The following is a 57,671-nucleotide window of genomic DNA, read 5'->3' as shown; positions in this document are numbered from 1 at the left end:
AGCTGGCGGCAACGCGCGTAGGTCTCGCTCCATGTGCGGCGCAGGTCGCCATAGATCACCGCCGTGCGGTTCGGATAGACCTCGGCGGTGCGTTCGATGAAACTCAGCGGCGTCAGTGGCGCGTGGTTGGCTTCGTTGCGGTCAAGATGCTGGTCGTAAATGCTGAGTGTCACGTTATCTCCTGAATTCCTCGATGGGGTCTGCCCGGCCATGTGCATGCCGGTGGCATGCAAGGCATTACAGCAGACGCCGCTGACGTGAAGCTGAGTGAAAACCACATGCCGGGAAGCCAGCCGGTCTTGGGCGAAAATACGCCTTGTGTCCATTCCTCAGAACTTCATCCAGGATCTCCTCTCGCGCACCGATGTCGTCGACGTCGTGGGCCACTACGTGCAGCTCAAGAAGGCCGGCGCGAACTACATGGGGCTGTGCCCCTTCCATGGAGAGAAGTCCCCATCGTTCAGCGTCAGTCCGACCAAGCAGTTCTACCACTGCTTCGGCTGCGGCAAGAACGGCAATGCGATCGGATTCCTGATGGACCACGCGGGCCTCGGTTTCCGCGAGGCCGTGCAGGAGCTTGCGCAAAAGGCCGGCATGCAGGTGCCCGACGATGACAACAGCTCGCCGCAGGACCGTGAGCGCGCTGCAGCACAGCGCAAGAAACAGGCCACGCTCAATGACGTGCTGGAAAAGGCCGGCGAATCATGGCGCCAGCATCTGCGCGGATCGCCACGCGCGATCGGCTACTTCAAGGGCCGGGGGGTATCGGGCACCATCGCCAAGAAATACGGCCTGGGCTACGCGCCCGAGGGCTGGCGCAATCTGGCGAGCGTGTTCCCGAGCTACGAGGACAAGCTGCTGGAGGAAAGCGGCCTCGTGATCGTGGGCGAGGAGGACGGCAAGCGCTACGACCGCTTCCGGGACCGCGTGATGTTCCCCATCCGCAACGTGAAGGGCGAGTGCATCGGCTATGGCGGCCGGGTGCTGGGCGACGACAAGCCCAAGTACCTGAACTCTCCGGAAACCGAGGTCTTCCACAAGGGACGCGAGCTCTATGGATTGTTCGAGGCCCGCAACGCCATCCGCGATGCAGGCTATGCCTTGGTCACCGAAGGCTACATGGACGTGGTCGCGCTCGCGCAGCTCGGTTTTCCGAACGCGGTGGCGACGCTCGGCACCGCCTGCACGCCCGACCATGTGCACAAGCTGTTCCGCTTCACCGATACGGTGGTGTTCAGCTTTGACGGCGACTCGGCCGGACGTCGCGCCGCGCGCAAGGCGCTCGACGGGGCGCTTGCCTATGCCACCGACACGCGCAGCGTGAAATTCCTTTTCCTGCCGAGCGAACACGATCCCGACAGCTTTGTGCGCGAGTACGGCACCGATGCGTTTGCCCAGCAGGTGGCCCAGGCCATGCCGCTGAGCCGCTTTCTTATCGAGGCCTCGTGCGAGGGCTGCGACCTGGGCTCGGCCGAGGGCCGTGCCCACATGCTGGCCAACGCCCGCCCCCTGTGGAGCGGCCTGCCCGACGGGGCACTCAAGCGGCAGCTGCTGGGCGAACTGAGCGAACTCGGCCAGCTGCCATCGGCCGACCTGAGCCAGCTGTGGGCCCAGGCGCCCCAGCCATCTTCGCGCGGCGGCGGAGCCCGGCCCGGCCCGGCCTCGGGGGCGCAGGATGAGGGCGCGCCCTGGGGCATGCCTGCCGATCCGGCACCGTGGGAGATGGGCGGCGAGCCGTCGTTCGCACCGGCCGGCGAATACGCTGCGGCGGGCGGCCAGGCACCATTCGCCCAGAAGAAGCCCTGGAGCGGCGCCAAGGGGACCTGGAAAAAGCGTTGGGGCAAGGATGCCGACCTGCCCCCGCAGCCTCCGCTTCCGCGCGGCGCCATTAAGAAAGGCGTGGACCAGGCCGTATGGCTGGTGTTCTCGCACATGGACCTGCTCGAAGAACTGTCGCAGGAAGACCACAGCACGCTGTGCGACCTGCCCGCTCCCCACGGGCCCGTATTCATCTGGCTCGAGGCCCAGTTTCTCGAACACGGCGCGCTGGCCTGCACCGCTCTCATGGAGGCCCTGCAGGGCCATGAGCAGGAACCCTTCGTGCGCAAGCTGATGACCCAGTCGTTCTCGCAAAGCGAGGCCGATCTCCCCGAATCCGGCGAGTTGCCGGAGCTTCGCCGGAGGCTGCGCGACGAGATGCGCCTGGAACTGCGCGGCATCCTGAACCGCCTGATCATCGACAGCCTGCGCCGCCAGGAAAGCGAACTCATCCAGCGGGTCGGACAGGATCCTGATGCGCTCGAAAGATACAAAGAATTACAAAATCGCCGAAAGAGTCTGGAAAACCCCAGGCTGTCAAGCCCTTGAATTGCCGGTAAAAGGTATAATTTAAGGCTTGTCGGCAAGAGCGACAGCAGCACCTCCGGATCAGGCGCCCGTGACAAACACGCACAACAGCCTACCCCACCGCAAGGACTGCACACCAAATGTTCGCCCAGACATCTTGCCCAGCGAGGACCATCTTTTTGATCCTCCCCATGCGAAGGCAACGGCCTTCGTCAAGCTTGCTGCCCGCGCCGGGATAGTTGGCGCTTGCGTTTTCTTTGTGTGTTCGTTTTTGTACTGAGGTAATCCATGCCCGTTCAAAAGTCCGCGAAGTCGGCCAAGTCTGCTCAAGGCACTGCTGCGAAGACCGTATCCAAAGCTGCTGTGAAATCCGCCACCAAGGCCACCGTGAAGACCGCTCCTGCCAAGAAGGCAGTCGCGGCCAAGCCGGCTGCCAAGGCGGCAAAGAAAGAAGACGTCAAGATCGTGCCAGCCAAGAAATCTGCTGCTTCCGCTGAAGCCACCGAAGAATTGAAGAAAAAGCCCGCCCGCGCCAAGGCCGCCGCAGCCGAAGGTGCCGACGAGGACACGCCCAAGAAGCGCCCCGGCCGTCCTGCCAAGGCGGCTTCCGCAGCCGAAGGCAAGGCGCCCGCCAAGCGTGGCCGCAAGCCCAAGGGCAAGGAAGAAGACAGTGACATGGGCGACGACGCCGATCTGTCGGACATCGAGTCGGATCTCGAGGGCGAACCCGAGGCCGAAGTGGCAGAGCAGAGCACGACCACCGAGAAGGTCAAGCCGCTGCGCATGAAGATCAGCAAGGCCAAGGAACGCGCCTTGATGAAGGAATTCGGCCTGGACGAGACCGTCCTGTCCGAGGAAGACATCGCCAAGCGCCGTTCGCAGCTCAAGAAGCTGATCACGCTGGGCAAGACACGCGGCTACCTCACGCAGGTCGAGATCTCCGACCACCTGCCCGACAAGCTGGTCGACGCCGAGACCATGGAAGTCGTGGTCACCATGCTCAACGACATGGGCGTGGCCGTATACGAACAGACTCCCGATGCGGAAACCCTGTTCCAGAACAACGTGACGCCGACCGCCACCACCGTGGAGGAAGCCGAGGAAGAAGCCGAGGCTGCCCTGTCCACCGTGGATTCGGAATTCGGCCGCACGACCGACCCCGTGCGCATGTACATGCGCGAAATGGGCACGGTGGAACTGCTGACCCGCGAGGGCGAAATTGAAATCGCCAAGCGCATCGAAGGCGGTCTGCAGGACATGATGGAGGCCATCTCCGCATCGCCCGCAACCATCGCCGAGATTCTGCAGATGGCCGAGGAAATCCGTGAAGGCAAGGTCGTCATCTCGACCATCGTCGACGGTTTCTCCAACCCCAACGAAGCCGACGACTACGTGGCCGAAGAAGACTTCGACGAATTCGACGAAGAGGACGACGACGACGGCAAGGGCGGCTCCAAGGCGCTGACCAAGAAGCTCGAGGAACTCAAGAACGAGGCGCTGCGCCGCTTCGACGTTCTGCGCGACCACTTCGAGAAGATGCACAAGGTCTACGACAAGGACGGCTACGGCGGCGCCACGTACATGAAGATCCAGCACGACATCTCTGCTGAACTCATGACGATCCGCTTCACCGCCAAGACCATCGAGAAGCTGTGCGACATGCTGCGTGCGCAGGTGGACGACGTGCGCAAGAAGGAACGCGAACTTCGCCGCATCATCGTGGACAAGTGCGGCATGCCGCAGGAAACCTTCATCAAGGAGTTCCCACCCAACCTGCTGAACCTGCAGTGGGTCGAGAAGCAGGCGGCCGCCGGCAAGTCCTGGAGCAACATCCTCTCGCGCAACATCCCGCCCGTGCAGGAACTGCAGCAGCGCCTGATCGACCTGCAATCGCGCGTCGTGGTGCCGCTCACCGAGCTCAAGGACATCAACAAGCGCATGAACGCCGGCGAGGCCGCGTCGCGCGATGCCAAGAAGGAGATGATCGAGGCCAACCTGCGCCTGGTGATCTCCATCGCCAAGAAGTACACGAACCGCGGCCTGCAGTTCCTCGACCTGATCCAGGAAGGCAACATCGGCCTGATGAAGGCCGTGGACAAGTTCGAATACCGCCGCGGCTACAAGTTCTCGACCTACGCCACCTGGTGGATCCGCCAGGCCATCACGCGCTCGATCGCCGACCAGGCCCGTACGATCCGCATCCCGGTGCACATGATCGAGACGATCAACAAGATGAACCGCATCTCGCGCCAGCACCTGCAGGAGTTCGGCTTCGAGCCCGATGCGTCCATCCTGGCGGCCAAGATGGAGATCCCCGAGGACAAGATCCGCAAGATCATGAAGATCGCCAAGGAGCCGATCTCGATGGAAACCCCCATCGGCGACGACGACGATTCGCACCTGGGCGACTTCATCGAGGACAGCAACAACACGGCCCCGGTCGACGCCGCCATGCAGGCTGGCCTGCGCGACGTGGTCAAGGACATCCTCGACGGCCTGACCCCACGCGAAGCCAAGGTGCTGCGCATGCGCTTCGGCATCGAAATGTCCACCGACCACACGCTGGAAGAAGTGGGCAAGCAGTTCGATGTGACCCGCGAACGCATCCGCCAGATCGAAGCCAAGGCGCTGCGCAAGCTCAAGCACCCCAGCCGCTCCGACAAGCTGCGCAGCTTCATCGACTCGCTGTGATCACTCTCCTGGATTGATCAGGCAGTCCGCTCGGCCAGCCCCCGGCCGGCCGCTGCAAGGTAGCAAAGCCCCGCACGAAACAATCGTTTCGTGCGGGGCTTTTTTATGCCGGATCACCCGGAATCAACGTGCCCGACAAGGGGCAGCCTGCCTCAACTGCCTCAACGCCAGTAGCTGCTCACCAGCTTTCGCACGCCCTGCATGGACGCGGCATTCCGGGCCCATTGCCGGATGGCCGCCGCCATCGCATGCCCTCCGGCGGCCCAGAGCTCCACGTTGCCCGGCTCGCTCCAATCCTGGGCATCAAGCCACTGCAGCACCTTGGCAATTTCCTGCTCCGATGCCCCAGGAACGCCTGCGCAGATCCAGTCCACGCGGGACTGCAGGGCCGCGGGCAAGGCATGCCTCTCCTCACCGGACGCCACCCAGCACAGCACGCTGGCCTGCTGGCCGGCGTCCATCGATTCGATGATGCGGGCCGCCGCGGGCACCGCGCAGGCATCGGCCACGATCACCAGCCGCCTGGCCGTCGGCAGGCGGCCCCCCGCCGGACTCAGCACGGCCACCTCACTGCCCGCGCAAGCGCCGCGCGCCCAGTCGGAGCCCGGCGCCACGTGTCGCTTGACGCCATGATCTACCGTACCCTGACCTATCGCGCCCTGATCTTCCACGCCGTGCAGCAACACGTCGATGTCGATGATGCCCTCCTGCTCATTCAGCGACCGGATCGTGTAGGTGCGGCGGGCCAAGGGCTCGGCTCCTGCCGGCCAGTGCAGCCGTCCGTCCCCGTCCATGTCCGGCCAATGCGGCACCTCCCCCTCCTGCGGCATCAGCATGCGCACATGCAGGCCGCCTTGCGCGAAAGCCTTGACGTCGTCGATATCGCCTGCCTGCAGCGTGAGGCGGCGCATGCAGGGGGTGAGCGCCGTGTTGGCCAGCACCCGCATGACATGCACGGCGGGCTTTTCAAGGCCTTCTTTGCCGTTGTCGGCACTCTGGCCCTCCGCCACCTGGACTGGCTCGTGCCACTGCACCGCCCATGCAGATTCCGCAAGCCCTTCCATTTCAGCGAATTGCTGCAGGTGCTCGGCCAGGGAAAGGCGCATGAGATGCTCCATGCGCGGATTGACGGCGTCCAGCGTGCAATCGATGCTCGCCTCGCCCACCAGCAGCATGCACACGCTGCCGACCTGCTCCAGCTCAAACCGCATCGAGCCCTGTGGAGCCATCCATTGCGGCCGCACTTCCTCGTCTTCGAGATGCGCGACGAACCAGCGAATGAACTGTCCGGCTCCAGGAATCCGTATGCTCGCGTTCATGCCGCCACTCCGCGGGCATCGCCCGGCGCGCCCCAGCCAGCCTGACGAAAGCGCGAAAGCACCAGCCACGCGATGCAGAAGCTGAAGGCCGCCAGTGCCGTGCTCACCGAGAACAGTCCGGAGAAACCCATCTGCTTGGCGATGAAGCCTCCGGCGATCGAGCTCAGCATATAGGTGAGCAGTTCCGCACAGGCCAGGATGGTGAAGTCGGTCCCGGGCTGCTCGCTGCTCGATGCCGACATGAACAGCGCATACAGCGCCACCATTTCCATGTAGCGCAGCATGCTGAGCGCGATGGCCAGTGCAACCAGCGATCCGTTGCCGCCAAGCCAGTGCAGCGAGTGCAGCAGGAACAACGCGAACAGCGCGATGCGCGATGCGCTCAGCCAGAGCAGGACCTGCTCGCGGCTGGAGTTGCGCAGCCACAGGGCGGCAAGCGCGCTGCCGAAGAGTCCGGCGATCGCCGCACCGCTCCCGCCGAGCAGGCCCACCTGTCCCAGCGTGAGTTCGTTGGCGAGAAGGTAGCTGTTCTCCATCGAACGCTGCATGCCTTCGCTCAGGCGGTAGATGATCGCCAGCCCCAGGATCCACAGCATGCCGGGACGTCGCAGGAAATGGCCCAGGCGGGGCTGATGCACCGCAGAAACCTTGCCGCCGCCGGCGCGGCCCGCGAAAGCAGGCGATGGCTCGTGCATCCACGGCAGGAACAGCAACGGCAGCATGCACAGCACCGCCATCACGAGCAGTGCGGCGCTCCAGCCCCAGTGCTCGATCAGGGTCATCGACAAGGTGCCCCCGATCAACACCCCCGCCGCCACCGAGGCCGCCTGGATCGCGTTGCCACGGCCCAGCTCCGCACTCTTCAACTGCTGCGTGGCATAGCCGTCGGTGGCGATGTCCTGCGTGGCGACCGACAGCGCAATCAGCATGCCGATGCCGAGTATCGCCGTGATCGACGCCTTCGGCCCCACCCAGGCAAGCAGCCCGATGCCAAGCACCGTCAGCAGTTGCGTGCACAGGATCCAGCCGCGTCGATGACCCCAGCGCAGCAGCCGCGTGCGGTCCACCAGCGGCGCCCACAGAAACTTCAGCACCAGCGGCAGCATCAGCACCGACATCATTCCCACCTGCTGCAGCGGCATGCCCTCGGCCCGCAGCGCGGCGGGCACGGCCATGATCAACAGGTAGCCTGGAATGCCCTGCGCCACGTACAGCGCGACGAGCACCGCCCAGAACGAGCGGCGACGGACCGTTTCTTCATTGCCGGGCATCGATCAGTAATCCACCGCGTAGCTCAGCGTGAACGTGCGTCCCCGGCCCTGGAATGCAAAGGCCTGCGGCGACACTGCACCCACTCCATAGAGTGCCATCGCGCGCTGCGACCAGGTGGTGAGGTATTGCTTGTCCAGCAGGTTCTGGATGCCGAAGTGCAGCGTGCCCACGGGCAGCTTGGCGGAGCCCATCAGGTCCAGCAGCGCAAAGCCCTTGATGCTCTTGCCGGCATCGTCCTTGAGCTTGAACTGCTGAGTGGCCTGCAGGCGCAGCTTGAGCGGTGCGGGCGACCACTGCACGTAGGCCCCCAGCTTCGAGGGGCTCGCCGTCATGATGCTCTGCCGATCCCAGCCACCGCTCCTGGCCTTGGTTTCCGAACGGATCCACAGCCAGTTGCCACCCACGTTCCATTGCGATGCCAGCGCGTAGTCAAGCGAGCCTTCGATCCCGTAGTTGCGGCGCTTTTCGTCCAGCACGTTGATCACGACATTGTTGTTGGCATTGTTGATCTGCAGGGTCTGGTCGGACCACGCATAGAACAGTGCCGACTGCAGCACAAGCGGCCCGCCATGGCTGCGCCAGCCGAGCTCCACCTGCCGCGTCTTGATGCCCTTGAGCGGCGAGCCCTTGGGATCGATGCCGCTTGCCAGCGACCAGTGCGGGCCGTTCAGCACATAGTTGCCCTGCCCGTAGTACTTGGCCGGATCGGGCAGCTCGAAGCCTTCGGAGTAGCTGAGCCAGCTGCTTTGCGCATCGCTGATCGCGTACTTGGCGCCCAGGTTGAACAGGCTCACGTTGTAGCTGTTGCTGCCGCCCTTGATCGCATCGGCGCTGCTGCCGCGCCCGATCAGCATGGAGACCTGCTGGTTGAATCCGACGAAGTCATCCACGTCGAGTCCCATGTGCTGATAGCGCAGGCCACCGCTCAGGCTGAGCGCCTTGCTGAGCTTCCAGTCCGCCTGCGCGAACAGCGCCGTGGTGTCGATGCTGTAGCCCGGATAGCGCCCCGTGCTGCCGATGCTGCGGTTGACCATGCCGCCGGAGGCCAGCGACTGCCGGGTATCGAACACCGTGGCCGTGCCGTCGAACTTCTCGCGATCCCAATCCACGCCGTAGCGCAGGCTCACGTCACCCCATGACTTGGCGAGCGCCGACTTGAAGCCGAACACATCGGTGTTCTGGTGCGTGGCCGTGACGACCGAGCTCGGGAACGGGGCGAAGTCCATCTGCTCCTTGCGCCAGAAGCCTTGCAGATAGAGGTTCTGCCCGCCGAGCACATCGCGGGCGTGGTAGTCGGCATTGAACATGCCGCGCTCGGTGCCAGGCATCACGTCGCTGGAGAAGCCGCCGCGCTGCTCCAGCAGCTCGGGCTTGCCGCCCATGATGCCGGCGAGGTTCGGGCCGCCATACAGGTAGCGGCGGCCATCGAACTTGTTGCGGTAGTACTGCGCACCCAGCGCGAGTGTCTGGTGCGAATCGATGTTCAACTGCAGATTGCCCATCAGGTCGACGCTGCGCGTGTTCTGCGAATCGGTCTGTGCGATGTCGGTGCGCACCTCCCTGCCGTTGCCGTCGTAGAAGCTGCCGTTCTGCTGTACCGCAATGCCCAGGCGCCCCTGCACGCGGTCGTTGCCGCCCGCGATCGACTGCGCAAGGCGGTACTGGTGATCACGTCCATCCTGCAGGCCGGAGGTGACGCCCAGCTCGCTGCTGAAGCGCGTGGGCGAATCCGAGGCCTTGCGCGTGACGATGTTGAGCACGCCGCCGGTGGCGCCGCCTCCGTAGAGCGCGCTGGCTCCGGCCAGCACTTCGATGCGGGAAATGTTGAACGGATCGATCGCATCGAGCTGCCGCGCCGTACCGCGCGAACTGTTGAGCGACACGCCATCCACCATCACCAGCATGGTGCGCCCGCGCAGGTTCTGTCCGAAGTTGCTGCGCGACTGGCCACCGAGGTCGATGCCGGGCACCAGCTGGCCAATGGCTTCGGCCAGGCTGCGCCCTGCGCTGAGCTGGGTCTGCAGCTCGGCATGCTCGATCACCTGGACACTGGCGGCCAGCTCGCTGCGGATCTGCGGCGCCGCCGAAGCACTCACTTCCTGCTCGGGCAGCACGTTGTCCGTTTCGGCGGCCTGCGCTGCGCCCCATGTCAGAACGCCCGAAGTTGCCACCACAACTCCCTCAAGCCACCCGATTCTTGCCATTTGGATACTCACAATGAAATCACGTAAAAAGACCGGGACAAGGATAACCAAACGAGAATGAGAACTCTTTTCTTTTGAGAACAATTCTCATAAAACAAAGCGATACGGAAATCGCCTGTCAAGGTCGTTCAAACCCTCGACATCACCCAGGCAGTACGTAGGCATCACACGCAAGATACAAAATGCAACAACTCAATCCCTCTTTCCTGGACAAGGATCAGGTTCTGGCCAACTGGAGTCGTTGCATCTGGGCCAGCAGCATCAGCACGGAGCTGTTCGAGGACTGTGTGCGCCCGGCCCTGCAGGTCCGCCACATTCACGCGGGCCAGTACCTCTGGCGGGCCAACGACCTGCCGCTCGGCTGGATCGGCGTGACGCGCGGCGCAGCCAAGCTGTGCGTACCCACCGAAGACGGCCGCTCGATCGCGCTGTGCGGATTCGCCGGAAGCTGGTTCGGCGAGGCCAGCCTGCTGCACAGGAAGTCGCGGCTCGACTGCGATGCCGTGGCGTTGCACGACCTGACCATGCTGATCCTGCCCGATGCGGCGTTCCAGCGGCTGCGCAATGAATCCGCGAGCTTCGGGCAGTTCCTGCTCACGCTGATGGCCGAACGCAACCAACAGCTGCTGCGGCTGATCACGGCCCTGCAGAGCGCCGACATCACCAGCCGTGTCGCGAAGTGCCTTGGCACGCTGATCACACCGATGAATTTCCCGTTTCCCGATGCCGGCCTGCTCAACGTCACCCAGAGCGAGCTCGCCGACTTCTGCCGCGTCTCACGCTCGCGCTTCAACGAGGCGCTGCTGGAGCTCGAGCGGCGCGACCTGCTCGAAGTAGGCTACCGCAGCGTGCGGCTCAAGGACGTGGAAGGCCTGCGCAGCTACGGCACCTGAAGGCGGCTGCAAGTGGCTATAGTACTTATAGTGCTCGGCTGAGACAGGAACGAATGAACGAGCGAACGAACGGACAGACCATCCACCGCAACACTTGCAGCACTCCCGGCCATGAACAACCCGACAGCGACCTCCACGGCGACAGCCGCCATCCCTGCCCATCCCGCCCTGTTGTCCATCGCCGTCATGGGCGCGGGCGCGGTAGGCTGCTATTTCGGCGCCATGCTGGCACGAGCCGGGCACAGGGTCACGCTGATCGGCCGGCAGGCGCATGTGCAGGCCGTGCAGCAGCATGGCCTGCGGCTGCAGACCGCCACCGAGGACATCCACGTGCCGATGGAGGCGAGCACCGAGGTGAGCGCGGTGCAGGGCGCGGACGTGGTACTGTTCTGCGTGAAGTCGACCGATACCGAGACGGCGGCGCGGCAGATCCGCCCCTATCTCTCCGAAGGCGCGCTGCTGCTCACGCTGCAGAACGGTGTCGACAATGACGAGCGCGCGAGCGCGGTGCTGGGCGATGGCCATCCGGTGGCACCGGCCGTGGTGTACGTGGCGACCGCCATGGCGGGACCGGGGCATGTGCGCCACTATGGCCGTGGCGAACTGGTGATCGCGCCCAGCGCACGCAGCGAACAGGTGGCGCAGCAGTTCGCCGCAGCCGGCATTCCGACACAGGTCTCGGACAACGTGCGGGGCGCGCTCTGGGCCAAGCTGGTCATCAACTGCGCCTACAACGCGCTGTCGGCTCTCACGCAGATGCCCTACGGCTGGCTGGTCGAGCAAGGGGGCGTCAACCCGCTGATCGACGACATCATCGACGAATGCCTCGCGGTCGCGCGCGCCGATGCCATCGCGTTGCCTGACAACCTGCGCGCCGCGGTGCATGGCCTGCCCCAGACCATGCCGGGACAGCTGTCGTCGACCGCCCAGGATCTGGCGCGCGGCAAGCTCACGGAAATCGATCACCTCAACGGCTACGTGGTGCGGCGCGCCCGGGCGCACGGCATGGCTGCTCCCGTCAACAACACGCTGCTGGTGCTTGTGCGGCTGGCGCAGACACCGCGCGGCGGACCAGTGCACTGAAGCCGCCCGCCAGATGCCCAAGGCGGTGGCTCGCGCGCAACAGTGGGCGACTCATGAACAAGGCCATCAAAGTCCAGAAGCTAGCAAACTTGTAGCAATTTTGATTACAAGCTATATTGATGCCGTTTTCAATGCGTCCCGGATCGGCCTCTCGGGCCGATTCCCCATCCAGCGTAAGGAGAAGCGCTCATGAGCTCCAAGGACAACGCCGCCGTCAATCAGCTGTTCGAGCGGCTCGAATGCCGCTATGCGATGCGCGTGCTGTGGGCGCTTCGGGACGGCCATCCACAGACCTTCCGCCTGCTGCAGGACAGCGTGGGCGGCATCACGCCAAACACCCTCAACACCCGCATCAAGGAACTGCGCGAAGCAGGCATGCTCGACCACGGCAGCGATGGCTACACGGTCACGCCCGTCGGGCTCGACCTGCTCAAGCGACTGTCCGACGTCCAGCCCTTTGCCGTGCGCTGGGCCGCAACGCACCCGCGCAAGGTCGTGGTGCGCGCATCGTCCACTGGTAGCCACGCCAGTGCGCCCGCTCCGGTTGTCGCGTCCACACCGGACAGCGAAGCAAGCGCCCCGGCCGGCGGCCCATCGCCCGACACGACTTCGAACGGAACACCATAGTCCGACGGCCACCGATCACCCCGATTCTTCAGGCATTTTCACCCTCGCACCCGCGCTCGACGCGGGTTTGCCATTTTTGGCACTATGCTTGGCACCCTGCCCGTGCGCGAGTCGGATCGACGCTTCGCTCGTGCGACCCCAAGTGATTCCGAGCGATCCCATCCGTAACCCCATTTCCTGTACAAAGGACTTTCCATGACATTCACCACCACCGCTTCCGGTCTGCAGTACCAGGATCACGTCGTCGGCGACGGCGCAGAAGCCAAGGCCGGCACACCGGTACGCGTCCACTACACGGGCTGGCTCTACAACGACGGCCAGCAAGGCGCCAAGTTCGATTCGAGCCGCGACCGCAACGACCCGTTCGAGTTCCCGCTGGGTGCCGGCATGGTGATCAAGGGCTGGGATGAGGGCGTCCAGGGCATGAAGGTGGGCGGCCAGCGCACGTTGCTGATCCCCGCCAACCTCGGCTACGGCGCACGCGGTGCGGGCGGCGTGATCCCCCCGAACGCGACGCTCAAGTTCGACGTCGAACTGTTGGCGGTCGGCGGCTGATCCCGCTCAGAATGAGACGCTGATTCGATTTCTGTTTCCTATGTTTTAGGGCCGAGGCCGGGACTGCCCCCGGCGGGGCAGTAACTTTTTGGTCTTGCCCAAAAAGTCACCAAAAATGCGCTTTCAATGCGGGGGCACGCGGTAAAACTCACTTCGCGCTGCGCGCTCCGTTCAGACAGCCACCGCGAGTCAGTTGGAAAGAAGTGTGTACGGCACGTCGCTGCGCTCGTGCCGGGCTCGCCCGACTTCGGGCGAGCAGACTGCATCCATCTTGAACCGCGCAGGGTGAATTGGGGCACGCTACATCTCGCGAAGTCGCGAGATGCTCCAGCACGAGCGCAGCGACGTGCTGAATGCTCCTCCCCTTCAACTGACTCACGGCGGCTGTCTGAGCGGCGCGCCGCAGGCGCAAAGCGAGTTTTGCCGTGGGTATTGAAACGCCTTTTTGGTGACTTTTTGCGCGCGCAAAAAGTTACTGCCCCGCCGGGGGCACTCCCGGCCTCTGTCCTAAAAAAACCTTAGAAACAAATAACCGCCCTGAAGATTAGTCCCGCCCCCAGAGCGCGTTTTTCAAGCCAGGAATTCAGCCGTTCAGTGCCTGCTCAAGCCGGGCGAACTTGGCCTCGCCCACCGCTGCGCGGATCCGGGGCGCCAGTGCCTGCAGCTCGCGATACCCGCCTGCAGCCTCAACGGCCAGCGTCAGCGGCAGGCCGCGCAAGCCCAGTCCAGAAGTCAGTTCGGTGGCGATACGGTAGGCATCCTGATAACGATCGCCCGAGCTCTTGAATCCATTCGGGGACACCGAATCCGGTGCCGCATCCGCCGTCGATGCGCTTCCCGCCGGAGCCGGGGCCGGTGCCCCCAGGGGCTCGAGCAGGCCCTGCTCGACCATGCTCTGCACATCCTGCGCTGTGACGCCCATAGCGGCCGTGGCCTCGAGCACCTGCTGGGCGGTGCGTTTTCCGTCGAACAGGATGAATGCCGGCCGCTGACGAGGCGTCAGCGCGCCATGTCGTTCCTTCAGCGCCTGCTGTCCCGCTTGCGTTTTCACATAAATCATGCTCACCTCTCACCCGCTGAAAATCGCCGGGGTATCCAACCATCTCAAATGTGACATAGTTTGGCTACCGGGATTGCCCGAATGAGGCGAAGTTTTCTCCTTTTTCTATAGCACCGGGGCCTCGTCGCTCTTGCGCCTGTCCGCGGGTGTCAGCAGGCTCACGACCGTCGCCACGACAAATCCCGCCGGCACGCCGAATACACCGGCCGAAATGGGCTGAATGCCGAACCACAGGCCGTCGACCAGCAGGATATTGGGCACCACGGCGCGCACGGCATCGACCTGCGAGAGCAGGTAGTACACCGTGATCAGCAGGCCGCTGACCATGCCGGCCACGGCTCCCGCGCGCGAGGTTCCGCGCCAGAAGATACCGAGCACCATCGCGGGCACGAAGGCGGATGCCGCGATCGAGAACGATGCGGACACCATGGGCAGGATTTCCGACGGTTTGAGCGCCGCCACGAAGGCCGCGGACAGGGCCACGGTGAGCAATGCGAACTTGGTCAGGATCACCCGCTGCTCGGGGGTGGCGCGGCGGCGCGTCTCGCGGAAGTACAGGTCGCGCACCAGCGCATTGCTGATGGTGAGCAGCAGCCCGTCCGCGGTGGACAGCGCCGCAGCGAGGCCGCCGGCGGCCACCAGACCCGAGATCACGTAGGGCAGCCCGGCGATCTCCGGGGTGGCCAGCATGATCAGGTCGGCACCGAAGCGCATCTCCCCGAACTGCAGGATGCCGTCGCCGTTCACGTCCTCTACCGAGAGCAGGGCACCGTCAAGCCGTGACCACTGCGCCATCCAGCTGGGCAACGCATCGAAGCTGCTTCCCACCAGCGTGTTCATGACCTCGTGCTTGACCAGCACCGCCAGCGCCGGAGCGCTCAGGTACAGCAGCGCGATGAAGAACAGCGACCAGGCCACCGACGAACGTGCAGCCGCCACCGACGGCGCGGTGTAGTAGCGCGTGAGCAGGTGCGGCAGCCCCGCCGTGCCGACCATCAGGCAGAACATGAGCGCCAGGAAGTTGATGCGTGCGTTGTGGAAGTCCTCCCGCTCCTCGGGCGTGCCGTCGGGATCGCCCGCATATTCCTGGCTGTGCCGAGGCAGGCCGCCCAGAGGACGTGCGCGGTCGTAGTTCTCGCGCATCTCGCGCGTCCACCGCTCGCGTGCGCTGGCCTCGTCGCGCGGCATGTTCACCAGCTCGCGGCTGGCCGCGACGATCAGGCCCACGTCCGCATTCTGCGATCGCAGCTGATGGATGCGCTCGCGGGCTGCCGCGCGCTCGTGTTCAAGCGCCGCCTTCACATCGCCCAGGCGTGCCTGGTACTCGCGTGCCCGCCGCAGATAGGCCTGCTGCACCTCGACCTCGGCCGGCGAATCGAGCAGTTGCTGTTCGAGTTTGGAGATCTTCTTGATCTGCGCGCCATACTCCACCACGGCCACCGGGCTGCCCAGCTGCTTGTAGGCAAGCCACGACACCGGGATGAGGAACGACAACAGGATCACCACGTACTGCGCCACCTGCGTCCAGGTGATCGCCCGCATGCCGCCCAGGAACGAGCACAGCAGCACGCCGCCGAGGCCCAGCATGATGCCGATCTCGAACTGCACGCCGGTCAGGCGCGACGCGATCAGCCCGACGCCATAGATCTGCGCCACCACGTAGGTGAACGAACAGATCACCGCCGCGAGCGCGGCAATCACGCGCGGCCAGCGGCCGCCGAAGCGCACCTGGAAGAAATCGGGAATGGTGTAGAGGTTCATCGCCCGCAGGTGCGGTGCGATCAGTATCGCGACCAGGCAGAAGCCCCCGGTCCACCCCAGAAGATAGGCCAGTCCCCCGGTCTGCCCCGGCAGCCCCGAGAAACCCTGCAGGTAGAGCGCCCCCGAGAGACTGATGAATGAAGCCGCGCTCATCCAGTCCGCCGCCGACGCCATGCCGTTGTAGAACGGTGGAATGCGCCGGCCGGCCACGTAGTACTCCTCGGGGTCGGTGGTCCGGCCATACACGCCGATGCCCGCATAGGCCATCACGGTGAGGAACAGGAAGATCGGCCCGATCCAGTGGCGCGACAGGCCGTTCTGCTCGGCCCAGGCCAGCGTGCCGATGAAGCCCAGCACGCCGATGACGTACAGCGTCAGGATGCGTGCAAGACGCCTTGAATAGGCACTGCCGCCACGCTCACTCATCGGATGGAGTGGCGCTGGATTCCCGTTGCTGGTCCTGTCGCTCGAAATGGTTCATCGCAGCACAGTAAACGCAGATGATCACGATGAACATCAGGACTGCCCCTTGGGCGACGATCCAGTAGCCGAATTGCCACTGTCCCATGCTCCAGGTGAGGTCGCGCACGAACCAGCAGACGCCGAAGGTGACCATCGCCCAGACGGACAGAAGCCCGGCCTTGAGCCACAAGTGTCGGGCGTCATGCATGTCGGGCGGGAACGGAGTGCCCACATGCTCGTCATTCTCGGAATGCGGCAGCATGCGGGGACTCCTCGTGCGTCAGGCTCAGCCTGCCAGGTTCTGCCAGGTCGTGACCACGCTGTCGGGGTTCAGCGAGATCGACGAGATCCCCTGCTCGGCCAGCCACTTGGCGAAGTCCGGATGGTCGCTGGGGCCCTGGCCGCAGATACCCACGTACTTGCCCTGCGACAGGCAGGCATCGATGGCGCGCTTGAGCAGCGCCTGCACCGCAGGGTCGCGCTCATCGAAGTCGGCCGCCAGCAGCTCCAGGCCCGAGTCACGGTCCAGGCCCAGCGTCAGCTGCGTGAGGTCGTTCGAGCCCACGGAGAAGCCGTCGAAGAACTGCAGGAACTGCTCGGCCAGCACGGCGTTGGAGGGCACCTCGCACATCATGATGACCTTGAGCTCGTTCTCGCCGCGCTGAAGGCCGTGGTCGGCCAGCAGCTGCGTCACGCGCTCGGCCTGCTTCAGGGTGCGCACGAAGGGCACCATGATCTGCACGTTGGTCAGACCCATCTCGTTGCGCACGCGCTTCAGGGCCTCGCACTCCATCGCGAAGGCTTCGCCGAAATCGGCGCTGATGTAGCGCGCCGCGCCGCGGAAGCCCAGCATCGGGTTCTCTTCCTCGGGTTCGTAGCGGCTGCCGCCGATCAGCTTGCGGTACTCGTTGGACTTGAAGTCCGACAGGCGCACGATGACGGGCTTGGGCCAGAAGGCGGCGGCGATCGTCGCCACGCCCTCGGCCACCTTGTCGACGTAGAAGGCGCGCGGCGACGCATGGCCGCGCGCCACCGATTCCACGGCCTTCTTCAGGTCCGCATCGACGGCCGGATAGTCGAGGATGGCCTTGGGGTGCACGCCAATGTTGTTGTTGATGATGAACTCGAGGCGCGCCAGGCCCACGCCCTCGTTGGGCAACTGGGCGAAGTCGAAGGCGAGCTGCGGGTTGCCCACGTTCATCATGATCTTGGTGCTGATCTTGGGCATCACGCCGCGCTGCACCTCGGTCACCTCGGTCTCGAGCAGGCCGTCGTAGATCTTGCCGGTATCGCCTTCGGCGCAGCTCACCGTGACCAGCGTGCCATCCTTGAGCAGCGAGGTCGCGTCGCCACAGCCCACCACGGCAGGAATGCCCAGCTCGCGCGCGATGATGGCGGCGTGGCAGGTGCGGCCGCCACGGTTGGTGACGATGGCGGAGGCACGCTTCATCACCGGCTCCCAGTTGGGATCGGTCATGTCGGTGACCAGCACGTCGCCGGGCTGCACCTTGTCCATCTCGGCGATGTCGTTCACCAGGCGCACAGGGCCGGTGCCAATCTTCTGGCCGATGGCGCGGCCCTCGGCGATCACCGTGCCGGTGCCCTTGAGCTTGAAGCGCTGCTCGGCCTGGCCCTTGGCCTGGCTCTTCACCGTTTCGGGACGCGCCTGCAGGATGTAGAGCTGGCCGTCCGTGCCGTCCTTGCCCCATTCGATGTCCATCGGGCGTCCGTAGTGCTTCTCGATGATGAGGGCGTACCTGGCCAGCTGCTCGATGTCGGCATCGGTCAGCGAATAGCGGTTGCGCAGCTCGGGTGCCACGTCGGTGGTCTTCACCAGCTTGCCGGTGGCGGCCTTTTCCTCTGCGGAGGCGAACACCATCTGGATCAGCTTGCTGCCGAGGTTGCGGCGGATCACGGCCTTGTTGCCGGCCTGCAGCATCGGCTTGTGGACATAGAACTCGTCAGGGTTGACCGCCCCCTGCACCACGGTCTCACCCAGGCCATAGCTCGAGGTGATGAACACCACCTCCTCGAAGCCCGACTCGGTGTCGATCGTGAACATCACGCCGGCGGCGCCGGTGTCCGAGCGCACCATGCGCTGCACGCCGGCCGACAGGGCCACCACGTCATGCGCGAAGCCCTTGTGGACGCGGTAGGAGATCGCGCGGTCGTTGTACAGCGACGCAAACACTTCCTTCATCTTGTGCAGCACGTCCTCGATGCCGACGACGTTCAGGAAGGTTTCCTGCTGGCCGGCGAACGAGGCGTCGGGCAGATCCTCCGCCGTTGCGGAAGAGCGCACGGCGAAGCTGGCCTGCGCATTGCCGCCCGAGAGGGTGGCGAATGCATCGCGCACGGCCTTTTCCAGGTCGGCCGGGAAAGGCTGGCTTTCCATCCAGCCACGGATTTCGGCGCCGGCGGCGGCCAGCGCGCGCACGTCGTCCACGTCCAGCGTCGCCAGCTTCTGGCTGATGCGGTCAGCCAGGCCCTCATGCTTGAGGAATTCACGGAAGGCGTGGGCCGTGGTGGCAAAGCCCGTCGGAACGCGCACGCCTTCGGGCAGTTGGGAGATCATTTCGCCGAGCGAGGCGTTCTTGCCGCCTACGACCTCGACGTCGCTCATTCTCAGGTTCTCAAACGGAACGACCAGGGCGGTCGTTTCATAGAGTGCAGACATGGGGAAGCTCCAGAGTTTAAAAACCGGTGCAGGCCCGCGGCACTCAACGGCTCAATGGCCTGTATTGAGCGCGCAAAGCCGCTTCCCACGTCGCCGGGCGATGTGCTTGTATGTTCTGGTTGTAGGCAGCCAAGGAACAACATGGGAAGGAAATTGGGAATAATGGGCGACATTGTAGGGCCCGATCCATGCCGATGTGTCAACCCGATGATCCGGCCCGGCAAGGGAAACAGGTTTTCCCTCGGAAGCCTTTTGCAAAACTCCGCGCCATTTCAGATGACGGAATTCCAACCGACTCAAGCCACGCCACACGCCCGTCCCATGCATACCCATACGATTTTCGTGATTTCCGATGGCACCGGTATTACAGCCGAGACGTTCGGCACCGCCATCATGGCCCAGTTCGACACCAAGCCGCGCCTGGTTCGCATTCCGTTCGTGGACTCGATCGACAAGGTGCACCAGGCGGTCCGCCAGATCAACCACGTGGCCGAGGTGGAACAGCGCAAGCCGATTGTCTTCACGACGCTGGTGAACCAGGAAATGCTCGACCTGATCGAGACCCAGTGCAAGGGCAAGGTGTTCGACATGTTCGGTACCTTCGTGCGCCCGCTCGAGGTGGAACTGGGCCAGAAGTCGCTGCACCGCGTGGGCCGCTTCGCCGACATCAGCGAGAGCAAGGAATATCTCGAACGCATGGAGGCGATCAACTACACCCTCGCCCACGATGACGGCCAGACGCACAACGACCTGACCGGCGCCGACGTGATCCTGGTGGGCGTGAGCCGCAGCGGCAAGACCCCCACCAGCCTGTACCTCGCGATGCAGTTCGGCCTCAAGGTGGCCAACTACCCGCTCATCCCCGAGGATTTCGAGCGCAAGCAGCTGCCGCCGGCGCTCGAGCCATACCGCAAGAAGCTGTTCGGCCTCACCATCGATCCCGCGCGCCTGTCCAGCATCCGCAACGAGCGCCGCCCGGACTCGAAATATGCCAGCCTGCAGAACTGCCGCTACGAGGTGGCCGAGGCCGAGGCGATGATGCGCCGCTCGGGCATCGGCTGGCTCTCCAGCACGACCAAGTCGATCGAGGAGATCGCCACGACCATCCTGCAGGAAGTGCTTCCTCAGCACCTGGGGTACTGACGCCAGGCTCAGGGCCAGACCAGTTCCTTGCGGAGCGGCAGCTCCTCCACCAGGTAGTTCACCAGCTCGCGCACCTTGGCCGGCACATACTGCCGGTCGCGAAAGCACGCGAAGAAGTCCAGCGTGGAGTTCTGGAACTGAAGCTGCCCCTTGCGCCCGGGCTTGAGCGTCAGGGGCACGAGCAGTCCCTCGCGCACATAGCGCTGGATGATGAAGCTGCCGCCCCAGACGATGCCGCCGCCAGCCACCGCGTACTCGACCAGCCCGTCGATGTCGTTTCCCACGGCCGCCACGCGCATCTGCGGCTCGATCTTCTTGCCATCGCGGACAAAGGGCCAGCGCATGAAACGGCCGTCACGGTCCAGCCGATACAGCAGGCAGGAGTGCGCGAGCAGGTCCTGTGCCGTCTGCGGCGTGCCGTGCCGCCGCAGGTACTCGGGCGACGCGCACAGCACGCGCGGCACGGCAGCCAGTTGCCTAACCGACATGCCGGGCTCGAGCGCGTTGCGGTAGCGCACGCTGACGTCCACGTCCTCCTTGAGCACATCGATGTGGCGATCCGTGAACTGCAGCTCCAGCTCGATGCGCGGGTGCCTCTCGGCGAAGGCCGGCATGAGCGGCGCGATCATGTGGCGGCCGAATGCGGTCATGCACGCGATGCGCAGGCGGCCCTGGAGCTCGCCGTGGATCAGCGACAGGTCCGACTGCGCCTTCTCCAGCTCTGCGAGCACCGGTGCCACACGAGCGAGGTAGCGCTCACCTGCCTCGGTCAACGCCATCGAGCGCGTCGTGCGCGTGATGAGGCGCGTGCCGAGCTCGCGCTCCAGCCGCGCTATGTTCTGGCTTGCCGCGGCCGGCGTGATGCCGAGGTGGCGGGCGGCCGATGCGATGCTTCCACCTTCCAGCGCTTTGACGAAGGTTTCGAGGGCTCTGAGATTCGGCATGATGGCTAAGCATTAATTCCAATGATTCGTAAATATAAATTACGAGTCCATCAAGCTGCGCTCCTCTACCGCAAGCGTAGGCGGACCGGTACAGTTCATGGCAAAACCAATCCAGTACAACACCAGAAATGCCAGCAACCAACCGTCCCCTGCAGGGCCCGACCCTTGCAACCCGTCCCCCGGGTCCGTCCCTGCCCCTGCGCGCGCGCAAGCTCCCCAAGCGCTACACCCCCGTGGTGTTCGCGCTGTACATGTCGGCCATCATGGCCTTCTTCATGAGCAGCGTGATCATCGGCGTGAACACCGGCATCGGTGCCGGCTACGCACGCCGCGTGTTCGACACCTACCTGCTCGCCATGCCCGTGGCCTTCTGCTGCGTGATGCTGGTGAGGCCCGTGGTCGCGCGCCTGGTGGCCGCCACGGTCCACAGCGGCTGATCCGGGCACCCTTTCATGCTGCCCGCGCGCTGAACAGGAACTGCATCACCCCGTCCTGCGCGCGCACCGGCGTGCAATGCACACCCCAGGTGCGGTGTATGCACTCCGGCTCAAGCACCTCCCCCACCGCGCCGCTCGTGCAGTGGCCCGGCCCCACCAGCAGCGCGTCGTGCGCATAGCGCACCGCCAGGTTCACGTCGTGCACCACGGCGACGACGCCAACGCCCTGCTCCTCCGACAGCCTGCGCAGCAGCGCCATGCTGTGGTGCTGGTGCGCCAGATCGAGCGCGGCCGTCGGCTCGTCCAGCAGCAGCCAGCGCGCACTGCCGTCCCGGCAGGGCTCCCAGACCTGCGCCAGTGCACGTGCCAGATGCGTGCGCGCGCGCTCGCCTCCCGACAATGTGTTGATGCTGCGATGCGCCAGATGCTCCACTCCGGTCAGCTCCATGGCCTGCCGCACGATGCCCGCCTCCTCGCGGCTGGGATGGGCACGGTGCGGATAACGGCCCAGCTCCACCACCTCGAGCGCCGTGAAGTCGAATGCCACGCTGCAATCCTGCGGCATGACGGCGCGGCGCATGGCCAGCGCGTCCATGCCGTGCCGCGCCAGCGGCGTGCCATCGAGCATCACCTCGCCCGACTGCGGCTCGCGCTCGCCCACCAGCATGGACAGCAAGGTGGACTTGCCCGCGCCGTTCGGCCCCAGGATCGCGGTGAAGCGGCCCGGCTCGATGCGCGCTGTCACCGTGGCAAGGCGCGGTCCGCGGGCGATGCCCACGCCGAGCGCCCGGCACTCGATGCCTTCCGTCTTCATACCTTGCTCCTGAATTGCCTGAGCATCAACAAGAACAGCGGCACGCCGATGAACGCCGTCAGCACGCCAAGCGGCAGCTCGGCCGGCTTGACGACGGTGCGCGCCGCCGCATCGGCCAGCACCACCAGTGCCGCGCCCAGCAACGCCGAACCGGGCAGCACCACGCGATGATCGGGCCCCGCCACCATGCGGACCCAATGCGGTGCGATCAGGCCGATGAACCCGATCACGCCCGTGGTGGCCGTCACGGCGCCCACGGCCAGCGCCGTGACCATCACCGCCATGCGCTTGGTGCGCTCCACGCGGATACCCAGCAGATGCGCCTGCGCCTCGCCCAATGCAATGGCATTGAGCGGCCGCGCCAGCCGCATCGCAACACACAGCGCCACGGCGACGGCCGATGCGACCAGCACCACCGCCGACCAGCGCGAGGCCCCCAGGCTGCCCAGCAGCCACAATTGCAGATTGCGCAACTGCTCGTCGCTGGAGATGAAGCTCAGAAAGCCCAGCCCCGCGCCCGCCATGGCATTCACCGCAATGCCGGCCAGCAGCATCACGCCGATGCGCGTGCTGCCCTGCACCCGGCCCAGTCCATACACCATCAGGGTCACGAGCAGGCCGCCGCCAAATGCCATGCCGATCAGGGGCCAGCTGCCCAGCGTATGCGGCCACTGCGGAAACCAGGCGTCGCCCATCACGATCGCCACACCTGCCGCCAGTGCCGCCCCGCTGCTCACGCCGATCAGCCCCGGGTCGGCCAGCGGATTGCGGAACAGCCCCTGCAGCAGCGCGCCGGCAACGCCCAATCCGGCGCCCGCGGCCACGCCCATCACCAGGCGCGGCAGGCGGATGTTGAAGAACACCAGTTGGTCGGCGGCACCCGATGCGGGATCCCAGAGCATGGCGAGCAGCCGGCCCGCCGAAATGCCATACGCTCCGCTGGCGCTGCCGACCAGCACCGCGATCACCAGCAACAGCCCTCCCAGCGCCAGCGTGCTGCCGCGCGCGAGGCGGCCGCTCGGCAGGCGCATCCGCGCGAACGCCGTGGCCCAGCCTCCCGTCGCACCATTGCGCGCCATGGGCTTCACGCCCGACATGGAACCGGACATGGCCGCGTCACGCAACAAAGGCCTGCATGCGCTCGTGCACGGTCTTCACCGCGGACGGCATGCGCGGTCCGAAGCCGAGCAGATGGCTGGCATCCAGAGTCACCAGCGCCTTGCGCGCGAACGCAGGCGTGAGCGCAAGCTCGGGCCGGGTCCAGAAAGCGGCCTCGCCCCCCAGGGCTTCGATGCCCTGCGTGGAGTTGATGATCACATCGGGCGCTGCGCTGGCCATGGCCTCCGCCGTGAGCGCGCGGTAGCCCTGGAACTGGCCGATCGCATTGACACCGCCCGCATAGCGGATCAATGCATCGGCGGCCGTGGCGCGCCCAGCCACCTGCGGCGCGCCGCCATGCGACAGGATGAACAATGCGCGCGGCTTGCGCGCGGCCTTGGCCACCTGCGCCTGCACGCCGGCCCACTCGCCATCAAGCCGCTGCGCCAGTTGCGCCGCCTGGGCTTCGCGCCCGGTCTCGCGGCCCACCATCGTCACCTTGGCCATCACCTCGCCCCAGTCGTGCGTGACGGGCAGCAGCGCCACACGCACGCCAGCCTGGCGTATCTGGTCGAGCACCACCGCGGGCCCCGCCTCCTGCGTGCCGATCACCACGTCGGGCCGGAGCGACAGAACGCCTTCCGCCGCCAGCTGGCGCATGTAGCCGACCTTGGGCGTGCGCAGCGCGGCCTCGGGATAGAGGCTGGTGGTGTCGGTGGCGACCAGCTGATCCTGCGCGCTCAGCAGGTAGACAACCTCGGTCAGCGCCCCGCTCAGCGAGATCATTCGTGCAGGCTTGGCAGCCCAGACGCCCGGCGCATGCAGGGCGATGCCGACGCTCGCCAGGCCCTGCAGGCAACGCCTGCGCGAAAGCGAGAATGGGGGCGAGAGTGGGGTCGAGAATGGATGAAGCAACGGCGCGCTCATGCAGCGGCCTCCCGAATCACCGGCACGTCCGCAATGGCGGCCAGCAGTTCACGCCATTCCACCAGCTCCGGCACGCCGGGCTTACGCTCGCCAAAGAACATCGCCATCAGGTCGCCGCTATGGTCGAACATTTCCAGCGAGGTGACGATGCCGTCTGCCGTGGGCTTGCGCACCATCCACACCGTGTCGATCAGGTCGGTGCGCAGGTGCAGGTTGAAGCCCTTGTCGAGCACATTGATCCAGCGCGCACCGCTGGCCGTATCAAGCGGGCGGATGTTGCTGACCGGGCCCGTATGGATCTGGATGCAGCCCGGGCTCGGCACAAACACCATGATGGATACACCGGATAGGGCGGCCTCGTTCAGCAGGCGCGTCACGCTGTCCTTCGGCAGCGCCTCGGTGAAGTGGCCCTGCATGAGCCGCAGGGCCTGCTGGCGCTCCGCACCGAAGCGGCGCAGCATCTCGAAGAACTCGTGCGTGTCCTGCATCGCTGCCCAGGCTTCGCGCAGCCCCGACGCATCGATCCCCGCATCGGGGGGTACGGCCTTGCGGGCAGGCCTCTGCGAGAACGACGGAGTCGCCTCGCTGGTTGCAAAGCGCTCCACCAGCGCATTCCATGCCGACAGGTCGGTGGCCGCGCGCGCATACACCTTGTGCACCGCCGTGCCATGCGCATCGTAGAACTGCAGGCTGCGCGCTTCGGCCTGACCCGGCTGCGTGGAGGCTTCGGTCACAGCGAAGCCCGCGTGCCAATGCATGAAGAACAGCCGCAGGTCGATCTCGCGCGAGAGCGCCAGGCCGATCGGCCCGTTGGCGGAAAGATGCTGGTACACGCCGTCCTTCTCGTGGACGGTGGATTCGTTGCGGGTGAGCGCCATCACCGTGCCGCAGGCCTCGAGCGTCTGCAGGATGGCCAGCCATTCGCCCTTCAATGCCGTGGCGCGCAGCGCTGCATCGGCAGCGCCCGCATGCGCCGCGATCACGGCGCCTTCCGACAGGCCGAGCGCCTCGGCTGCATCCCTGGCGCGCAGGCCCTGGGCTCGCCGGGCGGCGAAGCGTTCGCGGATGGTGGCGTCAGGAGCGGATTGCAGTTCGTTGTTCATCGCAGTGTGTTCCTTGTTGCGTTGTCAAAGCGCGTTCACGGCCTCAGAAGTCCTTGACCAGCGAGATGCGCACATGGCGGCCCGGCTGGCTGAACGCATCGGCCACCTTGGTGTCAGCGGTCAGGTTGCGCACGTCGGCCCAGCGCCAGTACTTCTTGTCGGTGAGGTTGTAGATGCCGAGGTTCAGGCGCAGGTCGGGCTGGATCCGCCACTGCCCGCTCAGGTCGAGCACGGTCGACGCCGGGCTGAGCCACGCTGCGTTGCCGTTCGACACGTCGCCGGCCTTCTTGCCCCACCAGTGCGAGGCAGACAGCCGTACCCCCACCTCCTTGCGCTCGTAGCGCACGCCCAGCACCAGTTGCTGCGGCGAGATCGTGTCCAGCGGCTTGTTGGTGTTGGTCTCCTTGCCATCGGTGTAGCCGTAGGCCGCGTTGGTGATGAAGCGGCCCCCGGCGAAGCGGCCCCAGTCGTACTCGCCCTTGACCTCGAAGCCGCTGATGCGCACGCGATCGATGTTGATCGACTGGAACGTCGCCCAGTTGGCCGGGTTGCCGTATTGGCCCGAGACCAGCACCTGGTCCTGGATGAAGTCGGTGAAGCGCCCCGTGAAGGCCGCGGCATCGAACTTGAATCCGTCCACGCGGCCGCGCACGCCAATCTCGAAGGTCTTGCTCTTTTCCGGCTTGAGGTCCGGGTTGGGAATGCTGCGGTAGTACGCATTCGGGTTCTCGAAGAAGGCATTCACCTGACCCGCATTCGGTGCACGGAAGCCTGCCGCATAGTTGCCGTAGACGCTCCACTGCTCGCTCGCCTGGAACAGCACGCCCAGCTTGGGGCTGACGGCCGAATCCGAGTTGTTGGCGACCTTGGGTGCGAAACCGTTCTGGCTCGCGTCGAGCTTGTAGTGCTCGGCACGCAGGCCCGGCGTGATGCTCCATGCGCCGAAATGCAGGTCGGCCTGCGCGAACAGCGCGGTCGAGGTTTCCGTGGTGTCGGGGAAGCGCTTGAGCGGGAAGCTCTCGCCCGCAGGCGGCGTGATCCCGTTCTGCTCGTTGGTCACCTTGTTGCGCTGGTAGTCGAGGCCGTAGGTGAACTTGCCATCGGCCGATGCGCCCAGGCGCAGCAGCTTGCTCGCCTGCGCATGCAGTTGCAGCGACTGCTCGTCGTAGGTCACGTCGCGCTCGCGATAGGCCAGCGGCGCGGTACGCACCTCATTCACCCATTCGCGCGAATCGGATTTCTGGTAGCTCGCCATCAGTTGCAGCTCGTCGGCGACCGCCGTATCCAGCTGCTGCCAGCGCCCCTGCCATGTGGCGCGCCAACGGTCCATGTCGGTGCTGGAGCGCGAATCCGTCACGGTGCTGCTGCGGGCGGACAGCAGGTTGTAGTCCGCGCTCTTGTTCACCTGCTCCAGAGTGAATACATGCCGCTGCACGGCCGAGGGCGTGTAGACCAGGCGGCCCAGCAGCGACTGGCTCTTGCCGCTCTCGGGATTGGGCGTGGTGCGGTTGGCCCCTGCGATGTCGTTCTCGCCCCGGTTCTCAAGCGCCTGCGAACGGCCCAGGCCGGCGGACAGCAGCCAGCTCCATTCCGGGTTGATGCGCCCGGCCAGCGTCGCGCCCACGCGCTTGCCGTTGTCCGAGCCGTCGTAGCCGGCACTCACGCGGCCACCGAATGACTTGCCGTCCTTGAGCAGATCATCCGGCTGCACGGTGATGAAGTTCACGAGGCCGCCCATGCCGTCGGACCCATACAGCGCGGGAGTCGATCCGCGCAGGATCTCGACGCGCTCGATCAGGCCCAGGTCCAGATAGTCACGCCCGAACGCATTGGCCGAGAACGCGTAGCTGCGTGGCAGGCGCACGCCATCGACCATCATCAGCACCCGGTTGCCATCCAGCCCCCGGATATTGAAGCCGCTGTTCTGGTCACGCCCCGTCGAGCCGTTGGCGAGCGTGAAGCGCGCAGGCGAACGAGGCACGGTCACGTTGGGAATGTCCTCGACAAGCTGGCGAATGTCGGTGATCTGCGCCTCTTCCATCTGGCGCGCATGGATCACATCGACCGACATGGGAAGCGTGTCGGCATCCTGCTCGTCGCGCGTTGCGCTGATGACCACTTCCTTGAGCGCCGGAGCGGCCCGCCGCCCTTCCGGTTGAGCACCCGGCGCCGCGGCCACGAGCCGGGATTCCGCGCTGCCAGCCGACTCGTCGGCCCACGCAGAAGAAGACATGCCGCAGCACAGAACGGCACATGCCCATGCCAGCGGATGAAGCGCGCATTTCGCGCAGGAATGAAAAGTGATGGCGCACGCCATGCCCGGAGCCCCTCAAATTCTGTGGAGTAAGAGAGCTGGCTCGTGAGGCGGGCCTGTAACGCTAAACCGTTACTACCTTGGATTCATTTGCTGGCTGACAAGCATCAAGTATATACGAATAGTTCTCATTTAAATCATCTTTACATCGTGCCGGACAGGCGTCTGCCCCGTCGCTCGCAGCCCCTATTTCTCCATGCCTTGCGGCAACAGCCCCCGGGCCTTGAGCCCCGGTTCCTCGTAGACCGAGTCCTCCGCGGGGTAGCGCAGCCCCTGCACGCCCCTGGCCTTGGCGCTGGCCCAGATGATGCTCTCACCCGCGGGCAGCGTATCCGGCTGCTTGGAATAGACCGGGTCCTCGAACGCCTCGAGGGGAGAGACGAATGTCCACCCCCTGGCGCGGAAGGCCCGGATGATCATGGGCACTGCCGCTGCATTGATGCGGCTGGTGTGCAGAAGCATGACGTGGGGCGGGCTGTATCCGAGCACCTGCCTTGCAAGCCGGTCGTAGTAGGCGGCACGATCCAGCAGGTGGTCGATGTAGGCATCCTCGACCTGCCGGGCCTTCTGCGTCGCCCCGCGCTCTGCAAGTGCCGAGAACACCTGGTTGTAGTACCAGTCGCTCGCATCGATGGATACCGCTGCGGTGCGGTAGCCGTGGGCTTGCATCCAGGCCCTCATCCCATCGCGCTTGGCCGCCGTATCGCCTTCCTTCAGGTAGGGAAAGCGCAACATGGGTTTCCAGCGAGGCAACCGGCTCAGCGCGGCATCCGCTTTCCCGACATCCGAGATGAAGTCTTCGAGGGACACCTGGGGCGACGCGAGGCTGCGATGGCCCGCCGTGTGATTGCCCACCGCATGCCCTTGTGCGGCCCATTCCCGGATCAGGTCGAGACCCGCCTCGCCGCCAATGCGAACCAGCGCCGGGAAGACCATCGCCTTGACGTCCGCCTCCTTCAGGCCCGCAAGGATCTCGCGGTTCCATGCGGCGGCATCGCGCTGCCTGTCGGGGTCGAGCCCGTCATCGAAGGTCAGGCTGATCGTCTGCGAAAAACTGAAAGAACAGGTCAGGGCGAACAGCAGTCCGCAGAGTGCTTTGAAGATTCCGGTCATGACCCGGATCGTAGCCGCTGCGGGACGCTCCAGCCCGGCCGGCAGTGGGATCAAACAGCCACATCGGGATAGCTCTTGAAGGTGTCCTTGACCAGTTCGCGCAGCCAGACGATGGCCGGGTCGCTGTGAAAGCGTGCATGCCAGTACTGGCTGAGCTGGAACGGCGGCACCGGCAGCGGCGGCTCGAAATGGCGCACCACGCCGAAACGCCCGAACACCTCGGCCAGCTCGCGGGGCACGGTGGCAAGCAGGTCCGGATGCCGGTCGATCAGCAGCGGCACCATCAGGAAGTGCGGCGTGACCACGGCAATGCGGCGATGCAGCCCCTGCTCCTCGAGCACCTTGTCATAGCTCTCGCTCGTGCGCCCTGTGAGGGACACCACGATGTGCTGCATGGATTCGAACTGTTCGCGGCTCAGCGTGTCACCCAGTTCCTTGTTGCGCGTGCTGGCCATGATGACGAAAGTGCTCGGAAACAGCCGCTGCTGGTACAGCCCCTCGGGCGCGGCACGGATCGAACCAAGCGCCAGGTCGATCTCGCCCGAGGCCAGCAGCCCGTCGATCTGCTCGATGGGCGCCTGAAGGGTGCGCAGCGAACACTCCGGCGCGATTTTCTTGAAACGCGCCAGCAGGGCCGGAAGAAACACGAGCTCACCCATGTCCGTCACGTTCAGGGTGAACACACGGCGCGCCTTCGCGGGGTTGAAGCCTGCGCTCATCACGATCCGGTTGCGCACCGTCGAGACCACGTCGGTGACCGCCTCGCACATTCCCGCGGCCTTGCTGGTGGGCTCCATGCGCGGGCCGATCTTCACGAACAGGGGATCGTCGAAATAGGCACGCAGGCGATTCAGCGAATGGCTCATCGCGCTCTGCGTCAGGCCGAGTTTGTGCGCTGCCTTGGTGACGCTGCCTTCTTGATAAATGGCATCAAACACCATCAGCAGATTCAAATCCAATTGATCCATATGCATGGCATTCATTCTAGGAATGTTGTATATGCAATTGCCACATGGATTTCACCAATCTAGACTTTGTTCACGCCGTCAAAAAGATGCGGCGATCGACACAAAGGAGACAGCCCCATGTTCATCAAAAACACCTGGTATGTGGCGGCCTGGGATCACGAAGTGACCCGGGAAGGCATGTTCACCCGCACGATCATCGGCGTGCCGGTGCTGATGTACCGCAAGGCCGATGGCGAGATCGTTGCCCTCGAGGACCGCTGCTGCCACCGGGGCGCGCCCCTGTCCGTGGGCCGCCGCGAGGGCGATTGCGTGCGCTGCATGTACCACGGCCTGAAGTTCGACGCCGCAGGCCAATGCATCGAGGCCCCCGCGCAAAAACGCATCCCGATCCAGGCCAAGGTCAAGACTTACCCCGTGGTGCAGCGCCACCGCTGGATCTGGGTGTGGATGGGCGATCCGGACAAGGCCGACGAGAGCCTGATCCCCGACACGCAATGGCTGGACCATCCCGACTGGCGCAGTCTCGATGGCTACATCCACTACGACGTGAACTACCTGCTTATCTGCGACAACCTGCTCGATTTCTCGCACCTGCCCTTCGTGCATCCCACGACGCTGGGCGGCGGCGCGGACTACGCGGCCACGCAGCCCAAGGTGGATCGCATCGACGATGGCGTGCGCATCACCCGTTGGGCCATCGGCATCGACGCTCCGCCGTTCGCGGCGGCAGTGAAGGAATGGGGCGGCAAGGTGGACCGCTGGAATATCTACAACTTCACCCTGCCCTCCATTCTGCTGATGGATTCCGGCATGGCCCCCACCGGCCAAGGCGCCGAGCAGGGCAATCGCGACGGCGCCATCGAGTTCCGTGGCTGTCAGGCCATCACGCCGGAGACCGAGAACTCGACGCACTACTTCTTTGCGCACCCGCACAACTTCTCGATCGACAAGCCCGACGTCACGCGCTCCATCCACGAGGCCGTGGTGGCCGCCTTCGACGAGGATCGCGACATCATCACCGCGCAGCAGCGCAGCCTGTCCCTGGCGCCCGACTTCAAGATGGTGGCCTTCGGCATCGACGCCGCGCTCAACCAGTTCCGCTGGGCCGTCAACAAGCGCCTTGCGGAAGAAGCCGCCGAGGACGCGCTGGCAAAGGAAGCCGCCTCCGTGCAAGGGGCCGCATCGGCCCGCCTCGCCACGAGAGGCTGATGCCATGAAACTCGTCGTTGCACGCCTCACGCACGAGGCGCAGGATGTTCTCGGCCTGGAATTGCGCAGCAAGGACGGCGGCACGCTGCCTCCGTTCACCGCCGGCGCGCACATCGACCTGCACCTGCCCGGCAGCATCTGCCGCCAGTACTCGCTCAGCAACTGCTCTTCGGAGCGCGACCGCTACGTGATCGGGGTGGGCCTCGCCGCGGCCTCCCGCGGTGGATCGGCCTATGTACACCAGAGGCTTGCCGTGGGCGACGAGCTCGAGGTGAGCGAGCCACGCGCGCTGTTCGGTATCGACACCACCGCCACGGAACATGTCTTCATCGCGGGCGGCATCGGCATCACGCCCATCCTCAGCATGGTGCGCTGGTGCATTGCCAACGACCGGCCATGGAAGTTGCTTTACTGCGTGCGCACCCGCTCGCGCGCCGCCTATGGCTGGACCCTCGCAGCACACGGCAGCCGGGTGGTGCTGCATGTGGACCAGGAATCCGGCGGAACACCGCCCGACCTGCGGGGCTTCATCGGCGAAACAGGGGCAGGCACACATGTCTACTGCTGCGGCCCCGAGGGCCTGATGAACGCCGTGGGCGATGCGGCGGCCAGCGTGGGCCTGGCCCAATCGGCCACGCACTTCGAGCGATTCGCACCGCCCGAGAACGCCGATCCCGCAGCGCCCGCAGGCGGCTTCGAGGTGTTGCTGCACCGCAGCGGAAAGATCATCACCGTGGCCCCCGACCAGAGCATGCTCGAAGCGCTGGAGGCCTGCGGCGAATCCCTCCCGTTCTCGTGCCGCGAGGGCATGTGCCGCAGCTGCGAGCTGCCTTTGCTCGAGGGCGAGGCAGACCATCGCGACTACGTGCTGTCCGACGAGGAACGCGAGGCGCACCAATGCATCCTGCCGTGCGTCTCCCGCGCACGCGGAGAACGCATCGTGGTCGATCTCTGATCTACCACGCTCCCCGCAGTCCACTGCGGCCACCAGAGCCTTTGCAGCGATTCATAGAAAAACGGAGACAAGCCCCATGTTCAAACACACCCTGATCGCCTGCGCAGCATTGCTGCTGGCAGGCACCGCCTCCGCACAGGATGCGGCCTACCCCAGTCGCCCGGTGCGCATCGTGGTTCCCTATGCTGCCGGCGGCGCAACGGACTTCATCGCCCGCACCGTGGGCGACCGCCTGTCCAAGGCGCTCGGCCAACCCTTCGTGATCGACAACAAGGCCGGGGCCGCCGGTGCGATCGGCGCTGCGGAGGTCAGCCGCGCCAAGGCCGACGGCTACACGCTGCTGATGACCATCACCGATTCGCAGATCAACAACACCGCGCTGTACAAGAAGCTGGCCTACGATCCCCAGAAGGATTTCACCTTCATCAGCCAGGTGGTCCGCAGCCCGGCGTTGATCTCCACGCATCCCGGCACCGGGATCAGGAGCCTGGCCGATCTCAAGGCCAAGGCAGAGAAGGGCGACGTGAAGATGAGCTATGGCTCCTGGGGCATCGGCGGCCTGGGCCATCTCGCGGGTGAGAGCCTGAACCGCAGCCTCAAGGGCCACATGGTCCATGTGCCGCAGCGCGGCGAGGGACCCGTGGTTTCCGATCTGCTGTCGGGCACCGTCGACGTGGGACTGTCCTCCGTCGCCAGCGCACTGCAGCACGTACCCTCCGGCAAAGTGATACCGTTGGCGGTACTCGGCCCGCAGCGCTCGACAACGCTGCCGCAGGTGCCCACCATGCGTGAGCTGGGGTTCAAGGACCCGATCTACGACACCAACGTCTGGATCGGCCTGCTGGCTCCCGCCAGGACTCCTCAGGCCATCGTCGACAAGCTGAGCAAGGAGGTGAATGCCATCATCGCAAGAACGGAAGTCAGCCAGCAGTTCGTGACCAAGGGATTCGAGGTCATGAACACCACACCAGAACAATTCGCCGCGTCGTACAGAACGGAGTTCGACGTGATCACCAAGCGCATTCGCGAACTAGAAATAGAGGCCCAATGATGAACACACGTACCTTTGCCAGCCACGCCGACGTGGAAGAGAAGCAAGTCACCTTCAGCCAGATCTCCGAGCACGCGTGGGCCTACACCGCCGAAGGCGACCCCAACACCGGCATCATCATCGGCGACGACGCCGTGCTCGTGGCCGACACGCAGGCCACACCCGCCATGGCGGCCGACGTGATCCGGCGCATCCGCGAAGTGACCGACAAGCCCATCAAGTATGTGGTGCTCACCCACTACCACGCGGTGCGCGTGCTGGGTGCGAGCGCCTATGGCGCACAGCAGATCCTGGCCAGCCAGGACACCTACGACCTGATCGTCGAGCGCGGCGAGCAGGACAAGGCCAGCGAGATCGGCCGCTTCCCGCGCCTGTTCAGCAACGTGGAGACCGTGCCGCCCGGCATGACCTGGCCCACGATGACCTTCACCGGCAAGATGACGCTGTGGCTGGGCAAGCTCGAAGTGCAACTGCTGCAGCTCGGCCGTGGCCATACCAAGGGCGACACCGTGGTCTGGCTGCCCGGCGAGAAGGCCCTGCTCTCGGGCGACCTGGTGGAGTTCGGTGCAACGCCCTATGCCGGCGACGCGTATTTCAGTGACTGGCCCCGGACGCTCGAAAACATCGAGGCACTGAACCCGAAAGTCCTGGTGCCGGGCCGCGGTGCCGCGCTCACCACCCCCGAGGCCGTCAAGGCGGGCCTCACCGAAACGCGCGAGTTCATCTCCGACGTTCTGGCCAACGTGAAGAAAGGCGTGGCCGAAGGCAAGGACCTGAATGCCGTCTACAAGTCCACCTATGCGGCACTCAAGCCCAAGTACGGCCACTGGGTGATCTTCGACCACTGCATGCCCTTTGACGTGACGCGCTGCTACGACGAGGTCACCAGGTACACCGATCCGCGCATCTGGACCGCCGAACGCGATGTGGAAATGTGGAAGTCGCTGGAAGACCAGTGATCTCGCCACCCGGCATTTCAAGGAACCCATAAAGGATCCTCGAGGATCCAAGGAGACATGCGATGAAACTCAACGATCCAGCCGGCCCGGTACAGGCGGAGCGCGACTTCCAGAAGCTCACGTTCGACTATGTGCCACACGCCGATCAACGTGCGGCCACGCCCGCCCGGCATCCGGTGATCGTGGTGGGCGCGGGCCCGGTGGGCCTGGCGCTTGCCATCGACCTGGCCCAGCAGAACATTCCCGTGGTGCTGCTGGACAACGACAACAAGCTCTCCACCGGTTCGCGCGCCATCTGCTTTTCCAAGCGCTCCCTCGAGATCTTCGACCGCCTGGGCTGCGGCGACCGCATGGCCGCCAAGGGCGTCTCGTGGAAGCTGGGGCGCGTGTTCCTGCAGGACCAGCAGGTCTATGAGTTCGACCTGCTTCCCGAAAGCGGCCATGAGCGCCCCGCCTTCGTGAACCTGCAGCAGTACTACGTGGAAGGCTTCCTGGCCGAGCGCGCCGCCGCGCTGCCGCTGATCGACATCCGCTGGAACAACAGGGTGAGCGGCATCGTGCAGCACGCGGACCATGCCGAGCTCACCGTGGAAACGCCGGACTGCAGCTACCAGCTGGTGGGCGACTGGGTGGCCGCCTGCGACGGTTCGCGCTCCATGCTGCGCCAGCTGCTCGGCCAGGAAAGCAAGGGCCGCGTGTTCCGCGACCGCTTCCTGATCGCGGACGTGAAGATGGAAGTGGACTACCCTGCCGAGCGCTGGTTCTGGTTCGACCCGGAATTCCACCGCAACCAGAGCGTTCTGCTGCACATGCAACCGGATGGCGTATGGCGCATCGACTTCCAGCTCGGCTGGGATGCCGACCCCGACGTGGAAAAGAGGCCCGAGAACATCATTCCGCGCGTGCGCGCGATGCTGGATGCATCGCCGTTCAAGGGCGCGCAGTTCACGCTCGAATGGGCCAGCGTCTACACCTTCGCATGCCAGCGCATGGATGCCTTTCGCCATGGCCGCGTGCTGTTCGCGGGCGACTCGGCCCACGGCGTATCGCCCTTCGGCGCACGGGGCGCCAACTCGGGCCTGCAGGACGCGGAGAACCTGGCCTGGAAGCTGGCCGCCGTGCTGCGCGGCGAGGCCGGCGATGCATTGCTCGACAGCTATGCGCGGGAACGCGAAATGGCGGCAGACGAAAACATCCTGAACTCCACGCGGGCCACCGACTTCATCACGCCCAAGAGCGAGATCAGCCGATTGTTCCGCGACGCGGTGCTGCAACTGGCGCGCGAATATCCGTTCGCACGCAGGATGGTCAACAGCGGCCGGCTGTCCGTTCCCGCCGTGCTGCATGACTCCGTGCTCAACACGGCCGACGCGGAGAGCTTCGGCGGCCCTCTGCGGCCCGGTGCCGTCGCGGCCGATGCACCAGTCCGTGCACAGGCGGGCCCGCCGGGCTCCAGGTCCTGGCTGATGCGGCAGCTCGGCGCCACGCACTTCACCGCGCTGGTGTTCGGCAATGGGCCCCTCGCGGAATCGAGCGCACAGGCCGTGGCCGAGACCGGGCTGCCGGTGGATGTCGTGCGCATCCCCATCGATGAAGCCCATGCCCTGGCGGTGCGCCGCTACGACGCGCGCGAGGGTACGACCTACCTGATCCGCCCCGACCAGCATGTGGCCGCGCGCTGGCGCGCCGCAAGCGCGGACAAGCTGCGCGCCGCCCATGCCCGTGCGATGTGCCGGCCCGGCCAGACAGCCACCGGAGCCTCCCAGGCGAGCATCCATCCATCGATTCACACAGGCGCCGTGGCCTGAGGAGACAGCATCATGCAAGCCAACATGCCGACCGACGCCGCGCCTGCGCTGATAATCGAGCCCCATCTGGACGCCCCCGACGATTTCTACGAGGCGCTGATCGATTCCCACCAGGGCCTGAGCACCGAGCAAAGCCATGCGCTGAACGCCCGCCTCGTGCTGCTGCTGGCCAATCATGTCGGCAGCCTGCCGGTGCTCAGGCAGGCGCTGGAAGCCGCGCGCCGGTCCTGATACGGCCACGGCCCGTGGGCTCTGCCCCCGCAGCGTCACCGGACTGTGGCATCGTCGGGCATCGCCATTCCTCCTAACGAGAAACAACGACAAGGACTCCGCACCATGTCTACCCAGCAGACATCATCCCTGCAATACCTGAGCGGATTCGGCAACGAGCACGCCACCGAGGCCGTCGCGGGCGCCCTGCCCCAAGGCCGCAACAGCCCGCAGCGCGCGCCATTCGACCTGTATCCCGAGCTCATCTCGGGCTCGGCCTTCACGGCGCCGCGCCATGAGAACCGCCGGACGTGGATGTACCGCCGCCAGCCCTCCGTGGTGGCCGGCCGCTACCATGCCTACGCCCATGCGCTGTGGACGACGGGAGGCGATCGCAGCGCAGCGATCGCTCCCGAGCCATTGCGCTGGAACCCCATCGGCTTCGAGCCCGGCGTGCACCAGGACTTCATCGACGGCATGCGCACCATTGCCGCCAACGGCGATGCCGAGGCGCAGGCCGGCATGGGCTCGCTCATGTACCTTGCAACCGAATCCATGGGTCGGCGGGCCTTCGTGAATGCCGATGGGGAAATGCTCATCGTGCCGCAGCAAGGCCGCCTTCGCATCACCAGCGAGATGGGCGTGCTCGAGGTGAAGCCGGGCGAGATCGCCCTGCTGCCGCGCGGCGTCGTGTTCAAGGTGGACCTGCCGGACGGCCCCTCGCGCGGCTATGTCTGCGAGAACTATGGTGCGCACTTCCGGTTGCCCGAACTCGGCCCGATCGGCTCGAACGGCCTGGCCAACGCACGGGACTTCCTGGCGCCGGTCGCGGCCTTCGACGAGCCCGGCACGCCCCATGAGCTGATCAAGAAGTTCGGTGGCCGCTTCTGGCGCGCACCCACGAGGAGCTCGCCATTCAACGTGGTCGCCTGGCATGGCAACCTCACCCCCGTGAAATACGACACGGTGAACTTCATGGTCATCGGCTCGATCAGCTTCGATCATCCGGATCCCTCCATCTTCACCGTGCTCACCTCGCCCAGCGATACCCCCGGCACGGCCAACTGCGACTTCGTGATCTTCCCGCCGCGCTGGCTGGTAATGGAGGACACCTTCCGCCCGCCGTGGTATCACCGCAACCTGATGAGTGAGTTCATGGGCCTGGTCCACGGCGAGTACGACGCCAAGCCCGGCGGTTTCAAGCCCGGCGGTGCCAGCCTGCACAACTGCATGGTGCCGCACGGACCCGACGAGGAGGCCTTCACCAAGGCGAGCAACGCACCCCTGGCTCCGCAAAAACTCGACAACACGCTGGCCTTCATGTTCGAGAGCCGCTATCGCTTCATTCCTACCGCCTATGCGATGCAGCAGGCCCCGCTCGACCAGGACTACGCCGACTGCTGGGCCGGGCTGAAGGACCAGTTTGCCAAGCCTGCAAACTGAACGAATCCATCACGACACGCAGAGACCCTGACCATGTACACCATCGATGCCACCCATGCCCCCCAGCGCAAGAGCTGGGTGGAAGCCGCGAACGCCCCAGGCGCGGACTTTCCGATCCAGAACCTGCCCTTCGGCCGTTTTCGACGCGCGGGCAGCAACGAAGCCTTCCGCATCGGTGTCGCCATCGGTGACCAGGTGCTGGACCTGCGCGCCGCCGGCCTCATCGCCACCGACGATATGAACACCCTGATGGCCGCAACGCCCGCAAACCGCCTGCAGCTGCGTCACGCCATCTCGGATGGACTCACGGCCGGGAGCCCCGCGCAAGGTGAGTGGAAGAAAGCGCTCGTGCCCCAGGAGCAATGCGAATACACGCTGCCCTGCCGCGTGGGCGACTACACGGACTTCTACACCGGCATCCACCACGCGACGACGGTGGGCAAGCTGTTTCGCCCGGACAACCCGCTGCTGCCCAACTACCAATGGGTGCCCATCGGCTACCACGGCCGCGCGAGCTCGCTGGTGATCAGCGGCACCGCCATCCGGCGCCCCAACGGCCAGACCAAGGCCCCCGATGCCGAGGTGCCGACATTCGGTCCGTCCAGGCGCCTCGACTATGAGCTGGAGCTCGGCTACTACATCGGCCAGGGAAACACGCTGGGTGCCCCGATCTCCATCGACGATGCGGAAGCGCACCTGTTCGGCCTGGGCATGTTCAACGACTGGTCCGCACGCGACCTGCAGGCATGGGAGTACCAGCCCCTGGGTCCGTTCCTCTCCAAGAATTTCGGATCCACCGTCTCACCGTGGATCGTGACCATGGAGGCCCTTGCCCCCTTCCGCTCGCCCTTCGTGCGTCCCGAAGGCGATCCGCAACCGCTGCCCTACCTCGACGGCGCCGGCAACCGCCAGCAAGGCCAGATCGACATCACCCTGCAGGTGCTGATCCAGACAGCCCAGATGCGCGCCGCCGGCGAGACCCCCGTGCAACTCTCCAGCGGCCGCGCCTCCGAAGCCGCGTACTGGACAGCGGCGCAGCTGGTGGCGCACCACACGGTCAACGGCTGCAACCTGCAGCCGGGCGATCTGTTCGGCTCGGGCACGCTGTCGGGCACCACACCGGAATCCGCCGGCTCGCTGCTCGAAATGAGCATGGGCGGCAAAAACCCCGTCACCCTGCCCAACGGCGAGACACGCAGCTTCCTGCAGGATGGCGACACGCTGATCCTGCGCGGCTGGTGCGAGCGCGAAGGCGCCGTGCGCATCGGCCTGGGCGAGGCCAGCGGAACCATACAGGGATAAGGCTTCCTGACCGACCGCCTGAGCAGCGCGCGCCCGCCTTGAACTGTTCACCCCAATGCTGAGATGGCCCCTCAGACGCGACGCAAAGGCGAAGACAGTACTTTGGTACGGCAAGCCTTTGCAACAAAGTATGAGGGGCCATATCAGCACCTCCAAACGAAGACTCTCCGCCCAAGCGCTGCGAACTAATTCGTCACGCGACTCCATTCGCTACGGTATTCCACAGAGAACCAAACAAAAGGGCTGTAGCGCATGGCGACAGCCCTTTTGCGTGTCCGGTCGAAACCGGGCCGGATCTATTCCACCATCAATGGCGGATCAGATGATCGAATGCCGACAACGCGGCCGTGGCGCCCGCGCCCGCGGCAATGATGATCTGCTTGTACGGCACGTTCGTGCAGTCACCCGCAGCGAACACGCCCGGCACGTTGGTGTGCCCCTTGGCGTCGATGATGATCTCGCCGAACTTCGTGAGGTCGACCGTGCCCTTGAGCCAGTCGGTGTTCGGCAGCAGGCCGATCTGCACGAAGATACCTTCGAGCTCCACCTTGCGGATCTCATCATTGGTGCGATCCTTGAAGGTGATGCCGGTGACCCTGGAGCCGTCGCCGTTCACCTCGGTGGTCTGCGCGTTGAGGATCACATCCACGTTCGGCAGGCTGGCCAGCTTCTTCTGCAGCACGGCGTCGGCCTTGAGTTCGGGGGCGAACTCGAGCACGGTCACATGGGCCACGATGCCGGCCAGGTCGATGGCCGCCTCGATCCCCGAGTTGCCGCCGCCGATCACCGCCACGCGCTTGCCCTTGAAGAGCGGGCCGTCGCAGTGCGGGCAATAGGTCACGCCCTTGGTGCGGTACTGCTCTTCGCCCGGCACGTTCATGTTGCGCCAGCGTGCACCCGTCGAGAGGATCACGGTCTTGCTCTTGAGCGTTGCGCCGTTCTCGAGTTCGATCTCGACCAGACCGCCTTCGCTGGCCGCGGGCTTCAGTGCCTTGGCGCGCTGCAGGTTCATCACCTCCACGTCATAGTCGGCCACATGCTGCTCCAGCGCGATCGCGAACTTGGGACCTTCGGTCTTGCTGACCGAGATGAAGTTCTCGATGTCCACGGTGTCCAGCACCTGGCCGCCGAAACGCTCGGCCGCCACACCGGTACGGATGCCCTTGCGCGCCGCATACACTGCCGCTGCCGCACCTGCGGGACCACCGCCAACGACGAGCACGTCGAACGGGTCCATCGCATTGATCTTGGCAGCCACGCGCGCTTCGGCGCCGCTGTCGATCTTGGCAACGATCTCGGCCAGTTCCATGCGTCCCTGGCCGAAGTTCTTGCCGTTCAGGAACACCGTGGGCACGCCCATGATCTCGCGTTCCTTGATCTCGTTCTGGAACACGGCGCCGTCGATGGCGGTGTGGGTGATACGCGGGTTCAGCACGCTCATCAGGTTGAGCGCCTGCACCACGTCAGGGCAGTTATGGCAGGAGAGCGAGTAATAGGTCTCGAAGTGGAACTCGCCTTCGAGGTTCTTCACCTGCTCCAGCAGGTCGGCGGCTTCCTTCGAGGGATGGCCGCCCACCTGCAGCAGTGCCAGCACCAGCGATGTGAATTCATGGCCCAGCGGCACGCCGGCGAAACGCACGCCGGTGTCGGTACCTGGGTTCGTGATCAGGAAAGACGGCTTGCGCACTTCGGCCCAATCGTTCTTTTCGACCACGGTAATCTTGTCTGAAAGCGCCTTGATTTCGTTCAGAAGCTCGCGCACTTCCCTGGCGGTGGCGCTATCGTCCAGCGTAGCCACCAGCTCCACAGGGCGCTGCAGACGCTCCAGATACGCTTTCAATTGGGTTTGAAGAGTGGTGTCGAGCATGGATATACCTCTGATTTCTCTAGTTTTGGGATGAAAAAAGCCCGGGCGCCAGGCACCCGGGCGTCTTCAACAGTTCAACTGTGTTGATTCAAGCAGCCAGGGGCTGCTTAGATCTTGCCGACCAGGTCGAGCGAGGGAGCCAGGGTCTTGGCGCCTTCTTCCCACTTGGCGGGGCAGACTTCACCGGGGTGCGAAGCCACGTACTGGGCTGCCTTGATCTTGCGCATCATTTCTTCCGCGTTACGGCCAATGCCTTCAGCGGTGATTTCCACGGACTGGATCACGCCTTGTGGGTCGATGATGAAGGTGCCACGGTTGGCCAGGCCTTGGTCGGCGCGCAGCACTTCGAAGTTGTTGGAGATTTCCCAGGTCGGGTCGCCCACCATGGTGTACTGGATCTTGCGGATCGTGTCCGAAGCGTCGTGCCATGCCTTGTGGACGAAGTGGGTGTCGGTCGACACGGAGAACACTTCCACGCCCAGCTTCTGCAGTTCGGCATAGTGGTCAGCCACATCGCCCAGCTCTGTCGGGCACACGAATGTGAAGTCAGCAGGGTAGAAGAAGAACACGGCCCACTTGCCCAGGACGTCCTTTTCGGTGATGTCGATGAACTTGCCGTTCTTGAATGCGCTTGCCTTGAATGGCTTGATTGTTGTGTTGATCACGGACATTGCTGTTTCCTTTCAGTTGGTTGATTGGCTAAGAACAGGCTCTAGTTTAGGTTCAGGCAAAGGATTGATCCAATGAATTGAACTCATTACATTGATTTAAATAATCTATCAATCTTCCCTTTTTCATCGTCGCTGTTGGACTAGGCATGACAAAAAAAGGATCTTGCTTCCAAGATTACATACAGCCTGTTGCGGAGATTTTCAAGCATTCAAAGCAATGCTTCAGAGCATGCCCCGAAATGTCCTGAAAAACTTTGCGTTGCATCATAGTTGCGAACGCAACTCAGCATCACACGCAGCCATACCGCGCGCGAATGGACATTGTCTTGCATGTGTTCAACAGCGCCGTGACAATGCGCCCATTGAACAGAAGGAGAAAGCCATGAAAGGCGACGCACAAGTCATTGCGCACCTGCAAGCGCAACTGAAGAACGAACTCACCGCGATCAACCAGTACTTCCTGCACTACCGCATGCTCAAGCACTGGGGATTCGACAAGCTGGCCAAGAAGGAATACGAGGAATCGATCGGCGAGATGAAGCATGCCGACAAGCTCATGGACCGCATCTTCATGCTGGACGGCCTGCCCAACCTGCAGGACCTGGCGAAGCTGCAGGTCGGTGAAGACGTGCCGGAGATCCTCGAGTGCGACCTGCGCTCCGAGCGCGGCGCCCAGGCCACCATCAAGGAGGGCATTGCCCACTGCGAGAGCGTGCGCGACTATGTCTCGCGCGATCTGCTGCAGGAGATCCTGGAAGATACCGAGGAGCACATCGACTTCCTCGAGACGCAGATCGAACTGGTAGGCAAGGTCGGCGTGCAGAACTACCTGCAGTCGCAGATGGGCGACGCGGAGTAAGCCTTCCGTTACTGACTCTTTTTCTCTTTTCGCCTGCGCGGCTCTTCGTTGCAGGCTCGACGCCTTGCGTTGTCATTTGACAGGCAAGGCGTTTTTTCATTGCTGGACTGTCCCGAGATGTGAAGCACCCTCTTGGGGCAGTTTTTTTGTAGATGTCTTTTTTAGGGCGGAGGCCGGGACTGCCCCCGGCCTCCGCCCTCAAACACAGAAAACAGAAGTCGAACCACCCCTGCTTATGGTCTTCGCGCACGCACTTCTGCACAGACAAGCCCCCGCATGAGGATGCGTGCACAGCCTCGTGTCCAAAAATGAATCAAGCACGTCGCCCGATGAATGGAGACATTCGTCCCCTCGCAAGAAGAATGGCCCCCGTCCAGAAACACACAAGACGGAGACAACTTCATGCACATGCCCATTCCCCCACGGGCCACGTCATCACCCGCCCGCTACGGCGGCCGCGCGCACATCGGCACAGCCGTGGCGCTCGGAGCGCTCGCTCTGAATGCGGGTGCGCAAAACATCACCTTGTATGGCACGGCCGACGTCAGCGTGGTCGCGGCACGCAACATCGGCTCCGGCCATGGAACCCAATGGCTTGCCGGCTCGGGCGTCGTCGTTCCCTCGCGCTGGGGCCTGCAGGGGCGTGAGGACCTGGGCGGGGGCATCACGGCGAGCTTCGTGCTCGAATCCGGTATCGACCTGGACACCGGGTCGCTCAAACCGTTCGCGGGCAACCCGAGCGCCGCCACGCCCACGGCGCCCAACGGCCCCGGCGCGACGGGTTTCAATCGGCGCGCGCATGTCGGGCTCTCGGGAAGCCTGGGGCAGATCCTGCTGGGCCGGGACTATTCACCGCTCTACTACGCCGGTCTTGCAACCGATGTCATGCACTATGGCTACTTCGGCAACCTGCAGACCCTCGTTCAGGCCGCCGGCGGCGCGGAGCGATTGGCCAGGGTAAGCAACGGCGTCTTCTATACCTCGCCCGTCCTGTCAGGCTTCAGGGCAAGGGCCGCGTACAGCTTTGGCTCGGAGAGCGCCGGAGGCAGCGCGGGTGCCCTCCCTCGCCGCGCCAACACCTTCCATGGCGTCGGAGGCGAGTACACCGGGGGCAGCCTGAGCCTGCATGCCACCCACCAGGTGCTCCGCTACCCCGAAGCGGGGGGCACACCTGCCGTCTTCACCGGCAGGCTGCTGTCGCGCCGTGACTCCATACTGGGCGCCATCCACACGTCCGGGCCGTTCCAGTTCGGCGCAAGCTACTGGAAGATGACCGGTGCACAGAAGGCCGACAGCATGTCCGCAGGCGTTTCCTATGCCTTCCAGGCCAACCGGATCTACCTGCAATTGCAGCGCCTGACGCACAACAGCACGCCTGCCATCGAGCGCAGCGCGACCACGCTGGGCATTGCGCTTGCACACCACCTCTCCCGCCGCACCCAGCTCTATGCGAGTTACGGAATCACCCGCAACAGCGCCAATGCCGCTTTCGCCCTGGTGGCCAGCGACGTGGCCATCGCACCTACCGGCCCCGGCCAAAAGCCGAGCGCACTGGCGCTGGGGATACGGCACGACTTCTAACACCGTCCGTCACCAACCCGGACTCAAGGTGCGCGACCTCATCGGTGAACGCACGTATGCAGCGATGAGAGCTCGCCAGCGCCGTCAAAAAATGAATCTTCCATGTCCCGAAATGAATTCAGACAAACCATCCACATCCGAACAATGGCGTACTTGTTCCCAACCGAAAACGGGCAAGCTTATGTATGAGAGGTTGCAAAGACTGGGCGCCGCCGCATGGGGCAACTTCATGGAGTGGTTCGACTTCACGCTCTATGGTTTCTTTGCAGTCGCCATCGGCAGGAATTTCTTTCCCTCGGAAGACCCGCTGCTCTCGGCGATGGCAAGCTATGCGGCATTTGCGGCCGGCTTCATCGCGCGCCCCATCGGCGCCGCCGTCCTCGGTCAACTGGCCGACCGGGTCAGCCGCAAGCGGGTGCTTGTGCTCACGCTGATGCTGATGGGCCTGTCCTGCCTGCTGGTGCTGTGCGCTCCCTCGTATGGAACCGCTGGCCTGCTCGGGCCCGCCATGGTGGTCTCAGCACGGCTGCTCGCAGGATTTGCCGCAGCGGGGGAAACCGGCGCTGCCGCGACCATCGCGATCGAGGCATCGCCCTGGCACCAGCGCGGCCTCTGGGGTGGCTTCTTTTCCTGCTCCACCTACCTCGGCGTTGCCGCCGGGGGCGTCATCGCCCTGCTGTGCTACGGACTGCTCGGTGCCGAGGTCACGGATGACTGGGGCTGGCGCCTGGGCTACGCGGCAGGCCTGCTGATCATTCCCATGGGCTGGTGGGCGCGGCGCAACATGCGCGACGAACGCCACGCTGCGGCCGCAGGAGCCTATGTCGCTGCCCATGCACGCCCACCCGGTTCCGTGCACGGAACCACGGCCATGATCGTTCGCGTGGCCGGACTCACCGCCTTCGGCTCGTCGGTCTTCTACGTGGTGATCATGTTCATGCCGGTGTTCGCCACGCGCATGCTGTCGCTGCCCATGAGCTCGGCCATGGCCTGCGCCATGATGGCCAGCGTTCTCACAGGCCTGTGTGCGATCCTGGGCGGCTGGCTCTCCGACCACCATGGTCGCAAACGCATCATGCTCGCCGGCCTGGCGCTCTCGCTCTCGGGCGGATGGCTGCTGTTCCTCCAGTTGCTGCAGGCACCGTCGGTGCCCCGCCTGGCGGCATTCCAGTGGGCATGCGCGTCGGGATTCGGGTTCTTCGTGGGTGCCAGCCTGCCGTTGATGGTCGACAGCTTCCAGCCGTCCCGGCGCGCGCTCGGATTCGGCCTGGGCTACAGCCTGGGCGTGATGGTCTTCGGGGCGCTCGCACCGGTGGTCAATGCGCTCGCACTCTCCAGGGGTCTGACGCTGGCACCGCTCTACTACATGAGCGTCACCGGTGCCGTCACGCTGCTGGTACTGGCATGGACCAGGGAGGTGACGGCTCCCCCGCGTGAGCGCAGGCCGGGGTTCCCGGCTTGAGTCGAGACCGACTCTCCCCCAGACTTGTCGCATCACCATCCCGCCCAAGGCCGTCAATGGACTTCCCTCCTCGCCTTCTCCTCGCCAGCGCGCTGCTCTGCGTCTACGTTGCGCTGGGTATGCGCAGCAATTTCCAAAGCCTTTTGCACCAGCGGCGAACGGGGCGCGCACTCACGCCCGTCAATCCCGTCACGGGCATCGTATTCATGGCCTTGATCGCCCTGTCAGCGGCACTGCACGTCAGCGGGCTGCGCTGGGCGTCGGTGCTGTTGTTCGGCCTGCTCATGGTGGTGGCCTATGTCGGCGTGCTTCGCCACCTCTTGAATAGCAATCCGGCCAGCTATGCATCCCCTTCGAGTCGCAAGCGCGCCATCGCCATCAACCTGTTCGGCGTGCTGGCGATGGCGCTGGTTCTGCTGACCTGATGGTCCCTCGTTTTCATCTCCGACAAAGGATCACCCACATGAAGTTAGTCCATGACGGCGCAAGAAACGCCGAGCTCGAACGACGGGCGCAAGCCCTGGTGGAGGCGATACGCCTTCACGGCCTCGACCACTATGTGGTCACGACCACCGAGAACATTTTCTACCTCACGCATGCCACGTTCGAGCCCCTGGAGCGGCCGTTCTTCCTGATCATCGGAGCCGATGGCAAGCGCGAGATGGTGGTGCCCATGCTGGAGATCAATCACCTCCACAAGGCCTATGGCGTGAGCGAAAGCAACATCATGGCGTACCGCGAGTTCCCCGCACCCAAGGGCCACGGATGGCGGGAGCAGCTCCTGGACGGCTACACGCTGCCCGGCACCTTCGGCTTCGACCCCGGTACGCCGTGGACCATCGCGCGGCACCTGATCGAGGAAGGCGGCGAGCCGGTGGACCTGCTGGAGGACATCCGCATGGTCAAGTCGAAGTGGGAGGTGGAGCAGATCGAGCGTGCCGCCCGCTATGCCGACAACGCCGTGCACGACATACTGCGCCGCGCATGGAATGGGGGCACCGCGGCGGAGACCTTCATGACGATGCAGACGGTGGGCCGCCAGATCATGCGCGAGGTGCGCGACTGGGACCCGCTGTCCACCAAGGTGCTGGCCGCCGCATGGCCTGCGCCGCTGAGCGCCGAGCCGCATTCCGTGCCGCCCCTGGCGATGAGGCTTGGCAGGGGTCCCCACGTCGCGATGGCGCTGACGCGGGTGAACGGCTATGCCGCCGAGTCCGAGCGCACGTTCTTCACCACCGAGCCCACCGCCATCGAGCGCGAGAAATTTGACCTGATGACAGCCTCCAGGCAGCTCGCGTTCTCCCTGCTCAAGCCTGGCGCCGCGTGCGCGGAGATCGATGCCAAGGTGAACCACTTCCTCGGCGTCAAGGGCTTTCCGCAGTTCACGGCGCGGCTGCACCGCTGCGGCCACGGGTTCGGGCTTGGCAACCACGAGCCGCCATGGATTGCGGAGGGCAGCAGGCACATCCTGCAGGCGGGCATGGTGGTCTCGATCGAGCCCGGAATCTATGCCCACGGCAAGGGGGGATACCGGCACAGCGATACGGTGCTCATCACGCCCACGGGCTACCGTACCCTGACCACGGCGCCGTCCGATCTGCAGGACCTGGTCCTGCCATCGGGCACGCTGCGGCAGAAGCTTGCAAGCTGGTACGTGTCGAAGAGCCTGCGGCTCCCGCTCGCCGCATAGCCCGCCGTCAACCGGGCGGGATGTCCTTGCTGTAGACGATGAAGCCCAGGTGCCCCGCCACCTTGTCGTAGAGCGCACGGCCCGCGGTGTTGGTGGTGTGGGTCTGCCAGTACACGCGGCTCGCGCCGGCCAGTTGCGCCTGCCCGTAGACGAACTCGATCAGCGCGCGGCCCACGCCCTTGCCGCGCAGCCCGGGCTCCGTGAAGAGATCCTGCAGATAGCATACGGGCTCGATGCGCGTGGTGCTGCGGTGGAACAGGTAGTGCACCAGCCCGACCAGGCGCCCCTCCTGTTCGGCCACCGCGGCGAACACGGGCTCGACCGGATTGAAGAAGCGCGACCAGGTGATGCGCGTGATCTCCTCGGGCAGCGCGGTGGCGCCTTCGCGCCCGTAGAACGCGTTATAGCCCTGCCAGAGCGGCAGCCACTGCGCGAGGTCCTGCGCTGCGACGGGTCGGATCAGGAAGGTCATGAGGGTTCAGCCCGTGTTGCGCAGCGCCGCGGCGATGCCGTTGATCGAAATCTGGATGCCGGTCTTCACGCGGTCATCGTCCTGCCCCAGGCGCCAGCGGCGGATCAGCTCGACCTGCAGGTGGTGCAGCGGGTCGATATAGGGGAAGCGGTGCCGGATCGAACGCGCCAGCGCGGTGTTGTGCGCGAGACGCTGCTTGTCGCCCGTGATGCGCACGAGCGCATCGGAGGTGCTCTGCCACTCCGCCTCGATGGCGCTGAACACCTTCTTGCGCAGGCGCGAGTCGCCCACCAGCTCGCTGTAGCGCGAGGCCAGTTGCATGTCGCTCTTGGCCAGCACCATGTCCATGTTGGAGAGCAGCGTGCGGAAGAACGGCCATTGGCGGTACATCTTCTGCAGCAGCGCGAGCTGGGCCTTGGGGTCCTTGCCTGGGGCCTTGATGAAGGCCTCCACCGCGGCGCCGAAGCCGTACCAGCCCGGCAGCGTCAGCCGGCATTGGCCCCAGCTGAAGCCCCACGGAATGGCCCGCAGATCCTCGATCTTCTGGTTGGCCTTGCGCGATGCGGGGCGCGAACCGATGTTGAGCTCGGCGATCTCGCGGATCGGCGTGGCGCTGAAGAAATAGTCGGTGAAGCCGGGGGTGTCATAGACCAGCGCGCGATAGGCGCCCATGCTGGCGCGCGAGAGCTGCTCGGCAGCCTCCAGGAACGCCTTGGTGGCTGGCTTGGTCGGCTGCAGCAGCGTCGCCTCGAGCGTTGCCGCCACCAGCGTTTCCAGGTTGCGCCGGCCGATCTCCGGATTGGCGTACTTGGATGCGATCACCTCGCCCTGTTCGGTCAGGCGGATCTGTCCGCGCACCGTGCCCGGAGGCTGCGCCAGAATGGCCTGGTAGCTCGGGCCGCCACCGCGACCCACCGTGCCGCCGCGGCCATGGAACATGCGCAGCTGGATGGGTGATCCGGCCTGCGCCGCGTTGAGCTCGTCGAACACGGTCACGAGCGCGTTCTCCGCGCGGTACAGCTCCCAGTTGCTGGTGAAGATGCCGCCATCCTTGTTGCTGTCGCTGTAGCCGAGCATGATGTCCTGCTCGGCCCCGCTCGCGCGCACCAGTGCCGCGTAGCCCGGCATCTGATAGAGCTCGCGCATGATGGGCGCCGCGTTGCGCAGGTCCTCGATGGTCTCGAACAGCGGCACCACGATCAGGTCGGCATGGCCACCCTGGTCGAGCGTGCCGCGCATCAGCCCCACTTCCTTTTGCAGCAGCAGCACTTCGAGCAGGTCGCTCACGGTCTCGGTGTGGCTGATGATGTAGTGGCGGATCGCATCGGCGCCGTAGCGCTCGCGCATGGTCAGGGCGGTCTCGAAGATCGCGATCTCGCCGGCGGTGTGCTCCGAGTATTCCGCCCCCTTCACGCGCAGCGGACGCGCGTCGCAGAGCAGCAGCATCAGCAGCTTGCGGCGCTCGCTCTCGGGCAGCGATATGTAGTCGGGCGCGATGCGCGCCTTGGCGAGCAGTTCTGCGATCACGCGCTCGTGCTGGTCGGAGCTCTGGCGCAGGTCCACGGTGGCCAGGTGAAAGCCGAACACCTCCACCGCACGGATCAGCGGACGCAGGCGCTCCTGCGCCATGGCCGAGGCCTTGTGCGAGAGCAGCGAGGCCTCGATCACACGCAGGTCGGCCAGGAACTCGGCGGCGCCTGGATAAGGGTTCTGCGGAGCAACGGCATGGCGCGCGGCCTCGCCGCCTGCAAGAGCCTTCAGCGTTGCGGCCAGCCGCGCATAGATGCCCGTGAGCGCACGGCGATAGGGTTCATCCACACGGTGCTCGCTGGTGTCGGGCGAGCTGTCGGCCAGGGCCAGCATCTCGGGCGAGACCTGCACCAGGTTGGCCGACAACGACAGCTCACGGCCCAGGTGGTGCACCTCGGTGAGATAGTGGCGCAGTGCCACGTCGGCCTGTCGCTTGAGCGCCAGCTCGAGCGTGGCGGCGCTGACGTTCGGGTTGCCGTCGCGGTCGCCGCCGATCCACTGGCCCATGCGCAGGAAGCTGGCCACATGCTGGTTGCCGAGCTCGCGCTCAAGCTCCGCATACAGGCGCGGAATCTCGCGCAGGAACGTGTATTCGTAGTAGGAGAGCGCGTTCTCGATCTCGTCCGCCACGGTGAGCCTGGAGTAGCGCAGCAGCCGCGTCTGCCACAGCTGCGCGACGCGCGCTCGCAGCTGCGCCTCATTGGCCGCCAGTTCGCGCGGCGTGATCGGGTCCTTGGCGCTGTTGTAGAGCTGCGCGCGCATGAGGATGTCGTCGCGTGCGGTCAGCAGGTCGGCGATCTCACGCTCGGAATCGAGAATGCTCTTGCGCTGCACTTCCGTGGGATGGGCGGTGAGCACCGGCGCCACGTAGCTCTTGGCAAGCGACTGCGCGACCGCGCGCGGCGCAATACCGGCCCAGCGCAGGCGCGCCAGCGCGACCTCGATGCTGCCTTCCTGCGCGCTGCCCGCGCGCTCGTGCACGGCGCGGCGGCGGATGTGGTGGCGGTCTTCCGCCAGGTTCGCCAGATGGCTGAAGTAGGTGAACGCACGGATCACGCTCACTGTCTGGTCGCCCGTCAGGCCCTTGAGCAGCTTCTTGAGCGCCTTGTCCGCCTCGTGGTCCGCATCGCGGCGGAAGGCCACCGAGAGCTTGCGGATCTGCTCGACCAGATCGTAGGCGGCCACGCCTTCCTGCTCTCGGATCACATCGCCCAGAATGCGGCCCAGCAGGCGGATGTCCTGGATGAGGGGAAGGTCCTTGTCGGTCTTGCGGGGGGCGGGAGCACTGCCAGAGGCATCGGTTTTGCGGGCGGGCGCGGACATGCGGAAAGTCACTCCTGAACTTTGAGACTATGAAGGTGACTCCGCGCCTTGCGGCACTCTTGAGTCAGATCAAATCAACCGCACCAGAATGTACTGGTACTGCAGCAAGCTGCTGCAGCGCAACATGCTAGCATCCCGAGGCACTGTTGAAAGGCGCTACCGCGCCAATATGTGAAAGTCATGACAATAAATACCACGCAGTCCGCTCCCTTCGTGATCGCCACACGCGAAAGCCGCCTCGCCATGTGGCAGGCCGAACATGTGCAGGCACTGCTCCAGGCCGCCGGCCATCGCATCGATCTGCTGGGCATGACCACCAAGGGCGACCAGATCCTGGACCGCACGCTCTCCAAGGTGGGAGGCAAGGGCCTGTTCGTGAAGGAGCTGGAACTGGCACTGGAGGAAGGCCGGGCGGACCTCGCCGTGCATTCGCTCAAGGACGTGCCGATGGAGCTGCCCGAAGGGTTTGAACTGGCCTGCGTGATGGAACGCGAGGATCCGCGCGATGCCTTTGTTTCGCCCCAATATGCCTCGCTCGCCGAGCTGCCCCAGGGTTCTGTCGTCGGCACGTCGAGCCTGCGCCGCCAGGCGCTGCTGCAGGCCTTGCGCCCCGATCTGCGGATCGAGCCGCTGCGCGGCAATCTCGACACGCGGCTGCGCAAGCTCGACGAAGGCCAATATGCCGCCATCGTGCTGGCGGCGGCGGGCCTCAAGCGCCTGGGCCTCGCATCACGCATCCGCCACATCTTCGAACCCGAGGAGATGCTGCCCTCGGCCGGCCAGGGTGCGCTGGGGATCGAGATCCGCTCAGGCCGGAATGATCTGAAGCAAGCACTCGCACCACTCGCTCACCAGCAGACATGGTTGACGGTGGCCGCCGAGCGCGCGGTCAGCCGTGCGATGGGCGGCAGCTGTTCCGTGCCGCTGGCCGCACACGGCCGCTGGTCCGGCGCCACGCTGCGCCTCGATGCGGCCTGGGGCGACGTCGAGGGCAGCCAGCCGCTGATCCGCGCGCAGATCGAATCCTCCAGCATCACCGACCTGGCATCGGCCGAGGCCCTTGGCGCGGCCGTCGCCGACAAACTCAAGGCCGCGGGCGCCAAGGTAAGCACTTCCTGACGGGCCATGCCAAGCGTCCTGGTCACCCGCCCCTCGTCCGAGGCCGAGCGTTGGGCGGATCAGCTTCGCGCGCAGCAGATCGATGCGCGGGTGCTTCCGCTGCTGGCCATCTCCCCGGTGCGCTCGCCGCAGCTGCAGGCGGCGCTGCATGACGCACGCCACCGGCTGCGACAGTTCAGCGCGGTGATGTTCGTGAGCGGCAACGCGGCCAGCGAATTTCTTGCGCGGGACGTGGATCTGGGCGATGGCGGCCCGCCCTGCGAGCTGCGCGGCCACCTTCCACGCTTCTGGTCGCCAGGCCCGGGCACCGCGCGCGCGCTTGAGCAGGCCGGGGTTCCCGCCGGCCGAATCGACGGCCCCGCGGCCGATTCCGGACAATTCGACTCTGAAAGCCTGTGGCTCGCCGTGGCGCACCAGGTCCGCCCCGGCGACCGCGTGCTGATCGTTCGCGGCGCGAGCTCCCCCGCCAAGGCAGGCGGCAACGGGCGCGACTGGCTGGCTTCCCGTATCGCCGCGGCAGGAGCCAAGGTGGAGTTCGTCGCTGCCTACGAGCGCGTAGGCGCGCCTCTGGACTCCAACGCCAAAGACCTTGCTGCGCGTGCGGCCTCAGACGGGTCACTGTGGTTTTTCAGCTCCTCCGAGGCGATTCGCCATCTGGAGCAGCAAATGCCGCAAATGAGCTGGGACAAGGCCCGCGCCCTCGTCACCCACCCACGTATTGCGCAGGCCGCCCGGGCGGCCGGGTTTGGACGCGTAAGTGAGTGCCGCCCTACACTGCAGGACGTGGTCGCGTCGATAAAATCCATGCCATGAGCCTCGAGCCCCAACACACAATCCACGAAGACACTCCGGACGCTCCGGCAACGTCGCCGCGGACGGCAGCCCCCGTCCCCCCATCGGCGGCTTCTGCAGCAGCGGCCCCCTCGTACTCCGCGGCTCCGGCGCATGCCGCTGCCCAAGGCGGCTCCCGCCTGTTGCTGACGGCCGTCGGCGCGGTGGCCGTGGCGGGCCTCGTCAGCAGCGTCATGCTGTGGCAGAAGCTCTCGAACATCCAGGAGCAGCTCGCGCGCCAGACTGCCGATTCCGGCACCCAGGCCATCGAGGCGCGCACCATGGCGCGCCAGGCTGCCGACGTGGCCCGCGAGACATCCGCGCGGCTGTCCGTCACCGAGGCCCGTGTCGGCGAAGTGGCGCTGCAGCGCACCCAGCTCGAGGAGCTGATGCAGAGCCTGTCACGCTCGCGCGATGAAAACCTGGTGGTCGACATCGAGTCGGGCCTGCGCCTGGCCATCCAGCAATCGCAGCTCACGGGCAGCCTTGAACCGGTGATCGCCGCGCTCAAGAGCGCCGACCAGCGCATCGAACGCGCGGCCCAGCCGCGCCTTGCCCCGGTGCAGCGTGCCATCGCGCACGATCTGGAAAAGCTCAACCGCTCTGCCGCAACCGACACCTCGGGCCTGCTCGGCCGCGTGGACGATCTCACGCGCCAGGTCGACGAGATTCCGCTGCTCAATGCCGTGATCTCCGCCTCCACCATGCGCCAGCGCAACGCCAGCGCGCGTTCGGTGGCCGACCAGGCGGCAACGCCGGCCGATCCCGAGGCACCGCGCTGGAAGGTCATTCTGGACAACGCCTGGGAGGCCGTCGCCGGCGAGGCTCGCGGCCTCGTCCGCGTGAGCCGCATCGACCAGCCCGACGCCGTCCTGATCGCGCCGCAGCAGGCCTATTTCCTGCGCGAGAACCTCAAGCTCTCGCTGATGAACGCGCGCCTGGGCATCCTCTCGCGCCGCCTGGACTCCGCGCGACTGGACCTCACCACGGCGAAGACGGCGCTGATCAAGTACTTCGATCCGGAGTCGCGCTACACGCAACGCGCGATCGAGACGATCTCGCAGTTGCAGACCAACATGCAGAGCATGGAGCTGCCCCGGCTGGACGAGACCTTCGCGTCCCTCACCACCGCCGCAGCGGGCCGATGACATTCAACGGAAGGCCCTGATACATGCGCGCAGCTCTCTGGCTCCTGGCTCTGTTCGGTGTCGCCGTGGCGGTTGCCCTGTTCGCAGGCAACAACCAGGGCACGGTGACGCTCTTCTGGCCACCCTATCGGGTGGACCTGTCGCTCAACGCGGTCCTGCTGCTGCTGTTCGGCAGCTTCACCATCCTCTACGGCGCACTGCGCGGCACGGCGGCCCTGCTCGAGCTGCCGCAGCGCGCGCGCCGCTGGCGCCTGCAGCAGAAGGAGCGCGCCATGCACGCCTCGCTGCTGGACGCCACCTCGCAGTTGCTGGCAGGACGCTTCCTGCGCGCCCGCAAGGCCGCGCTGTCGGCCATCGCCCAGGAAGGCGACCTGTCGCAATCGGGGCCGGTTCCGCACGGCCGCCAGCTGCGCACGCTGGCCCACATCGTGGCCGCCGAAAGCTCGCATGCGCTGCAGGATCGCACCACGCGCGAGAACCATCTGCAGCAGGCGCTGGACTCGATCCCCTCCAACGCCCCCACATCCGAGCAGGAACTGCGCGAAGGCGCCCAGTTGCGCGCGGCGCGCTGGTCGCTGGACGAACGCGATGCCAACGCCGCGCTCGACCGCATGTCCACGCTGACGGCCGGCGCCGCGCGCCGCACGCTGGCCCTGCGCGCCAGGCTGAAGGCCGCGCGCATGGCCCACCTGCCCGAGGAGGCGCTGGACACGGCACGCCTGCTGGGCAAGCACCGCGCCTTCTCGCCCGCCGCGGCGGAGAGCATCGTGCGCGGCCTTGCCATCGAGGTGATCAACGATGCACACGATCCGGCGCAGTTGCAGCGCGCGTGGATGTCGCTCGATCCGAACGAGCGCGCGATGCCCGAGCTGGCCGTCCACGCGGCGCAGCGCCTGTCGCAGCTCGAGGGCGATGCGGCCCAGGTGCGGCACTGGCTGCTGCCGGTGTGGGAGCTCTTTGCGGATCCCGCCCGCTCGCTGTCGGACACCCAGGCACTCAAGCTGATTCATGTTCTCGAGAACAACATGAGCGGCATCGACGCCACCTGGCTTGCGCGCATCGAGAGCGCCCAGCAGGCCAACCCGCGTGACGCCCGCCTGCAGTACCTCTCGGCCGTGGCCTGCCTGCACCGCGAGCTCTGGGGCAAGGCGCAGCAACTGTTCACGCAGGCTGCACCCAAACTGGCCGACGGCAAGCTGCGCGCCAGCGCATGGCGTTTCCTGGCTGAACTGGCCGAACACCGCAACGACGAGGAAGCCGCCGCGCACGCCTGGAAGCAGGCCGCCATCGCGGCGTTGTAAGAACCGGCTTCCACACTCCCACTCTTGCGTTGCCATGGGAGCGCAGAGGGGGAGTTTTCGACGCCTGTTGGCGATTTATTTCAGGATCGCACGAGGTAGCCGAGCAGCGTCGCTATCACCAGCACCCCGGCAAACAGATCCCAGCGCTGCTTGCGCATGTAGTACAGCGCAATGACCATCACCATCGCGAAGATCGTGATCAGGCGGTTGTGCAGGATGGAGCCCAGCAGAAAGCAGAGGCCCATCTGGGACCAGTAGCGCAGCATTCGGCGCACGGGCGGCAGCCCGGATGCCTCCGGAGCCTTGCCGGGCTGGGCCGGTGAAACACCTTCGGCGGGAACGCCTTGCACTCGCCTTGCGCCGTTGCCGGGTGCGGTTTCCGGAGACGCTGGAGACGCTGCTGCCAGCGACTGCCGGCGGGCCTGTTGCCGAGCCTCCCGGCGCTGCTGGTCGGTCTGCTCCAGCACGGGGGCGGCCTTCTGCTCCGGCTGCCACCAGCCTTCGCCGTTGGCACGCACAGGCGAGCGCCCCGAGGCCGCCGCCTGCCGGAATGAAACCGCCGCTTCGGATGCCGCGGCAAGCCGGTCCTCTGCTGCCGCCTCGCGCAGGGCGTCGTTGACGCGTGCAACGGGGTCGCGCACCAGTTGCCGGGCGCTGGCAAGCAGCGCCTTGCCCTGTTGCGCATCGACCTGCTGGACGAACTGCGCCAGCCCCAGCAGTTGCGAAGGCTGCGCGGCCTGTCCCTGCCAATGGGCCGCGGGTGCATCTCCAGGCGCCGCATGCGACGCACGATGCAGCGCGGCACGCAGCTTCCTGCGCATCTGCCGCGACACGCCGGGCTGGCTGCCATTGACGACCAGGCCCGTCACCTCCTGGCGCCGGCCCTTGCGCATCACGCGCTCCTTGTCGGGGTGCGGCGTGAAGCCCTCGTCGTGCAGGATCCAGCGAACCCGGCTCAACAGCTTGCCTACGTGGTCGCGCGCCGCGTCGCCGGACGCAGAAAAGGTCAGGTCGTCGGCATAGCGGGTATAGGCGAAGCCGAGCTGCGCGGCCAGTCCCTGCAGGCGGCGATCCAGGCGCCGGCACAGCAGGTTGGTCAACATCGGGCTGGTGGGCGCGCCCTGGGGCAGCACACGCTCGCGCGCCTTGCCACCGACGAACAGCCGCTCGCCATCCACACTCCATGCCTGCGCCCGGTTTTCGCTGCACAGCAATGCGAGAACCGTGGCGATGCCCTCGCCGTAGCCCAGTTGCCGGAACACGCCCTTGATGCGCCCGAAGGCGATGCTTGGGAAGAAATCCTTGACATCGAGGTTGATCACCACGTCCTGCCCCGCGTGCGGCCGGGCATTGCTGACGATGGAGCGCCCCGCCAGGAAGCCATGCGCCGCATCGTGCGCCGGCATCTTCGCGAGCACGTTGTCCAGCACCCAGTACTGCGCGCGCTTCAGGCGCGGCATCGGTGCGGAGATCTGGCGCTCGCCGCCGGTCTTCTTGGGCAGCGTGAACGAGTGGTAGTGGTGCGTGCGCGCGACCTCGCGGTGAAAGCTCAGGAAGCGCAGCTCCGCGACACTCACGCCCATGGCCTCCGCCAGTTGCGCGCCGCTGGTGAGCGCGGGCAGTCCGTTGAGCGCCAGTCGCCGCAGGTCGGGCGCGCTGCGCTCGCGCGCCGGCTTCCTGCCACTGGCGCCGTCGGCGGAACCGTCTTGCCCGGGAGCATGCAACGCGGCCGAGACGCCAGGGCCCAGATAACCCATGTGCGATGCACGCGTGCCATGCCATGCCAACGCCTTGTCATGGCGCTCCTGCGCATGCCTGCGCCGGGTTTCCTCGCGCTGGTCGCGTGCCTGCTTCATGCGCTGCTTGCGCATCTCGCGCAGCGCACGTTCGGGATTGCGCCGCACGGCCAGCTGCTCGCGCAATTCGCTCATTTCGCGCTGCAGTTCGCCTTCGCGCTGGATCAGGTCGGCAGCCACCTGGGGCTCGCCTTCGCCCTGGGGCCAGAAGCCCATGCGCTGCATTTCCTCGAGGATGACTTCCTGCTTGCTGGAGGTCTTGATGCGATCGTAGATCTCGGCTCGGGTCGGTTGGGGAGCGCTCATGCAGGGGCTCCCTGATGAAGGCATGGGATGCCTTGCCGCCCGCCTGCCTTCAGACTGGCCAGGGGTGCACGCGAAGTGCAGTGATGCGGAAAGAAATTCGGAGCAACGCGCTTCTCGTCGAAGAGCCCGTCGGGCTCACGGGACGGGAGCTGTTCGCTCGACGCCACCCCGCCATGGTGTCGCTGCTTCGCTTGTGGCAAGCCACTCAGGAAGCGCGACACCATGGCTGGGGTGGCACAGTGAAAACGGCGCCCGTGGTGCATGAAACGGCAGTTCACATGGACGGCGAAGCACCGTCCGGATTGCAAGAGCCTGCGCGTTGCTCCGAAGGAAAAGAGTTTAGTGCATGTCGACGCGTCGTGGAAATTCATGTGACTTCGTCCTCGATTTTTGGTTGTTCCGCCACATGCGGGCGCCGGCCCGCGTCCAGCTCGGCCTGCGCCACGAGACGCAGCGCCACGATGTGCTGGCAAGGGCCGCGGTACAGGCGGTTCTGCTGGAAGAAGTTGCAATTGCATCGCGCGTCGGTCATCTGTTCGTCGGCGTTGAGCTCCAGCAGCGGCTCGAACCAGCGCTTGCCGTCCTCGCGCGGAATGCGGCCCGACACGCGTGTGAAGCCATCGGCAAACGCCAGCGTCGGCGGCGGCACCAGCCGCTTGCGCACCAGCGCGAGCGCGGCCTCCTCTTCGGGCGATGCGGGCACCAGCAGTTGCTCGGCGGTCAATGGCTCGCGCAGCAGCTCGCGCCATGCATAGCGTTCGGCGGACAGGTCATAGACCGCCCTGCCCGCATGCAGCCAATTGGTCATCGCCGCATGCACTTGCGCGGCGCCAAGTCCCGTGGCCTGGGCCAGTTCCTGCGCACTGGCCTGCCAGCGCGATTGCAGGGCGGAGCCGACGGCCTCGATGTCCGCGTCCTTCACATCGGCCTGAGGTGCCAGCAGGTGAAAGCGCGCGCCGGCGGCCCA

At 65.4% G+C, this 57,671-nt stretch carries 46 protein-coding genes and 1 pseudogene (2 of these 47 cut by a window edge); 25 read left to right on the top strand and 22 right to left on the bottom strand.

All coding sequences use genetic code 11. The annotated features are described in order from the left end of the window. On the bottom strand, positions 1–173 hold the 5' portion of the coding sequence (locus tag H9K76_RS06745; protein WP_246475350.1) for an acyl-CoA synthetase. Its footprint begins 1,477 nt before the window's first position; only the first 173 of its 1,650 coding nucleotides appear in the window; its start codon is at positions 171–173; its stop codon lies beyond the left edge, outside the window. Between the two features lie 145 nt (positions 174–318). Here H9K76_RS06745 and dnaG point away from each other — a divergent pair, with 145 nt between their 5' ends. Beyond that, positions 319–2,367, top strand: a complete 2,049-nt coding sequence (dnaG, locus tag H9K76_RS06740; RefSeq protein ID WP_187598993.1) for a DNA primase — start codon at positions 319–321, stop codon at positions 2,365–2,367. 267 nt (positions 2,368–2,634) lie between these two features. Continuing rightward, positions 2,635–5,037: an RNA polymerase sigma factor RpoD gene (gene rpoD, locus H9K76_RS06735; RefSeq protein WP_187598991.1), complete on the top strand. Its 2,403-nt coding sequence runs from the start codon at positions 2,635–2,637 to the stop codon at positions 5,035–5,037. 161 nt (positions 5,038–5,198) lie between these two features. On the opposite strand, the gene H9K76_RS06730 is transcribed toward rpoD, so the two are convergent. The 3 genes from H9K76_RS06730 to H9K76_RS06720 are packed head-to-tail and all read right to left on the bottom strand — an operon-like array spanning position 5,199 to position 9,799. Continuing rightward, positions 5,199–6,356, bottom strand: a complete 1,158-nt coding sequence (locus H9K76_RS06730; protein WP_187598990.1) for a siderophore-interacting protein — start codon at positions 6,354–6,356, stop codon at positions 5,199–5,201. Next, the gene (locus H9K76_RS06725) at positions 6,353–7,627 is read right to left on the bottom strand and encodes an MFS transporter (RefSeq protein WP_187598988.1); all 1,275 of its coding nucleotides are present in this window, start codon (positions 7,625–7,627) and stop codon (positions 6,353–6,355) included. Before H9K76_RS06725 ends, H9K76_RS06730 begins: the two co-directional genes overlap by 4 nt. Before the next feature lie 3 nt (positions 7,628–7,630). Then, entirely contained in the window at positions 7,631–9,799 is a 2,169-nt protein-coding gene (locus H9K76_RS06720) for a TonB-dependent receptor (RefSeq protein WP_223196279.1), read from the bottom strand. Positions 9,800–10,014: 215 nt separating this feature from the next. Between H9K76_RS06720 and H9K76_RS06715 the strand changes: the two genes are divergently transcribed. The 4 genes and pseudogenes from H9K76_RS06715 (at position 10,015) to H9K76_RS06700 (ending at position 12,990) form a co-directional block, all read left to right on the top strand. Then, positions 10,015–10,725, top strand: a complete 711-nt coding sequence (locus H9K76_RS06715) for a Crp/Fnr family transcriptional regulator (RefSeq protein ID WP_187598984.1) — start codon at positions 10,015–10,017, stop codon at positions 10,723–10,725. A 111-nt stretch (positions 10,726–10,836) separates the two neighbouring features. Continuing rightward, complete coding sequence (locus H9K76_RS06710; RefSeq protein WP_187598982.1) at positions 10,837–11,808, top strand: ketopantoate reductase family protein; 972 nt, start codon at positions 10,837–10,839, stop codon at positions 11,806–11,808. Between the two features lie 189 nt (positions 11,809–11,997). Next, a pseudogene (locus H9K76_RS06705) lies at positions 11,998–12,300 on the top strand (winged helix-turn-helix transcriptional regulator); the annotation flags it as partial. A 330-nt stretch (positions 12,301–12,630) separates the two neighbouring features. Next, entirely contained in the window at positions 12,631–12,990 is a 360-nt protein-coding gene (locus tag H9K76_RS06700; protein WP_187598978.1) for an FKBP-type peptidyl-prolyl cis-trans isomerase, read from the top strand. Between the two features lie 583 nt (positions 12,991–13,573). On the opposite strand, the gene H9K76_RS06695 is transcribed toward H9K76_RS06700, so the two are convergent. From H9K76_RS06695 to ppsA, 4 genes are all read right to left on the bottom strand, one after another. Then, the gene (locus tag H9K76_RS06695; RefSeq protein ID WP_187598976.1) at positions 13,574–14,050 is read right to left on the bottom strand and encodes a hypothetical protein; all 477 of its coding nucleotides are present in this window, start codon (positions 14,048–14,050) and stop codon (positions 13,574–13,576) included. Positions 14,051–14,155: 105 nt separating this feature from the next. Next, on the bottom strand, positions 14,156–16,237 hold the full coding sequence (locus H9K76_RS06690) for a VC_2705 family sodium/solute symporter (RefSeq protein ID WP_187598974.1): 2,082 nt from the start codon (positions 16,235–16,237) through the stop codon (positions 14,156–14,158). Beyond that, positions 16,230–16,532, bottom strand: a complete 303-nt coding sequence (locus H9K76_RS06685) for a DUF4212 domain-containing protein (RefSeq protein WP_425489696.1) — start codon at positions 16,530–16,532, stop codon at positions 16,230–16,232. Before H9K76_RS06685 ends, H9K76_RS06690 begins: the two co-directional genes overlap by 8 nt. Positions 16,533–16,559: 27 nt before the next feature. Continuing rightward, entirely contained in the window at positions 16,560–18,950 is a 2,391-nt protein-coding gene (ppsA, locus tag H9K76_RS06680; protein WP_187598971.1) for a phosphoenolpyruvate synthase, read from the bottom strand. Positions 18,951–19,271: 321 nt separating this feature from the next. On the opposite strand from ppsA, the gene ppsR reads away from it, so the two are divergent. Beyond that, the gene (gene ppsR, locus H9K76_RS06675) at positions 19,272–20,093 is read left to right on the top strand and encodes a posphoenolpyruvate synthetase regulatory kinase/phosphorylase PpsR (RefSeq protein ID WP_187598969.1); all 822 of its coding nucleotides are present in this window, start codon (positions 19,272–19,274) and stop codon (positions 20,091–20,093) included. Positions 20,094–20,101: 8 nt separating this feature from the next. Here the strand turns inward: ppsR and H9K76_RS06670 are convergent, their stop codons facing one another. Next, positions 20,102–21,037, bottom strand: coding sequence for a LysR family transcriptional regulator (locus H9K76_RS06670; RefSeq protein WP_187598968.1), 936 nt, complete (start codon positions 21,035–21,037; stop codon positions 20,102–20,104). A gap of 128 nt (positions 21,038–21,165) precedes the next feature. Between H9K76_RS06670 and H9K76_RS06665 the strand changes: the two genes are divergently transcribed. Further along, positions 21,166–21,474, top strand: coding sequence for a DUF2798 domain-containing protein (locus H9K76_RS06665; RefSeq protein WP_187598966.1), 309 nt, complete (start codon positions 21,166–21,168; stop codon positions 21,472–21,474). Positions 21,475–21,487: 13 nt separating this feature from the next. Here the strand turns inward: H9K76_RS06665 and H9K76_RS06660 are convergent, their stop codons facing one another. The 7 genes from H9K76_RS06660 to H9K76_RS06630 all read right to left on the bottom strand — a co-directional run bounded on the left by H9K76_RS06660 (position 21,488) and on the right by H9K76_RS06630 (position 29,811). After that, the gene (locus H9K76_RS06660; RefSeq protein ID WP_187598964.1) at positions 21,488–22,288 is read right to left on the bottom strand and encodes a heme ABC transporter ATP-binding protein; all 801 of its coding nucleotides are present in this window, start codon (positions 22,286–22,288) and stop codon (positions 21,488–21,490) included. Further along, a complete protein-coding gene (locus H9K76_RS06655) occupies positions 22,285–23,397 on the bottom strand; it encodes a FecCD family ABC transporter permease (RefSeq protein ID WP_187598962.1) in 1,113 nt (370 codons plus the stop codon). The genes H9K76_RS06660 and H9K76_RS06655 overlap by 4 nt, the downstream gene beginning before the upstream one ends. 7 nt (positions 23,398–23,404) lie before the next feature. After that, positions 23,405–24,313, bottom strand: coding sequence for a heme/hemin ABC transporter substrate-binding protein (locus H9K76_RS06650; protein WP_187598960.1), 909 nt, complete (start codon positions 24,311–24,313; stop codon positions 23,405–23,407). Beyond that, entirely contained in the window at positions 24,310–25,416 is a 1,107-nt protein-coding gene (locus H9K76_RS06645) for a hemin-degrading factor (protein ID WP_187598958.1), read from the bottom strand. The genes H9K76_RS06650 and H9K76_RS06645 overlap by 4 nt, the downstream gene beginning before the upstream one ends. Positions 25,417–25,459: 43 nt before the next feature. Continuing rightward, positions 25,460–27,733, bottom strand: coding sequence for a TonB-dependent hemoglobin/transferrin/lactoferrin family receptor (locus H9K76_RS06640; protein ID WP_187598957.1), 2,274 nt, complete (start codon positions 27,731–27,733; stop codon positions 25,460–25,462). A gap of 183 nt (positions 27,734–27,916) precedes the next feature. Continuing rightward, entirely contained in the window at positions 27,917–28,843 is a 927-nt protein-coding gene (locus H9K76_RS06635) for a polysaccharide deacetylase family protein (RefSeq protein WP_187598956.1), read from the bottom strand. A 50-nt stretch (positions 28,844–28,893) separates the two neighbouring features. After that, the gene (locus tag H9K76_RS06630) at positions 28,894–29,811 is read right to left on the bottom strand and encodes a LysR family transcriptional regulator (protein ID WP_246475348.1); all 918 of its coding nucleotides are present in this window, start codon (positions 29,809–29,811) and stop codon (positions 28,894–28,896) included. A gap of 117 nt (positions 29,812–29,928) precedes the next feature. On the opposite strand from H9K76_RS06630, the gene H9K76_RS06625 reads away from it, so the two are divergent. The 8 genes from H9K76_RS06625 (at position 29,929) to fahA (ending at position 38,748) form a co-directional block, all read left to right on the top strand. Beyond that, positions 29,929–31,020: an aromatic ring-hydroxylating dioxygenase subunit alpha gene (locus tag H9K76_RS06625; RefSeq protein WP_187598952.1), complete on the top strand. Its 1,092-nt coding sequence runs from the start codon at positions 29,929–29,931 to the stop codon at positions 31,018–31,020. Between the two features lie 4 nt (positions 31,021–31,024). Beyond that, positions 31,025–31,975: a PDR/VanB family oxidoreductase gene (locus H9K76_RS06620; protein ID WP_187598950.1), complete on the top strand. Its 951-nt coding sequence runs from the start codon at positions 31,025–31,027 to the stop codon at positions 31,973–31,975. Positions 31,976–32,051: 76 nt separating this feature from the next. Continuing rightward, positions 32,052–33,026 (top strand): tripartite tricarboxylate transporter substrate binding protein, encoded by a 975-nt coding sequence (locus tag H9K76_RS06615; RefSeq protein WP_187598948.1) that lies wholly within the window; start codon positions 32,052–32,054, stop codon positions 33,024–33,026. Continuing rightward, positions 33,026–33,985 (top strand): MBL fold metallo-hydrolase, encoded by a 960-nt coding sequence (locus H9K76_RS06610; protein ID WP_425489695.1) that lies wholly within the window; start codon positions 33,026–33,028, stop codon positions 33,983–33,985. Before H9K76_RS06615 ends, H9K76_RS06610 begins: the two co-directional genes overlap by 1 nt. Before the next feature lie 62 nt (positions 33,986–34,047). Further along, positions 34,048–35,793 carry an FAD-dependent oxidoreductase gene (locus H9K76_RS06605; protein ID WP_187598945.1) on the top strand — a complete coding sequence of 582 codons (1,746 nt, stop codon included), beginning with the start codon at positions 34,048–34,050 and terminating at the stop codon, positions 35,791–35,793. Positions 35,794–35,805: 12 nt separating this feature from the next. Beyond that, complete coding sequence (locus H9K76_RS06600; RefSeq protein ID WP_246475347.1) at positions 35,806–36,024, top strand: DUF2783 domain-containing protein; 219 nt, start codon at positions 35,806–35,808, stop codon at positions 36,022–36,024. Positions 36,025–36,129: 105 nt separating this feature from the next. After that, positions 36,130–37,446 (top strand): homogentisate 1,2-dioxygenase, encoded by a 1,317-nt coding sequence (gene hmgA, locus H9K76_RS06595; protein ID WP_187598943.1) that lies wholly within the window; start codon positions 36,130–36,132, stop codon positions 37,444–37,446. A gap of 33 nt (positions 37,447–37,479) precedes the next feature. Beyond that, the gene (fahA, locus tag H9K76_RS06590; RefSeq protein ID WP_187598942.1) at positions 37,480–38,748 is read left to right on the top strand and encodes a fumarylacetoacetase; all 1,269 of its coding nucleotides are present in this window, start codon (positions 37,480–37,482) and stop codon (positions 38,746–38,748) included. Between the two features lie 307 nt (positions 38,749–39,055). Here fahA and ahpF read toward each other — a convergent pair whose 3' ends face one another. After that, a complete protein-coding gene (gene ahpF / locus H9K76_RS06585; RefSeq protein WP_187598940.1) occupies positions 39,056–40,615 on the bottom strand; it encodes an alkyl hydroperoxide reductase subunit F in 1,560 nt (519 codons plus the stop codon). 107 nt (positions 40,616–40,722) lie between these two features. After that, positions 40,723–41,286, bottom strand: coding sequence for an alkyl hydroperoxide reductase subunit C (gene ahpC, locus H9K76_RS06580; RefSeq protein ID WP_187598938.1), 564 nt, complete (start codon positions 41,284–41,286; stop codon positions 40,723–40,725). Between the two features lie 382 nt (positions 41,287–41,668). Between ahpC and bfr the strand changes: the two genes are divergently transcribed. From bfr to H9K76_RS06555, 5 genes are all read left to right on the top strand, one after another. Further along, positions 41,669–42,145 carry a bacterioferritin gene (gene bfr, locus H9K76_RS06575; RefSeq protein ID WP_187598936.1) on the top strand — a complete coding sequence of 159 codons (477 nt, stop codon included), beginning with the start codon at positions 41,669–41,671 and terminating at the stop codon, positions 42,143–42,145. A 402-nt stretch (positions 42,146–42,547) separates the two neighbouring features. Then, entirely contained in the window at positions 42,548–43,726 is a 1,179-nt protein-coding gene (locus H9K76_RS06570; protein WP_187598934.1) for a porin, read from the top strand. A gap of 193 nt (positions 43,727–43,919) precedes the next feature. Continuing rightward, positions 43,920–45,188, top strand: coding sequence for an MFS transporter (locus tag H9K76_RS06565; RefSeq protein WP_187598932.1), 1,269 nt, complete (start codon positions 43,920–43,922; stop codon positions 45,186–45,188). Positions 45,189–45,244: 56 nt separating this feature from the next. Continuing rightward, positions 45,245–45,613: a hypothetical protein gene (locus H9K76_RS06560; protein WP_187598930.1), complete on the top strand. Its 369-nt coding sequence runs from the start codon at positions 45,245–45,247 to the stop codon at positions 45,611–45,613. Positions 45,614–45,651: 38 nt separating this feature from the next. Continuing rightward, positions 45,652–46,878, top strand: a complete 1,227-nt coding sequence (locus H9K76_RS06555) for a M24 family metallopeptidase (protein ID WP_187598928.1) — start codon at positions 45,652–45,654, stop codon at positions 46,876–46,878. 7 nt (positions 46,879–46,885) lie between these two features. Here H9K76_RS06555 and H9K76_RS06550 read toward each other — a convergent pair whose 3' ends face one another. Then, positions 46,886–47,350 (bottom strand): GNAT family N-acetyltransferase, encoded by a 465-nt coding sequence (locus H9K76_RS06550; protein WP_187598926.1) that lies wholly within the window; start codon positions 47,348–47,350, stop codon positions 46,886–46,888. Positions 47,351–47,356: 6 nt separating this feature from the next. Beyond that, positions 47,357–50,203, bottom strand: coding sequence for a phosphoenolpyruvate carboxylase (ppc, locus tag H9K76_RS06545; protein WP_187598924.1), 2,847 nt, complete (start codon positions 50,201–50,203; stop codon positions 47,357–47,359). A 180-nt stretch (positions 50,204–50,383) separates the two neighbouring features. Between ppc and hemC the strand changes: the two genes are divergently transcribed. Genes hemC through H9K76_RS06525 form a run of 4 tightly spaced genes read left to right on the top strand, consistent with a single transcriptional unit; the run spans position 50,384 to position 54,602 of the window. Further along, positions 50,384–51,322 (top strand): hydroxymethylbilane synthase, encoded by a 939-nt coding sequence (gene hemC / locus H9K76_RS06540; RefSeq protein ID WP_187598922.1) that lies wholly within the window; start codon positions 50,384–50,386, stop codon positions 51,320–51,322. Positions 51,323–51,328: 6 nt separating this feature from the next. Next, positions 51,329–52,135 (top strand): uroporphyrinogen-III synthase, encoded by an 807-nt coding sequence (locus tag H9K76_RS06535; RefSeq protein ID WP_187598920.1) that lies wholly within the window; start codon positions 51,329–51,331, stop codon positions 52,133–52,135. Continuing rightward, positions 52,132–53,301, top strand: coding sequence for a uroporphyrinogen-III C-methyltransferase (locus tag H9K76_RS06530; protein ID WP_187598918.1), 1,170 nt, complete (start codon positions 52,132–52,134; stop codon positions 53,299–53,301). The genes H9K76_RS06535 and H9K76_RS06530 overlap by 4 nt, the downstream gene beginning before the upstream one ends. Positions 53,302–53,324: 23 nt before the next feature. Continuing rightward, complete coding sequence (locus tag H9K76_RS06525) at positions 53,325–54,602, top strand: heme biosynthesis protein HemY (protein ID WP_187598916.1); 1,278 nt, start codon at positions 53,325–53,327, stop codon at positions 54,600–54,602. An 80-nt stretch (positions 54,603–54,682) separates the two neighbouring features. On the opposite strand, the gene H9K76_RS06520 is transcribed toward H9K76_RS06525, so the two are convergent. Next, on the bottom strand, positions 54,683–56,704 hold the full coding sequence (locus H9K76_RS06520; RefSeq protein ID WP_187598914.1) for a reverse transcriptase family protein: 2,022 nt from the start codon (positions 56,702–56,704) through the stop codon (positions 54,683–54,685). Positions 56,705–57,071: 367 nt separating this feature from the next. Further along, on the bottom strand, positions 57,072–57,671 hold the end of the coding sequence (locus H9K76_RS06515) for an SWIM zinc finger family protein (protein WP_187598912.1). The gene runs 1,173 nt beyond the window's last position; the window shows 600 of its 1,773 coding nt (coding positions 1,174–1,773); the start codon falls outside the window, past its right edge — the gene reads right to left on this strand; it ends in the stop codon at positions 57,072–57,074.

Source organism: Diaphorobacter ruginosibacter (assembly GCF_014395975.1).
GTDB classification, from domain to species: Bacteria; Pseudomonadota; Gammaproteobacteria; order Burkholderiales; family Burkholderiaceae_C; genus Diaphorobacter_A; species Diaphorobacter_A ruginosibacter.
The sequence above is the reverse complement of the archived record's forward strand: the minus strand, read 5'-3'. Positions and strand labels throughout refer to the sequence as shown.

Bases quoted from the DNA above. Each gene is read 5' to 3' on its own strand.
- rpoD (WP_187598991.1), top strand. From the start codon at position 2,635: ATGCCCGTTCAAAAGTCCGCGAAGTCGGCCAAGTCTGCTCAAGGCACT.
- H9K76_RS06730 (WP_187598990.1), bottom strand. From the start codon at position 6,356: ATGAACGCGAGCATACGGATTCCTGGAGCCGGACAGTTCATTCGCTGG.
- H9K76_RS06725 (WP_187598988.1), bottom strand. From the start codon at position 7,627: ATGCCCGGCAATGAAGAAACGGTCCGTCGCCGCTCGTTCTGGGCGGTG.
- H9K76_RS06715 (WP_187598984.1), top strand. From the start codon at position 10,015: ATGCAACAACTCAATCCCTCTTTCCTGGACAAGGATCAGGTTCTGGCC.
- H9K76_RS06710 (WP_187598982.1), top strand. From the start codon at position 10,837: ATGAACAACCCGACAGCGACCTCCACGGCGACAGCCGCCATCCCTGCC.
- H9K76_RS06700 (WP_187598978.1), top strand. From the start codon at position 12,631: ATGACATTCACCACCACCGCTTCCGGTCTGCAGTACCAGGATCACGTC.
- H9K76_RS06695 (WP_187598976.1), bottom strand. From the start codon at position 14,050: ATGATTTATGTGAAAACGCAAGCGGGACAGCAGGCGCTGAAGGAACGA.
- H9K76_RS06690 (WP_187598974.1), bottom strand. From the start codon at position 16,237: ATGAGTGAGCGTGGCGGCAGTGCCTATTCAAGGCGTCTTGCACGCATC.
- ppsA (WP_187598971.1), bottom strand. From the start codon at position 18,950: ATGTCTGCACTCTATGAAACGACCGCCCTGGTCGTTCCGTTTGAGAAC.
- ppsR (WP_187598969.1), top strand. From the start codon at position 19,272: ATGCATACCCATACGATTTTCGTGATTTCCGATGGCACCGGTATTACA.
- H9K76_RS06670 (WP_187598968.1), bottom strand. From the start codon at position 21,037: ATGCCGAATCTCAGAGCCCTCGAAACCTTCGTCAAAGCGCTGGAAGGT.
- H9K76_RS06665 (WP_187598966.1), top strand. From the start codon at position 21,166: ATGCCAGCAACCAACCGTCCCCTGCAGGGCCCGACCCTTGCAACCCGT.
- H9K76_RS06660 (WP_187598964.1), bottom strand. From the start codon at position 22,288: ATGAAGACGGAAGGCATCGAGTGCCGGGCGCTCGGCGTGGGCATCGCC.
- H9K76_RS06655 (WP_187598962.1), bottom strand. From the start codon at position 23,397: ATGTCCGGTTCCATGTCGGGCGTGAAGCCCATGGCGCGCAATGGTGCG.
- H9K76_RS06650 (WP_187598960.1), bottom strand. From the start codon at position 24,313: ATGAGCGCGCCGTTGCTTCATCCATTCTCGACCCCACTCTCGCCCCCA.
- H9K76_RS06645 (WP_187598958.1), bottom strand. From the start codon at position 25,416: ATGAACAACGAACTGCAATCCGCTCCTGACGCCACCATCCGCGAACGC.
- H9K76_RS06640 (WP_187598957.1), bottom strand. From the start codon at position 27,733: ATGGCGTGCGCCATCACTTTTCATTCCTGCGCGAAATGCGCGCTTCAT.
- H9K76_RS06635 (WP_187598956.1), bottom strand. From the start codon at position 28,843: ATGACCGGAATCTTCAAAGCACTCTGCGGACTGCTGTTCGCCCTGACC.
- H9K76_RS06630 (WP_246475348.1), bottom strand. From the start codon at position 29,811: ATGGATCAATTGGATTTGAATCTGCTGATGGTGTTTGATGCCATTTAT.
- H9K76_RS06625 (WP_187598952.1), top strand. From the start codon at position 29,929: ATGTTCATCAAAAACACCTGGTATGTGGCGGCCTGGGATCACGAAGTG.
- H9K76_RS06620 (WP_187598950.1), top strand. From the start codon at position 31,025: ATGAAACTCGTCGTTGCACGCCTCACGCACGAGGCGCAGGATGTTCTC.
- H9K76_RS06615 (WP_187598948.1), top strand. From the start codon at position 32,052: ATGTTCAAACACACCCTGATCGCCTGCGCAGCATTGCTGCTGGCAGGC.
- H9K76_RS06610 (WP_425489695.1), top strand. From the start codon at position 33,026: ATGAACACACGTACCTTTGCCAGCCACGCCGACGTGGAAGAGAAGCAA.
- H9K76_RS06605 (WP_187598945.1), top strand. From the start codon at position 34,048: ATGAAACTCAACGATCCAGCCGGCCCGGTACAGGCGGAGCGCGACTTC.
- H9K76_RS06600 (WP_246475347.1), top strand. From the start codon at position 35,806: ATGCAAGCCAACATGCCGACCGACGCCGCGCCTGCGCTGATAATCGAG.
- hmgA (WP_187598943.1), top strand. From the start codon at position 36,130: ATGTCTACCCAGCAGACATCATCCCTGCAATACCTGAGCGGATTCGGC.
- fahA (WP_187598942.1), top strand. From the start codon at position 37,480: ATGTACACCATCGATGCCACCCATGCCCCCCAGCGCAAGAGCTGGGTG.
- ahpF (WP_187598940.1), bottom strand. From the start codon at position 40,615: ATGCTCGACACCACTCTTCAAACCCAATTGAAAGCGTATCTGGAGCGT.
- ahpC (WP_187598938.1), bottom strand. From the start codon at position 41,286: ATGTCCGTGATCAACACAACAATCAAGCCATTCAAGGCAAGCGCATTC.
- bfr (WP_187598936.1), top strand. From the start codon at position 41,669: ATGAAAGGCGACGCACAAGTCATTGCGCACCTGCAAGCGCAACTGAAG.
- H9K76_RS06570 (WP_187598934.1), top strand. From the start codon at position 42,548: ATGCACATGCCCATTCCCCCACGGGCCACGTCATCACCCGCCCGCTAC.
- H9K76_RS06560 (WP_187598930.1), top strand. From the start codon at position 45,245: ATGGACTTCCCTCCTCGCCTTCTCCTCGCCAGCGCGCTGCTCTGCGTC.
- H9K76_RS06555 (WP_187598928.1), top strand. From the start codon at position 45,652: ATGAAGTTAGTCCATGACGGCGCAAGAAACGCCGAGCTCGAACGACGG.
- H9K76_RS06550 (WP_187598926.1), bottom strand. From the start codon at position 47,350: ATGACCTTCCTGATCCGACCCGTCGCAGCGCAGGACCTCGCGCAGTGG.
- ppc (WP_187598924.1), bottom strand. From the start codon at position 50,203: ATGTCCGCGCCCGCCCGCAAAACCGATGCCTCTGGCAGTGCTCCCGCC.
- hemC (WP_187598922.1), top strand. From the start codon at position 50,384: ATGACAATAAATACCACGCAGTCCGCTCCCTTCGTGATCGCCACACGC.
- H9K76_RS06535 (WP_187598920.1), top strand. From the start codon at position 51,329: ATGCCAAGCGTCCTGGTCACCCGCCCCTCGTCCGAGGCCGAGCGTTGG.
- H9K76_RS06530 (WP_187598918.1), top strand. From the start codon at position 52,132: ATGAGCCTCGAGCCCCAACACACAATCCACGAAGACACTCCGGACGCT.
- H9K76_RS06525 (WP_187598916.1), top strand. From the start codon at position 53,325: ATGCGCGCAGCTCTCTGGCTCCTGGCTCTGTTCGGTGTCGCCGTGGCG.
- H9K76_RS06520 (WP_187598914.1), bottom strand. From the start codon at position 56,704: ATGAGCGCTCCCCAACCGACCCGAGCCGAGATCTACGATCGCATCAAG.